48 protein-coding genes and 2 pseudogenes (1 of these 50 running past the window's edge) are annotated in these 57,671 nt (G+C 39.5%); 31 read left to right on the forward strand and 19 right to left on the reverse strand.

Translation table 11 applies throughout. The features are described 5' to 3' along the window. The first annotated feature begins 395 nt into the window (after positions 1 to 395). The 3 genes and pseudogenes from HQN88_RS38695 to HQN88_RS25205 all read left to right on the forward strand — a co-directional run bounded on the left by HQN88_RS38695 (position 396) and on the right by HQN88_RS25205 (position 2,196). Positions 396 to 530, forward strand: coding sequence for a nucleotidyltransferase domain-containing protein (locus HQN88_RS38695; RefSeq protein WP_173117997.1), 135 nt, complete (start codon positions 396 to 398; stop codon positions 528 to 530). 104 nt (positions 531 to 634) lie between these two features. Continuing rightward, positions 635 to 1,033: pseudogene (locus tag HQN88_RS25200) on the forward strand (SMI1/KNR4 family protein). Positions 1,034 to 1,455: 422 nt separating this feature from the next. Next, complete coding sequence (locus HQN88_RS25205; RefSeq protein ID WP_173117713.1) at positions 1,456 to 2,196, forward strand: DUF4352 domain-containing protein; 741 nt, start codon at positions 1,456 to 1,458, stop codon at positions 2,194 to 2,196. A gap of 239 nt (positions 2,197 to 2,435) precedes the next feature. Here HQN88_RS25205 and HQN88_RS25210 read toward each other — a convergent pair. Then, positions 2,436 to 3,639 (reverse strand): annotated as a pseudogene (locus tag HQN88_RS25210) (IS110 family RNA-guided transposase). 584 nt (positions 3,640 to 4,223) lie between these two features. Here HQN88_RS25210 and HQN88_RS25215 point away from each other — a divergent pair. Next, positions 4,224 to 4,568, forward strand: coding sequence for a hypothetical protein (locus HQN88_RS25215; RefSeq protein ID WP_173117714.1), 345 nt, complete (start codon positions 4,224 to 4,226; stop codon positions 4,566 to 4,568). Between the two features lie 1,015 nt (positions 4,569 to 5,583). On the opposite strand, the gene HQN88_RS25220 is transcribed toward HQN88_RS25215, so the two are convergent. After that, the gene (locus tag HQN88_RS25220; RefSeq protein ID WP_173117716.1) at positions 5,584 to 5,724 is read right to left on the reverse strand and encodes a hypothetical protein; all 141 of its coding nucleotides are present in this window, start codon (positions 5,722 to 5,724) and stop codon (positions 5,584 to 5,586) included. Positions 5,725 to 5,995: 271 nt separating this feature from the next. Between HQN88_RS25220 and HQN88_RS25225 the strand changes: the two genes are divergently transcribed. From HQN88_RS25225 to HQN88_RS25255, 7 genes are all read left to right on the forward strand, one after another. Continuing rightward, on the forward strand, positions 5,996 to 6,379 hold the full coding sequence (locus HQN88_RS25225; protein WP_173117718.1) for a hypothetical protein: 384 nt from the start codon (positions 5,996 to 5,998) through the stop codon (positions 6,377 to 6,379). A 58-nt stretch (positions 6,380 to 6,437) separates the two neighbouring features. Further along, complete coding sequence (locus tag HQN88_RS25230) at positions 6,438 to 6,944, forward strand: ATP-binding protein (protein WP_173117720.1); 507 nt, start codon at positions 6,438 to 6,440, stop codon at positions 6,942 to 6,944. Then, positions 6,938 to 7,519 (forward strand): hypothetical protein, encoded by a 582-nt coding sequence (locus HQN88_RS25235; RefSeq protein WP_173117722.1) that lies wholly within the window; start codon positions 6,938 to 6,940, stop codon positions 7,517 to 7,519. The genes HQN88_RS25230 and HQN88_RS25235 overlap by 7 nt, the downstream gene beginning before the upstream one ends. Before the next feature lie 1,116 nt (positions 7,520 to 8,635). Continuing rightward, positions 8,636 to 9,073 carry a hypothetical protein gene (locus HQN88_RS25240; RefSeq protein WP_173117724.1) on the forward strand — a complete coding sequence of 146 codons (438 nt, stop codon included), beginning with the start codon at positions 8,636 to 8,638 and terminating at the stop codon, positions 9,071 to 9,073. 170 nt (positions 9,074 to 9,243) lie between these two features. Next, positions 9,244 to 10,218, forward strand: coding sequence for a hypothetical protein (locus HQN88_RS25245; protein ID WP_173117726.1), 975 nt, complete (start codon positions 9,244 to 9,246; stop codon positions 10,216 to 10,218). Continuing rightward, positions 10,215 to 11,510: a hypothetical protein gene (locus HQN88_RS25250; protein ID WP_173117728.1), complete on the forward strand. Its 1,296-nt coding sequence runs from the start codon at positions 10,215 to 10,217 to the stop codon at positions 11,508 to 11,510. Before HQN88_RS25245 ends, HQN88_RS25250 begins: the two co-directional genes overlap by 4 nt. Positions 11,511 to 11,514: 4 nt before the next feature. After that, positions 11,515 to 12,189 (forward strand): ABC transporter ATP-binding protein, encoded by a 675-nt coding sequence (locus HQN88_RS25255; protein WP_173117730.1) that lies wholly within the window; start codon positions 11,515 to 11,517, stop codon positions 12,187 to 12,189. Between the two features lie 288 nt (positions 12,190 to 12,477). Here HQN88_RS25255 and istB read toward each other — a convergent pair whose 3' ends face one another. The 3 genes from istB to istA form a co-directional block, all read right to left on the reverse strand. Further along, a complete protein-coding gene (gene istB / locus HQN88_RS25260) occupies positions 12,478 to 13,221 on the reverse strand; it encodes an IS21-like element helper ATPase IstB (RefSeq protein ID WP_173117732.1) in 744 nt (247 codons plus the stop codon). Beyond that, positions 13,222 to 13,449, reverse strand: coding sequence for a hypothetical protein (locus HQN88_RS37845; RefSeq protein ID WP_246320449.1), 228 nt, complete (start codon positions 13,447 to 13,449; stop codon positions 13,222 to 13,224). A gap of 116 nt (positions 13,450 to 13,565) precedes the next feature. Beyond that, the gene (istA, locus tag HQN88_RS25265) at positions 13,566 to 14,549 is read right to left on the reverse strand and encodes an IS21 family transposase (RefSeq protein WP_246320450.1); all 984 of its coding nucleotides are present in this window, start codon (positions 14,547 to 14,549) and stop codon (positions 13,566 to 13,568) included. Between the two features lie 605 nt (positions 14,550 to 15,154). On the opposite strand from istA, the gene HQN88_RS25270 reads away from it, so the two are divergent. Both HQN88_RS25270 and HQN88_RS25275 read left to right on the forward strand, forming a co-directional pair. Then, positions 15,155 to 16,567 (forward strand): TniQ family protein, encoded by a 1,413-nt coding sequence (locus tag HQN88_RS25270; RefSeq protein WP_173117734.1) that lies wholly within the window; start codon positions 15,155 to 15,157, stop codon positions 16,565 to 16,567. Between the two features lie 120 nt (positions 16,568 to 16,687). Then, a complete protein-coding gene (locus HQN88_RS25275) occupies positions 16,688 to 17,068 on the forward strand; it encodes a hypothetical protein (protein WP_173117736.1) in 381 nt (126 codons plus the stop codon). Here the strand turns inward: HQN88_RS25275 and HQN88_RS25280 are convergent. After that, a complete protein-coding gene (locus HQN88_RS25280; protein WP_173117738.1) occupies positions 17,024 to 17,542 on the reverse strand; it encodes a helix-turn-helix domain-containing protein in 519 nt (172 codons plus the stop codon). The genes HQN88_RS25275 and HQN88_RS25280 overlap by 45 nt on opposite strands. Positions 17,543 to 17,691: 149 nt before the next feature. On the opposite strand from HQN88_RS25280, the gene HQN88_RS25285 reads away from it, so the two are divergent. The 6 genes from HQN88_RS25285 to HQN88_RS25310 all read left to right on the forward strand — a co-directional run bounded on the left by HQN88_RS25285 (position 17,692) and on the right by HQN88_RS25310 (position 28,960). Next, positions 17,692 to 18,312, forward strand: a complete 621-nt coding sequence (locus HQN88_RS25285) for a PDDEXK family nuclease (protein ID WP_173117740.1) — start codon at positions 17,692 to 17,694, stop codon at positions 18,310 to 18,312. A 115-nt stretch (positions 18,313 to 18,427) separates the two neighbouring features. After that, the gene (locus HQN88_RS25290; RefSeq protein WP_173117742.1) at positions 18,428 to 20,479 is read left to right on the forward strand and encodes an integrase catalytic domain-containing protein; all 2,052 of its coding nucleotides are present in this window, start codon (positions 18,428 to 18,430) and stop codon (positions 20,477 to 20,479) included. Positions 20,480 to 20,492: 13 nt separating this feature from the next. Continuing rightward, positions 20,493 to 21,518, forward strand: coding sequence for a TniB family NTP-binding protein (locus tag HQN88_RS25295; RefSeq protein WP_173117744.1), 1,026 nt, complete (start codon positions 20,493 to 20,495; stop codon positions 21,516 to 21,518). A 22-nt stretch (positions 21,519 to 21,540) separates the two neighbouring features. Beyond that, positions 21,541 to 23,514, forward strand: a complete 1,974-nt coding sequence (locus HQN88_RS25300) for a TniQ family protein (RefSeq protein ID WP_173117746.1) — start codon at positions 21,541 to 21,543, stop codon at positions 23,512 to 23,514. 828 nt (positions 23,515 to 24,342) lie between these two features. Further along, the gene (locus tag HQN88_RS25305; RefSeq protein WP_173117748.1) at positions 24,343 to 27,600 is read left to right on the forward strand and encodes a serine/threonine-protein kinase; all 3,258 of its coding nucleotides are present in this window, start codon (positions 24,343 to 24,345) and stop codon (positions 27,598 to 27,600) included. After that, the gene (locus tag HQN88_RS25310; RefSeq protein WP_173117750.1) at positions 27,593 to 28,960 is read left to right on the forward strand and encodes a hypothetical protein; all 1,368 of its coding nucleotides are present in this window, start codon (positions 27,593 to 27,595) and stop codon (positions 28,958 to 28,960) included. The genes HQN88_RS25305 and HQN88_RS25310 overlap by 8 nt, the downstream gene beginning before the upstream one ends. Positions 28,961 to 29,273: 313 nt before the next feature. Here HQN88_RS25310 and HQN88_RS25315 read toward each other — a convergent pair whose 3' ends face one another. The 6 genes from HQN88_RS25315 to HQN88_RS25340 all read right to left on the reverse strand — a co-directional run bounded on the left by HQN88_RS25315 (position 29,274) and on the right by HQN88_RS25340 (position 37,453). Further along, a complete protein-coding gene (locus HQN88_RS25315) occupies positions 29,274 to 30,041 on the reverse strand; it encodes an ABC transporter permease (RefSeq protein ID WP_173117752.1) in 768 nt (255 codons plus the stop codon). Beyond that, positions 30,042 to 30,803 (reverse strand): ABC transporter ATP-binding protein, encoded by a 762-nt coding sequence (locus HQN88_RS25320; RefSeq protein ID WP_173117754.1) that lies wholly within the window; start codon positions 30,801 to 30,803, stop codon positions 30,042 to 30,044. It abuts the gene before it with no gap. A gap of 16 nt (positions 30,804 to 30,819) precedes the next feature. Next, positions 30,820 to 31,686: a pentapeptide repeat-containing protein gene (locus HQN88_RS25325; protein WP_173117999.1), complete on the reverse strand. Its 867-nt coding sequence runs from the start codon at positions 31,684 to 31,686 to the stop codon at positions 30,820 to 30,822. A gap of 16 nt (positions 31,687 to 31,702) precedes the next feature. Next, on the reverse strand, positions 31,703 to 32,032 hold the full coding sequence (locus tag HQN88_RS25330; RefSeq protein ID WP_068662226.1) for a PadR family transcriptional regulator: 330 nt from the start codon (positions 32,030 to 32,032) through the stop codon (positions 31,703 to 31,705). 502 nt (positions 32,033 to 32,534) lie between these two features. Then, positions 32,535 to 35,897 (reverse strand): S-layer homology domain-containing protein, encoded by a 3,363-nt coding sequence (locus HQN88_RS25335; protein ID WP_173117755.1) that lies wholly within the window; start codon positions 35,895 to 35,897, stop codon positions 32,535 to 32,537. Between the two features lie 353 nt (positions 35,898 to 36,250). Continuing rightward, positions 36,251 to 37,453, reverse strand: coding sequence for an ROK family protein (locus HQN88_RS25340; RefSeq protein WP_173117757.1), 1,203 nt, complete (start codon positions 37,451 to 37,453; stop codon positions 36,251 to 36,253). 336 nt (positions 37,454 to 37,789) lie between these two features. On the opposite strand from HQN88_RS25340, the gene HQN88_RS25345 reads away from it, so the two are divergent. The 6 genes from HQN88_RS25345 to HQN88_RS25370 all read left to right on the forward strand — a co-directional run bounded on the left by HQN88_RS25345 (position 37,790) and on the right by HQN88_RS25370 (position 44,445). Beyond that, positions 37,790 to 39,142, forward strand: a complete 1,353-nt coding sequence (locus HQN88_RS25345; RefSeq protein ID WP_173117759.1) for an ABC transporter substrate-binding protein — start codon at positions 37,790 to 37,792, stop codon at positions 39,140 to 39,142. A 118-nt stretch (positions 39,143 to 39,260) separates the two neighbouring features. Beyond that, positions 39,261 to 40,178 (forward strand): carbohydrate ABC transporter permease, encoded by a 918-nt coding sequence (locus tag HQN88_RS25350; protein WP_173117761.1) that lies wholly within the window; start codon positions 39,261 to 39,263, stop codon positions 40,176 to 40,178. 5 nt (positions 40,179 to 40,183) lie between these two features. Next, positions 40,184 to 40,972, forward strand: coding sequence for a carbohydrate ABC transporter permease (locus tag HQN88_RS25355; protein ID WP_173117763.1), 789 nt, complete (start codon positions 40,184 to 40,186; stop codon positions 40,970 to 40,972). A 22-nt stretch (positions 40,973 to 40,994) separates the two neighbouring features. Further along, on the forward strand, positions 40,995 to 42,389 hold the full coding sequence (locus HQN88_RS25360) for a sulfatase family protein (protein WP_173117765.1): 1,395 nt from the start codon (positions 40,995 to 40,997) through the stop codon (positions 42,387 to 42,389). 1 nt (position 42,390) lies between these two features. Next, positions 42,391 to 43,734: a sulfatase family protein gene (locus HQN88_RS25365; RefSeq protein ID WP_173117767.1), complete on the forward strand. Its 1,344-nt coding sequence runs from the start codon at positions 42,391 to 42,393 to the stop codon at positions 43,732 to 43,734. A 183-nt stretch (positions 43,735 to 43,917) separates the two neighbouring features. Then, positions 43,918 to 44,445: an NUDIX hydrolase gene (locus HQN88_RS25370; protein WP_173117769.1), complete on the forward strand. Its 528-nt coding sequence runs from the start codon at positions 43,918 to 43,920 to the stop codon at positions 44,443 to 44,445. An 8-nt stretch (positions 44,446 to 44,453) separates the two neighbouring features. On the opposite strand, the gene HQN88_RS25375 is transcribed toward HQN88_RS25370, so the two are convergent. Beyond that, a complete protein-coding gene (locus HQN88_RS25375) occupies positions 44,454 to 45,335 on the reverse strand; it encodes a LysR family transcriptional regulator (protein WP_173117771.1) in 882 nt (293 codons plus the stop codon). A 113-nt stretch (positions 45,336 to 45,448) separates the two neighbouring features. Here HQN88_RS25375 and HQN88_RS25380 point away from each other — a divergent pair, with 113 nt between their 5' ends. The 4 genes from HQN88_RS25380 (at position 45,449) to HQN88_RS25395 (ending at position 48,474) form a co-directional block, all read left to right on the forward strand. After that, positions 45,449 to 45,850, forward strand: coding sequence for a tautomerase family protein (locus tag HQN88_RS25380; protein ID WP_173117773.1), 402 nt, complete (start codon positions 45,449 to 45,451; stop codon positions 45,848 to 45,850). Beyond that, positions 45,847 to 46,179 (forward strand): carboxymuconolactone decarboxylase family protein, encoded by a 333-nt coding sequence (locus HQN88_RS25385; protein WP_173117775.1) that lies wholly within the window; start codon positions 45,847 to 45,849, stop codon positions 46,177 to 46,179. Before HQN88_RS25380 ends, HQN88_RS25385 begins: the two co-directional genes overlap by 4 nt. 144 nt (positions 46,180 to 46,323) lie before the next feature. Then, positions 46,324 to 47,406 (forward strand): Gfo/Idh/MocA family protein, encoded by a 1,083-nt coding sequence (locus HQN88_RS25390; protein ID WP_173117777.1) that lies wholly within the window; start codon positions 46,324 to 46,326, stop codon positions 47,404 to 47,406. Positions 47,407 to 47,565: 159 nt separating this feature from the next. Next, the gene (locus tag HQN88_RS25395) at positions 47,566 to 48,474 is read left to right on the forward strand and encodes an RNA polymerase sigma-70 factor (RefSeq protein ID WP_173117779.1); all 909 of its coding nucleotides are present in this window, start codon (positions 47,566 to 47,568) and stop codon (positions 48,472 to 48,474) included. On the opposite strand, the gene HQN88_RS25400 is transcribed toward HQN88_RS25395, so the two are convergent. From HQN88_RS25400 to HQN88_RS25415, 4 genes are all read right to left on the reverse strand, one after another. Next, positions 48,463 to 49,560 (reverse strand): GerAB/ArcD/ProY family transporter, encoded by a 1,098-nt coding sequence (locus HQN88_RS25400; protein WP_173117781.1) that lies wholly within the window; start codon positions 49,558 to 49,560, stop codon positions 48,463 to 48,465. The two genes, HQN88_RS25395 and HQN88_RS25400, sit on opposite strands and share 12 nt — an antisense overlap. Positions 49,561 to 49,587: 27 nt before the next feature. Then, a complete protein-coding gene (locus HQN88_RS25405) occupies positions 49,588 to 50,745 on the reverse strand; it encodes a Ger(x)C family spore germination protein (protein WP_173117783.1) in 1,158 nt (385 codons plus the stop codon). After that, positions 50,742 to 52,190 (reverse strand): spore germination protein, encoded by a 1,449-nt coding sequence (locus HQN88_RS25410; RefSeq protein WP_173117785.1) that lies wholly within the window; start codon positions 52,188 to 52,190, stop codon positions 50,742 to 50,744. Before HQN88_RS25410 ends, HQN88_RS25405 begins: the two co-directional genes overlap by 4 nt. A 147-nt stretch (positions 52,191 to 52,337) precedes the next feature. Then, the gene (locus tag HQN88_RS25415; RefSeq protein WP_068668263.1) at positions 52,338 to 52,817 is read right to left on the reverse strand and encodes a carboxymuconolactone decarboxylase family protein; all 480 of its coding nucleotides are present in this window, start codon (positions 52,815 to 52,817) and stop codon (positions 52,338 to 52,340) included. Positions 52,818 to 52,942: 125 nt separating this feature from the next. Here HQN88_RS25415 and HQN88_RS25420 point away from each other — a divergent pair, with 125 nt between their 5' ends. Continuing rightward, positions 52,943 to 53,821, forward strand: a complete 879-nt coding sequence (locus tag HQN88_RS25420) for an ATP-dependent DNA ligase (RefSeq protein WP_274319173.1) — start codon at positions 52,943 to 52,945, stop codon at positions 53,819 to 53,821. 206 nt (positions 53,822 to 54,027) lie between these two features. After that, on the forward strand, positions 54,028 to 56,376 hold the full coding sequence (locus HQN88_RS25425; RefSeq protein WP_173117787.1) for an AraC family transcriptional regulator: 2,349 nt from the start codon (positions 54,028 to 54,030) through the stop codon (positions 56,374 to 56,376). 24 nt (positions 56,377 to 56,400) lie between these two features. On the opposite strand, the gene HQN88_RS25430 is transcribed toward HQN88_RS25425, so the two are convergent. Continuing rightward, a complete protein-coding gene (locus HQN88_RS25430) occupies positions 56,401 to 57,369 on the reverse strand; it encodes an ROK family protein (protein WP_246320451.1) in 969 nt (322 codons plus the stop codon). Next, positions 57,366 to 57,671, reverse strand: the final stretch of a protein-coding gene (locus HQN88_RS25435; RefSeq protein WP_173117789.1) for a D-sedoheptulose-7-phosphate isomerase. It continues 345 nt past the right edge of the window; 306 of the gene's 651 nt are visible here — the last part of the coding sequence; its start codon lies beyond the right edge, outside the window; the stop codon is at positions 57,366 to 57,368. The genes HQN88_RS25430 and HQN88_RS25435 overlap by 4 nt, the downstream gene beginning before the upstream one ends.

The raw sequence follows: 57,671 nt of genomic DNA on the forward strand, positions 1-57,671 counted from the left end.
AGTAGAGCGTCCTCCTGGATGATGGAATTAAAGGGCTTTTGACCCGTAGCGTACTTCCATCGTACAGAGGCGCTCCTTTTTTTACAAAGCTGAAATTTATCCATCTACAGGAATCTAACGGGTAACTATAGTTCAATCCAAGACAAGGCAACTGACTTACAATCAGTTGCCTTTGTCTTTTAAAGTAACGAAAAGTTGAATAAGATAATTCTCTACCAAGTATGCTGATGAAATATTAATTTATAATAAACATAAAAGAGCTGTAGGGGGTTCCTATAATGACGAAGAATATAGAAAATAACCCTTTCACGGATTTGGATGATCAAACGCAAAGTCAATTGAAAATACTTGGTGAGCTAGCTGTGGTTTTCTCTTCAATTCATGCATATTTCTAGCTGCGCGGAGGTTGGGCAATAGACTTTTTGCTCGGAAGGGTTACCCGACTTCATAAGGACCTAGATCTAGTTACATGGGTACGGCATAGAGAGGAGCTAGAACAAGTGCTAAATTTCATGAACAATTACATCTAAAAAATGGTAATATCTTAAGTAAAAGCTAACAGAAAGGGGCTCTTACTTTGGAATTTTGGAATCAGGAAAGTGATTACTTCAAGTTACAACCCCTTACAAAAGAAATGGTAGCAAATGCAGAAAAATAATTAAAAGTCAAACTACCCGAATCCTTAATAGCCTTACTGGAGAAGCAAAACGGAGGATACATTAATTTTGATGCACATCCCACTTCGCTTCCAACTAAATGGGCGGATGATCATATCAAGGTTGATCACATATATGGGATAGCTCCGAATGAGGGATTACTACAAAGTTCTTACTTAATCAGTGAATGGGGACTACCAAAGAAACTTATCATCATATCAGGCGATGGTCACTGGTGGATTGCTTTAGATTACCGCAATTGCAACGAAGAACCTCCAGTAATATATATTGAGAGCGATGGCGGATTCACGATTCAGTTGGCTAATAACTTCGACTCATTTCTAACGGGTTTATGTAATTGGGAATATGAAGATTAAAAGATTTATTTTATTACGACGGGTAACGTTTGTTCAATATAAAACGAAAACGAGGCAGCCGATATGAATCGGCTGCCTCGTTGACGTAACGGTAGACTATAGTTAAGGATCAGCCTATGTGGCTGATCCACTTTAGTATATTAGCTAACGATCAAACGATTAACATCCATATAAAGGATATGCTTTATTAGAAACGAATATTAAAGATACAATAATTTATCCAAAGTATTAATTCCTTTTTGTTAGCAGACGTAAGCAGGAGATTCTTTAAGACAGGAAGGAAAGTATGAATGTTAGAAACACGATGGCTAATAGCAAGGAACTTCCTGCAATAGGATTGGCTTTGACTTTTTGGAATTTAAGATAAGTGTTTTGAAATTATTAGTGTGCAACGGCACGAACTCGCTATCGGAGGCTTGAATATGAAAAGATATATTATGTTAATTTGCTTATTAGTCCTAATATCAATAATATGTTTAACCGCTGGTGTCATTGCTTCCCCGGGGATAAAACTTTTTATCAATGGAAAAGAGGTAATAACGGATGTTAGGGTTGTAGATGGAAGTAGCTATATTCCTATTAGTGATGTTGCTAATTGGATAGGGCATGAAAATACTTGGATAGATGGTGAAAAAAGCGAGTTGTACATTGGCAAGAAGGGCTCCTCGACCTTTGGTAAATCTTTTCAGAACCCTGCGCCTATTCATACAGAAGTTGTTTTTGAAAAGTCTACTCCCTTTGAACAGTACCAAGGCGCTATCCAATTAGATGCAGTTGTGAGAGGAAACAAAGCCCTTAGTATGTTGAAAGAAGTAGAAGACTTACAGCAAGGTGTTTGGGTTGAAACATCGGATACCTCTAAGGTTGACCCTGAAGAGAGAGAGATTCTTCTTGCAAAAGTCACCATCAAGCTTACGAGTACTTCTGATAAAAATCAATCACTTCGAATTAGTAATAATGATTTTCAGCTTGTCTCTTCCAATGGAAAGAACTATAGACCAATACTCGTTACTCCCCCAAGTCCATCCATATCTACAAACTTAGTACTTGGAAATCAACATACTGGATGGGTCGCTATGCAGATTGATAAAAACGAAAGCACACCTATCTTAGTATTTGGTTCAATCTTGGTTGATGGTGCATGGTTAACAACGAATGAATGATTAGTTCCATAAAAAACAGGCGAATATGAGATACTACGGAGGAACGTTTGTTCAATATACAAAACATTGGGAGCTGCCGGCACGATGGGCAGCCTTTCGCTCAGCTATTCCAGCTAATAGCTTGTCAATATTTAATTATTAATAGTAGTTTCATGAGATGGTATACTTTAAAAAGTGCATGGGAAAGAACCGTCCTATTAAGCACGGATATAGATTCCATATATTTCTATTTTTGTTATTCACTCTAAACGGAATGCTTCCTTAGTAGTTAAGATGGCAAAAATCCAGTGAATGAGTTTATTCACACATGCAATTACTGCTACTTTGAATAGCTTTCCTTCAGCACGTTTCTTATCATAATAAGTCCTTAATTTCTTATTTCTATTACTACGAATACCGCATCTTACAGCTTGATACAAGGCAGTACGAAGCCTCCTGGAGCCGTGCTTAGTGATTTTATTTTGGGTAGCTACAAACTTACCTGAAGAAAAAACACTTGGATCAACACCAGCAAAGGCCACCAGTTTCTTTGCGTGATCAAACCGATCGATCTCACCAATCTCAGCTAAAATTGTTGCAGCAATCTTAGTGCCAATTCCGGGTATCGATTGAATTAAATCATATTCAAGTAGCTCTTCAGCCAGGCCATCTACCGATTTATTAAGGGTTGATAGATGATCCTGGTATTGAAGAAGCAATTTGATGAGCAGATGCATAGAGATTAAATGGCTTGAAAAAGCCGTCTCCTTAAAGGGATTTCGCTTTGCTGCCGCTACTAAGACTTGAGCACGTTCCAAGCTCCATGAGACGGATTTGCCGCGTCCAGTAAAACTTTGAATTGCATTAGTAATCTCCAACTCAGACATTTCTAGGACTTCTTTTGATGTTGGGTGTAAAGCCAAAAATCGAAGGGACACCTTTGAATAAAGATCACCAAACACGCCATGATATTCAGGGAAAACTTGATCAAGAATAGCCTGAAACTGTAGTTTTGCTTGGACATACATACCTGTTAAAGCTTCATATTGGCGTGTTAGAAAGCGTAAATTCATGAGATGCTGCCCCCCGCTTTTTGTAGGGTTCAAACTCTTCTTTATAGAACAGTGTCCCTAATAAATGGGCATCTGCGGCATCCGTCTTTAACCGTCGCAAATTGGTTTTCTTAGCGTTATGTGAGATTAAAGGATTAATGACGATGTTCAAATACTGGTGCTCATCCAGAAACTGAACAACGGGGCTTTGATAATGACCTGTTGCTTCCATAACAATGGCAGGACGAATCCCCGCTACCGATTCGACACTTCTAATATAACTTAGAAAAGACGCTAGACCTTCTAGATCATGATTAAATCTAAAGATCTTCCCATGAGGTACTCCACGGTCTAAAAAAGCTTGTGCATGGCTCTCTCCCTTTGAAACATCCACACCAATGACTGGATTCATGACATCACTCCTGTAATATTTTTCACCGGTAACCCCTAACCTTCTTGTCTTCCACACTATCGCATGTGATACGGGATTCATTTCCCAACCAGCCTAACCATGGTTGAACAAGTAGGGGGGATGAACTGAATAGCTCTCGGAATCCAAGTCCCACGGGCAGAAACGTTCGATCCCCGGCTACCGCTATAATAAGACCATACAAAAATGAGGTCTACCAGAAAGATCTGGTGACCTCATAATACGATCGGGCAGAAGAGCGTGGCTGTATTTCCAGTACTTAGGCAGTAGAAAGTAATTCTTGACCTCATGATACGAACGGGAGGAAAGCGTAATCCCTCCACGAATACATTAGTTAGGGTCTTCTTTACAAAGTCCGCAATAAGAATGTTCTACGACATCACAGAACGAATTAGTTTAGTAAAACTCTCAGACCAAGGGAGAATAACCATTGGCCATGGCCAATAATAGCTCTCTAAATAGCAACCCTTTTATATAAAAAGATATATAGAGTGCACTTGGTTTGCTTTATAACGATATTTTAAGTATGAAATAAATGGTTTAGTTTTCACGGGAGGGGGCTAAAGATGGTTAGAAAACAAATTTGGAAAGTAAAAATTGAAACATTAACTATATTGACTAATCAGAAGAATGTACCCTTAGTCTCATTTGTTTATATTCCTGGTATTGCTTGCGATGAAGTCCTAAAAAATCTAGTAAAGAGGTTCAAAAATGCAGATGTCAAGGTACGGACGCTAACATCTAAAGCCATGCCAGCATGCAGAGTTACAAAGTGTGGAATTTCAACTCGAAATCGACTTGTGAAATATTTGGAAAAAGGAAAAACAGAACCGTTTGGTCTCGTTTCTCACAATCTTGCGGAACAATCAGCTCTTGTTTTCGAGAGATACAAGTATATGCTAAAGGACTAAATAAATTATTTATTTAATGAGGGGATATTAGGTATGAATAAACAACTAATTAAAGGTTTGAAAACCCAGCAGTTTGGATCAAAAAAGGCCACTTAGGATGTGCTATAAGAGTACGTACTGCCTCAATTATTTTACGCCGTTCTTTATCGAAAGCTGTCTATATTGGGCCATCAATTGATGGTGTAGACAAAGAATATTTTAAAATTGTGAGTGGAAAAGTAACTGGTCGTAAACCATCTTTTGTTAAATAAAGATATGTCATTGTGCTTTATATTTGTTACTTATTTTGATATAAGATTTAAATTCTCTTCCTACGATATTATGAGCGCGGAGAAATAGGATGACTTGAGTACAAGATAAATTCAGTAGATGCCGCGACGTTGCGGCATTTTTATTTTGAAGCAATGAGTTCTTGTTAAAAGTCAGTGGAATTATTGCTTTATCCAAATTATAGAAACTACATTTTGTTAGCGAGTAATAAGTACCCTATCTTGATTACTAGTAGGCCGGTATAGGTTTAATTAAAAAGAAATAAATAATACCAGAAATTATCACAACTTTAATGATAAACTTTACTTTGTTTTTGAGTTGAGTTCGAATCTTACGTCTAGATAATTCCATAATAGTGGAATGGGAGTAAGAGTCATTCATAAATTCTTTAATTGTAAATGTTTGAGATCTCATTTTTAACCCCCCCAGAAGTTTAGTACTAAGTTCATTTTATGTTAAAGTTACGTTGTCCTAAAACAAACAACTGATAATAAATTGTAAGGTTCTGGTTCTGAAGTAGTTACATCTGCTCAGGAAGGGAGCTGTATTGAAAAAACTCTTTTTGCATTTCATTAGAGTAAATAGCAACTGTTAAATCGTTGATTAGAGTTCCGAGTTCAAGGAATTTTGTATTGTGGTTTCAGTGAAGAGGTGCTTGAAGTGCTGCAGGCAGGGAAAAACATCCAAAATGATCGAGGTGAGCATACTGGCATTTGGAACGTAGGGCGGCCGTTATACTCGCGACTTAAACTTGTATACCTATTTCCTTCAGCCATTTTTTGATTATCTTACCAACGTCCACAGGCGAGTAACCGTTTCGAATCGTCTGTTGTCCTTGCCGTGCTGTTGCATTTCGATACGACGGATCGTTTACCAATTTACGCATATTGTAGGTCGCATGATCGATGTCAGGTTCTGCCAAGCTGCTCAGTCAAATGTATATCTGGGCTGTAAACGTAGGTATATTAAACTGAATATGGACATCCGGAATACTGCATTCGGCCGATCCAGCGTGATATGCTACATAGTAAAATTATTGTTCGCCTAAAAGATTACATCGATCAAATTGTGAACAAAATTAACTATTAAATTGAATTTATGTAATTTTAAAATGTACAATGGGATTGTGAAATACCATATCCCATAAGGCATGCATATTGCATTTGAAAGGAAATGAAGCAGATTTGTATAAATCGGTCATAAGAGACAAAAAGTTTTTTGTTCTTGTTGTTGACGGAGTCTACGAAACTTCATTAATGGAATTACCAACTGAAGGGCTTGCAGATAAAGTTGCATATGAACTTCAAACTGCGTGGGATCAAGGTGTAGATTGGGGAGCTTATCAAAAGCAAAGAGAAATTGATAATGCTGGCAGCGATAAAGAAATGGCTGATGCTCTTCAGAAAATTAGAAGCATGGATGCTGAAGAGAGAGAAGCTTTACAGTTAAGAAAAAATAAGCGATTTAACCGAATTCAAAAAGTTGTTGAAGCGAGAAGATGGAGAAATGTATTAAGTTGGAAAACCGACGAGTTAAAATAGGTTTGAGAATTATTTTTAAAATTATTTGAATTCAGCAAATTAAGGATGTGAGTACGCATTGAGGCACAATCTTAAAGAAGAAATATTGAATCTTATGGAATCTAGACAAGAAGATAGTTTCTGGGATTTCAAGCAGAAGTTTCATTCAAATTCAGCTGCACTACTTCATGACATAATTTGTATGGCTAATAATCTTGTTGACCGGGACGCATATATCATTTTTGGTGTTGCTGATAAAACTTTCGAGGTAGTCGGGGTAGAGAATGATGAAAATCGAAGAAATCAACAACACATGATTGATTTGTTGAAACACAAAAAGTTTGTATCCGGGATTAGGCCAAGGGTGGAGGTAAAGACTTTAATTTTATCCAAGCATGAAGTTGATGTATTAATAATTAAGAATAGCATTGATACACCACATTTTTTAATTGAAGATTTCTCTGAAAATGGAAAAAGGATCGAGCAAATTACATCTACACCCGGGTTGGTGACACTAACACTGATATTGATAGAAGTGCGGATATTAATAATATTGAGTATCTCTGGAGAAAACGTTTCTTGCTGACAAGATCTCCGTTGGATCACATCATTAGGAGTCTGGAAAACAAAAACGAATGGAATAGCGATGAAAATATTTACTTCAACATTTATAAACCGGAGTATACAATTACGCTGGAGGATTATGAAGATAATCGGAAATTGATTCCCGAGTTCTATTCCTATGCGGTAAGTAATCCATCAACTATGTACCATTTACTAAGTATTAAATATCATGGAACTCAACTTTTCGGGAGCCAAGTCGTGATACTTGATAGCGGAAGGTATATTACGCCTACGCCTGATTGGGAGTTTATTCATTTTGGGGAATATCGAGTACATTCAGGTTACGGACTAAAATATTTTATTGAAGATAGTCCAACATATAAGTTAAACGAATTCTTATATTACGAAGATAATTCTGAGGCTAGTTTTGCACGAAAGAGATTCTTTGAGGTCGTTCTCTTATTTAAGGATTGTTTGGAAAAGGAAACGTTTCTTGAGTACGTCCGTATTTATAAAGACGATTTCTTTCTTAAAATGGAAGCCTTAGAAGGTGAATGGTCATGGATTGAGTCAAGCACCCAGCGACAGCAGGAGTGAGTATTTCGGTGCGGCAGAGCCGCTGGGTTAATGAGTGAGAGCCACGTTGTTAATGAAATAGAGCAACCCTCTCGGAGGTGAGAGCCACCGCGAATAGATCTCCAAAGATATAAATATGGTCCCATTCACGATACAAATAGAGTCGTTCAACCAATGATGATACGAAGCAGATCTGTTTATTGCCGAATATCGTCGTTGTGAATTTGCCCCCAAGGGTAAAGTATATGATTTTTCATTTTCTTAAAGTTAATTGTTCGCAAAAGCAAATCGGTGCAAATGAAAAAGCGATTGAACTATAGTTCACAACTTTTTCGCTACTTTTTATTAAAATTTTTTAAAATTGAAATGGCTTGTTGGTTTGTAGGGACCAAATCACCTGCTACTGATCGTAGATAAATAATAGGGATGTATCAAAGAACGTCCATTAACTAAAATAAGAAAATATGTCTTGACTATTTGTCCTTTTTTTTGTTGAATCAGGTGTAATAGTAATACAGCGTCTGAATATTAACCTTAGTCTAATACATTATTTTTTACTTTACCCGTAAGTTTGCCGCGTGGCATTGTTATGCTTCCTATAAAGCGAACGCCATTACTCTTTATGAGTATTGGCATTTTTTACGTTTTAGGGAAATTTTTAAATCTAAAAAAAATTACTATTTTAAGCGGTAAATAGCAAACGGCAAGCATTTACTTCCAAATTCTGATTGAGTAATTAACTTTGTAAGATTCTGATGTGTTATAAAATAGATTTGTTAATTTGTTAGTCATAGCTCATCTTCCGTGAAAGTAATTGGTCAGTACATCAACTTTCTTTTTGGTAAACTTCTATAAAATCTAAGTCAATCTGCATCTGCTTGCCGGTGTTCGCTTCAAGCTTGTGAAAGCATTCCATCAGCGGCGACTCCCCTTAGTTTTCTCAGCGTTTAACGAATAGTCCCTTAATTTTCACCTAGGTCAGATCAATACTGTTTCAATAATAAATGACAAATCAAATAACAAAATTGGGATAATATGCCTATGGTATTCATGCCTAGTAAAAGGTATGATTTGGAAGTTGCTTGTATTAATATACAAGTATTCTATCAATCTACTATTTTTTAGGAGGATTTAAAGATGAAAAAAAGTATTAAAATGATTCTGGGTACTTCCGTATTAAGCCTTTCACTTTTAGCTAGTGCAATTCCTGGTTTTGCTTCCACTGTTACAGAGCAAAATGCTTCAGGAGGTTGGAGTGAATCTGGAGGCTATTATACCAATTCCCCAGTGGGTATAAGTGCTTTCTCAAGTACTTCTCCCGAAGAGCACCATGGTGAGCGTAAGTCCCGAGATGTTAATCCGGGTGGAGAGCCAGTATATGAGTATGCATCATATGGATATACTGTTTGGCAAGGGGAATATCATTATACAACCGCTCAGATAGAAAAAACCAATGGCACTGTTAAAACGACAAGCGGTAGACAGTGGGGGACAGGTGGCACAACGGCGTTGTCACCATATTATTTACCTGGTATTTTTGAAAACATTGAAGCTAGAACGTATTGGGGCAATTAGTAAGCATACCTTAACTTCTTAAATTGGATTTATACTTTACTATAAGCAAATTGAAGTAGACCAATGAGGATGATATGAATGAGTATCTGATTCATAAATATGAGGAATAAAAGCTACTTTATCTATTAAAGTAGCTTTTACCTTTATTTCAGTGAAATGAGGAAAGTAACATGTTTACACTCAAAAGAAAAGACATCGTATTTACTTTTGTTTTTATTTGTCTTTATTCCCTATGTTTTTGTTTTCTAATATATACGGATAAACAAGAAAAATTTCACGAATTGTCAAATGAACTGTATACCAATCACCATGCTGTTTTAATGAATAAAGACGATGATCAGGATTTGTTAACAACAAACCAACTTTCAAAAGCAAATTACAGAATTTTTATAGAATATAACGATACATATCGTTTGTTATATGAAAACTTGGGTGACTGGTCGCCTCCAATAATATCTGGGCGCTTCTTTTCAAACACTGATAAAGGAGCAAAAGCGGTTATTGGAAAAGAAATGGAGAAATTTATTAAAGAATATAACGGAAAAAAATATATAACTTTTCAAGGAGAAGACTTTGAAGTGAATGGTATTATGGGAGCTCCATTCGCAAGTTCGACAGATTATCTTATTTTACTTTATAAACCCAATCCAATTCCTATACAATCTGGCACAAGAATAATTATAGATAGTGATAAAAAATCAATAGTTACTGAAATTGCAAATAATATTTTAAATACAAATTCATCGGTTATGCTTAAAGAAAGTACACAAAAGGGACTATCCAGAACGGCAAATATACCCTTCATTTACAAATTGCTAATTTTTGAGTTTTATCTTCTTTTGTTCCTTAGCATTATAGCCTGTTTAAGATATTGGTACGAAAAAGAAAAGCATATCATGTACGTTTTATTCTTATTAGGTTTTTCGAAGAGAAAAATAAATGGCCAGTTATTCTTGAAAGTGTTTTTGAATATAGTTGCTTCAGGATGTATTACTGTTACTTTATTTTTAATTTCAGATTCAAAATCTATCATTTTACTTAAACAAATGGTATGGATAATTATTCTATTTATTTCTAGCGCATGTCTTTCATTGGGAATATTTTTACGGTCAAGTAATTCTAATCGAGGTGTAAATAGACTGTGAATATTAATGAACTTAAATTTTATTTTAAGAAGTATAAAATTCTAACAATGTGTCTTTATCTGCAGATCACTTTGTTTTTTATTGTATTGGGAACTTTTATTGCATTTGTGGAGGAATTGGACTATGAAAGCAAAAGTCTTCAGCAAATTTATGAAGGAAAAGCCATATTTCAGTTACTTGATGGTTATTATGATGGCAATAAATATAAAGAATTCATTAGTCAACCTGATTACCTAAATCGATTGAAAAAATATTACACTGAGCTTAATACTACAACTGACTTTCGATATCTTGCAATGTTTGATCACCATATTCTATTAAAGGATAATGGAATACCTCAAGAGTTTATTGAAGGTTATGAAAGCGGTAGTAAAAAGCATCAGGAAAAAATAAATAATACTTCATATACAGCAGTTAAATCTTTTCAGATGAACAAGCAAGCTCTGGAATATTTCGGATTAACTACAATTGAAGGATCAACATGGAACGAAAATGATTTTAAAGAATCAAAAATAATGCCTGTTTTGCTAGGTTCCTCATATCGGAGTGTATATAGTATTGGTGATGAAACAACAATAAATTATTATAATAAAACTTTAACTATAAAAATCACTGGATTTTTAAAGGAAAATAGTAAGCTTTACTTCAAAAATAACACTGAGTTTTACCTGGACAAATACATAATTCTTCCTTATAGAGACTATGGAGATCCGGCTTCAAAAACTGATGAGTTATTTCAACAAATTAGTTATTTTGCTATGATCAATGGTTATATTGTAACAGACAATAGTCCATCAATAATCCAAAACATGATGCAAAGAATAGAAGCAATCGCTAAAAAAACTTCTTTTGAAAATTATTCATTTATTGGTCTGAACCCACATTTCCAAAAATATAGAGGCTTAATGACAGTAATACAAGAAGATAAAATTTTAATACAATCTATATTTGTTTCTACATTCATTTTAAATTTAATTATTATTATCATAATTTTGTTATTACAGCAAAAAAGGAGGCTATCATCCTTTGCTATACATTATATAAATGGAGCAACTAAAATAAAACTTGTAAAAATGCTATGGATAGAGATCAGCACTATCTTATTTGCTGCTTATCTAACTAACTTTATAGTTCTAGATAAAATATTAAAAATCGGAGATTATAAAACGCAATTTTACTTGTTACTCCTTTGTATTACTATGAGTCTAATAATTTGTATTTTGCCAGCTCGACAGCTTATTTTTAATCCAATTACAGATTACTTACATAATGAATATGAAGGAGGTAAATAAATATATGTTACTTGAACTATCTGGGATAAACAAAAGCTTTAAAAATGGAGGGCAGTACGAAAACATTTTAGAAGATTTAGATCTTAAGATATTTGAAGGGGAATCAATTGCTATTAAGGGGAAAAGCGGTTGTGGAAAATCGACTTTATTAAATATCTTAGGAGGGTTGCTTCCACTAGATAGTGGACAAATGATGTTTAATGGTACAGATATATCAAAATTGACTGAAAATGAACAGGCAGAGTATCGTAGAAAGAATGTCGCTTTTGTAACGCAAAATTTTCATTTGCTTGATGATAGAAATGTTTACGATAATATTGCGCTTCCTTTGCTATATCTTAGAATACCAAAAAAACAAATAAAAAGTAGAGTTGAAAAAGTATTGCACGATTTGGAAATTGAACATGCTATGAAACGAAATATTTCAACATTGTCAGGTGGTGAACGCCAGCGAGTTGCGATCGCACGTGCCATTGTAAAAGAACCATCTATACTTCTTGCAGATGAACCTACGGGCTCATTGGATGAGAAGACCGAGGAATCCATATTGAGTATTTTTGATACTCTACATCAAAAAGGAATGACGCTTGTTATTGTTACCCACGATGATTCAGTTTCAAGTCATTGCCAGCATATTTATGAACTACATCATAAAAAATTGCATTTTGTGAGTTGCTGATATTTTTTCAAGTTTGACTGTATTAATTGATTTAATTAATCCAATGCTGATTCAAAAAAGAAGCACAATTGACCAGGAGAGTAGACTCTCCTGGTCAATTGTGCTTTTTTGCTTTGCAACAATGAATACTGGCGGTGTGGAAGAACCAAAATCGAAATCAGAAAAATTTAATAAGCTAATGGTTGACCACCCAGCAGGAAGTGCTGTATCGAATTTAGATTGATCAACACCTTCGTTAACATGAATGTCAAGAGACCGAATTTGTGTCGCTGGATTGCAATGCTGAGCTTAAATCAACTGTGCTTTTCGCTTTCTCATCGAATCTTCGCCGTCGATGAGTATGTGATAGGAATTATGAACGATACGGTCTAATATAGCGTCTGCCATGGTGTGTTCTCCGATTTTATCGTGCCATCCTTCGGGAGCGAATTGAGAGATGAAAATCGTTGAAGCATTCTGATGCCGAGCCTCAATGATTTCCAGCAGATCTCTAGACTCTGTTATGGTCAAAGGAACCAGAAGCCATTCATCAATGATGAGAAGACTCACTTTCTTGTAGTTGGCGATAACTTTTTTGTAATTCCCTTCTCCTCGGGCTATGGCCAGGTCAGTTAATAGCTCCGGTAAGCGAATATACTTGGTTGCATAAAGATGGCGACAGGCGCCGTTTCCAAGCGCACAGCCGATAAAAGTTTTACCAGCGCCTGATGCCCCCATGAGAATGACGTTTAACTTTTCATGAATGTAATTACCCGTTGCGAGCCTTAGGATTTGGGATTGCTCTAAACGTCTGTCGGTATGATACTCAATGTCCTCCACACAAGCGTTTGGATAACGAAGCGTTGCTTTCTTGATGAGTCTGTTTAATTGGTTTGACTTACGCCTTGCCCATTCCGCATCTACTACTAGTCCGAATCGTTCTTCAAACGACAAACTGGCGTATGAGGGATTTTTCATCTGTTCACGCAAGGATTCTGCCATGGCACTTAGCCGCATTTCATTGAGTTTGGTGATCGTTGTGTTGGTTAGCATTTATGATTTCCTCCCATAGTAGGTTGAGCCGCGAGTCAAGCCATGCGGACTAACGGATGGAGGGTTTGGCTTTTCGATTGTGGCGGCTTCCTCAAGTGTGTCTTGGCCTGATTTGAGTATGGTGCTGATTTGTTTGTAGCTTGGATTCGGCGTGTAGCTGAGAGCCCGTGCACAAGCGGACTCGAGCCGAATCAGCGAGTACCGGTCTGCTAATTTTAGTACGCCCATGCACGCTTTAAATCCTTGTTGCTCCACACGATGGCCAGCGAGAATAGCCTGGATTGTGGCGCTTGCATGGGGGCCTACTTGTTTAGCCCACGATACAAAGCGTTCTGCATTCCATTCTACAAATTGTTTATGCTTTTGTACGCAGTAAGGGGTAGCGGCTGCAGGGTGTGCTTCTCCTCGTCAAGAAATGCACTATGCCTGCTGCCCGGCTTTTTCTGGAAGGGTTTGCGATTGAATGCATCCAGTTTGTCTGCGATGGCCTCATTCAATTCACTGAGAGAGAAGAATGTATTCTTGCGTAAAGCAGCGAGGATCCAAGTCGATATGATACCAACGGTTCCCTCTACACTTGGCTTATCTTTCGGCTTTCGAACACGAGCTGGAATGACGGCTGTATCGTAATGCTCAGCCATTTCTTGATAAGTTTTGTTAATGACAGGGGAATACCAGGAGGATTGTTCTACACCGGTTTTAAGGTTGTCCGGCACTAGAATTTTGGGGACGCCTCCAAAATGAGTAAAGGCATTTACGTGGGCAGAAATCCAACTCTCTTGATTCTGAGATAGGAAGCCCTCTACATAAGCATATTGGCTGCACGGAAGTGCGGCGACAAAGATGTACACAGGAAGTATTTCTCCCGTATCTCGGTCCACTAAAGTGGCGGTCTGACCGGCCCAGTCGACTTCCATTTGCTCGCCTGGCTTACGCTGAATATGCATCGTAGCCTTTGTCGTGGCAGCATATTTACGGTAGTAATTACAATATTGGGTGTACATGAGGGGGATCTCTCCGCCTAAGCGACAGTTCTCACAATATTCGCTCCAGAGCAAGCTAAGAGTAACGCCGCTCTTGGCTAATTCCCGATGCATATATTCGCAATCTGGAACTTTTCGCGAAGATGCCTGAGCCTTCTCAGGAAACAAGAGATACTGAAGGTCAGCTTCTACCACATCCTCCGGTAGTGGCCATGATAGCTCCTTTTCATTTGCACGTTGTAACACCTCGGAGACGGTGTTGCGTGAGCATTGAATACTTGAAGCGATACTACGCTGGCTCAGCCCCATGCTATTGAGCCTTAAAATTTCTCGATACTTGGTCATTTCGATGACCTCCCGTTGGTATTTGTGCACTTGCTAGGCAGACGCACATCTGTACATTCTACCAACGGGGTGGCTCTCTCTACTAACATAGTGGCTCTAATAGATTAACGTGGTGGCTCTCACTCATTAACTCGATGGCTCTATGGCACCGAAATATTCAGGAGCAAGTAGTTAGTAGATTGAAAACGGGAAAAGTACTGAATCAGATGCTTAAAGAATATAGACAAAAATACTGATTTTTTTGTTTTTGATAATTAAAACAAAGTAGCACGTAACTCAACTTATTACAGTGCACCAATAAGATTAGACATTGGAAAACCCAATTGGGAAGTCCTGTGGCGATTCTATTTGGTGTGTTTTCTGTTTATAAGGGATTATCAGCTGTCCTAGTAACTTTAAAAATTGTGCCTAATCAGTCTCATTTCATAGACGAAAATAATTAAGTAAAGATATATTTAGACAGTATAATTTTATGATTATAGCAGCATGTAGACATAGTATATAAACATATTTCTACACATGTCATAGAGAAGAGGAAATATTTTATCATGGAGAATTAGCTAAGAATAGTTTTATTATTAATCTCGAAGGGAGGAACGAGGCGAATGGAACGTCTAACAATTAGATTGAAAATTGATCCAGGGGAAGCTTTGCTGAGTTTGATTCATCGTGCAGCTAAAGCAAATGGAATTAAATTTCTTACTTTGTTAAATATGCTGAAGAGAAACAAATATAGAATGCATTCTGGAGACTCACATAAGATTGATATATTCCCTGAGAGTGTTTTAGATGTTAAAAAGGTTTCTTATATTTTAGGATTAGAGGAATCTGAGATAAAGAGAGCTAGCTTTACTAATGTTTTAAGAAGTTTCAAAGGTTCAAGTAAAGAAGTACACTGTAGATTTTTAAATGGAATCATTCGGGACCATCTTTTTTATTGTCGAGATTGTTTATCAAATAAAATGGTATTGAATTTGATGTGGAAAGTTAAGGGGGTTGATACTTGTTTAATACACAAAAGGAAACTAAGCAATGAGTGTAGTAATTGTCGAAACGAACTATTGATTAAAGATACTAATCAAATTGGTATATGTCCATATTGTAAATATTGTTTTAATAAAAGGAATATAAATCCAATCTTGGTCTCAGATGATCATTTCAAATTACAAACTAGAATACAAAGTGACTGGCATACCATCATAAGAGGTTTAATAAACAAAGAATTAAATGAAAAAGAGATTGCAATAAGAGTTTTGTATGTATTGGGCGGGAAAGAAGAGACATTCTGTAAGCTGAAAATTTTAACACTACTTGAGGATACAAAGCTCATTCATTTGCTTCAAATTGCTCGAGGTACAATGAAAAAGCGTACAATAGATTTTAAAACTTTATCGGATTACTTAACTGAAAAAAGTACGAGTATTACTGAGTTTTTATTAATGAAAGTTCCCCCTGATTTCACTCTATCTTTAGATTCTAATCGCGTGAAGATGGAAATAACTGCATGCAGTGCACCATGGTGTGAAAATTTTGATGTAAATAACTCTCTTGTACAGACAACATCCAAAAATGTTCGTAAAAAAGTAGAGGTTTTGAAACGTTATTATATTTGCCCTGCATGTGGATGCGAATATGCAACTAATAAGAAAAACGAACTTGTCGAAAGGTCATATTTTATTAATGCTTATAAAGTATTATCAAATAGAAGTGTAAGTACATTGACCTGGATGGAAAGGGAAAAAGTGTTTGGATTAAAACGAAATAAGATTATTCGTATTCAAGCATATTTTTATTCGAGAGCACTCTTTATTGATCTAATAAATGAAAGTAAGTATTCGGTCGAGGCAAACTTACTTGAATCGGTAAAGATTTCAATTAGGAATGGTGAGGCGATTTATACGATTCGTCATTGGGAAAAATGGCGAAGTGAAGAAGAGTATCTTTTGTATAGGTATCATCCTCAAATAATCTTTGAAATTTTCAAAGAAAGGTACAAATTTTTACCGCGGCAGGGATAAGTTGAATTGGAAAATATTAATTAGAAGTGGTCTTAAATAAAAAGTTTTTTTTTAGCATAATAATATCCGTATATCTATAAATAATACCATTACGGATAAATTTGATTGGGAGGTACGCTGTTGGAGGAACTTATTAATGAAGTTAGCGCCAGAAAAAAAATGTATGAAATAAAGCTTATGAGACTGAAGAAAGGGCATGATTACTCCTTCACAAGTGATACAGCCCATTATTATAGTTTAATACTTGCACAAAATACACACGATGCTTGGCAGCAGATTAATGAATTACTTCTTAAATATAAAAGGATCCGAGTGGATCCCACAATAGTTTTTAAAAGTGATGTATTTGAGAAAATGATGACTTTCGAACGGAATAGTTCCCCTGGGTTTATTACGATAAGAACTCAAGCAGAAATGATCAAATACATGAAGCAACTTGAATGGAAAGTTAATGAGTTAGAAGCCAAACTGTCGTGTGAGAGTATCGTTGCTCCAAACTAATTTGGTTTCTGTTACTGATTCTGCCTGGTAAACAAGATCATCAATTGTATTCCTAATAGCGTTAATAACGAAACTAATTTGTTGGATTAAAAGTGCTCGTTCTCTGTTTGTCAAAGTATACCCATTGTACGTGACTGAATAACGGGACATGAGAAGTTTCTCTAAATCAAAAGATAGATGGTCTACGGGAGATGGAAACAAATCATCGGGGAGATCTTGTCCCTTCAAAATTTCAATTCTATCTGCCATGTTAAGATCATCACTAAAGATATCCTCTTCTCTTCCTGTTAAAGAGTCAATACTTGTTCGAAACAAGTCTGCTAATTTTCGTAAGTCACTGAGGACAGGTGTGCTGTAACCGCGCTCCCAATTTGATATAACTTGTGTTGAAACACTTGCAAGGTCAGCTAACTCTTTTTGTGTCCATTTTTTTTCTTTGCGTAAATTTTTGATTTTTATCCCAGTTTTTGACATGTGACCTCCTTAAAGCATCATATCTAACGGATTTATTATATATAACTAACGGATATTTGTAAAACTCCTTGACATTAATATATTTGGATGTTTATATATAACGTATAGTTTTACTTTTATAACGGATTTATTTATTTTGGAGGTGTTAGATGGATTGGAGTAAAAAGGACTGGGAAATAGAAGATAGTTTATTTGAAGCAAAACGAAGAGTAGATAATAAAATAAGCTGGCAACACCCACACATTATAGGTACTTTTCCAAGCGTAAAAATGGAAAGAGATGTTGAATTTCACTCTCTGAACGAAAGACTATTTTATTATCTTCTTGAGTTAGACACTGAAGTAACTCGCTATTATGTTCAACCTATTGAGGTTGAAATGGAGTATCTTGATTCAGAAGGCCAAAAGAAAGTTTGGCACCATGTTCCAGATGTACTGGTGTTCAGACAAGGAGTTGAGCCTCAACTATTTCAAATTAAAGATTTATCAGCTGAACAGACAAAAACTTTTTTACTGTGTAACAAGAAATGTGAGATGTACGCTGCTCAGATGGAATGGTCCTATAAAGTAATTTATCCGAAGCAAATGCCTGAAAAAATCCAATCAAATATCAATTTCTTGGTTGGATTTCTAAAGAAAAGAAAGTCTTTTAGTAAATGGATAGATTTAGTTCTAAATAAAATGGAGAGTTTACAAGAATGTAAAATTATTCTTCTCGCAAAGAGCTTTCAATCTCACGTTGATTATCACGCAATTCTTCCCCTTATATAGCACTTAATTGCAATTGGTCTTCTTGAAGTAAGCATTAAGGATCCGATCTCTGAGCAGCAGGTAGTTAGAATTGGGAGCATTATGAAGCAGTTAAACTCATATCAGGAGGTATTAGATGAGACTAAATAAATTAAAGGAGAACATGGAATTCCATCTACACGGTATTAGACATCAGGTAGTTTCTATTGATCCACCTAAAGTCTATGTAATAAGGGGAAAAAGCTCTCGAGAGGAGGAGTACGATTATTTTGAATTGATTAATGACCCAAGTTTTCAATCTTTAGATGTGGTTGTACAAAAAGTCGTTGAAGAAAAAAAAGGACAACATTATTCTCCTCTTGATTTATTGTTACCTGGACAAAGAGTGATTGTAACTAAGCGAAGTGAGATGATTAAGCCAATACTACTATTACTGAAATTAAAAGCCGGTGATTTAAAGGCACGGATAGAGTTTACTGCACGATTTAAGCATCTTATTTTAAAACACGAAAAACCTGAGAAAATTAGCCAAGAATCATTAATTCATCGAATAGCTAAAATTTATAATGTGCATGAAAGAACAATTCATAGAAGATTGGCCGAGTATAAAAAACATGAAACAGCCCTGCCCAATCAAGGTCTTGTGGCATTAATTCCAAAAACTACTCGGCAAAATTTATCTCGTAAAGATTGTCATTTACTTGAAATATGTCATCCAAAGAAGAAAGATCTAATTTTAGATGTAGTTAGGGTTAGAATTCCTTCTGCATGTCACACAATTATTAAAGAGGTTATTGAAACAGAGTTCCTTACATTAAAGAATGATTCTGCAAAAGCCATTTTTGATTTGATAGAAGCTAGATGCATTCTTCAGGATATCGATCCTCCTAAGTACGATACAATTTATAAATTACTGAATAGGATAAATCCAGAAGTCCGAGCGAGAATGCGAGAAGGGAAAGTGGGAAGTGAGAAGTTCACGGAAGTTGAACGTGGTTTCTCAAACTACGAAGCCAAGTATCCATTGCATATTGTTGAAATTGACCATACTGAATTTGATATGGATGTAATTGACGAGAAAACAGGTTATGTGATAGGACGTCCATATATTACTTTGGGTATTGATGTGTTTAGTCGCAAAATTTGGTGTATGGAAATATCATTCGAACCACCTTCTGCAGATAAAGTTAGAAGGGCGATTATGCATGGCATCTTTTTTAAAGACGCAAAAAAGAAATATGACACAGTCTATGATTGGGATGTCTATGGGATCCCAACTATAATTTACATGGATAATGGACCAGAATTTAAAAACGCTGAGGTTAAACGAATGATTAATGAAACTCTTCAATCACAAGTTCAATATCGCCCGGTAAAGACACCAAGATATGGTGGTACAATTGAACGTTATTTTGGAACTATTAACTCCGAATTAATTCACCGATTGCATGGTACTCGCAAAGGGAGCGTGAAACAAAAGGGTGATTATGATTCGGAGAAAGAGGCAGTTTTTACTCTAGAGGATATAAGAGAATTGTTAACTTTCTATATCACTAATTATCATTATGAACCACATTCAGGCCTCCCTATCCAATTTCCAACTACAGCAGCACGGTATTATGCGGGGCTAGAGATGGTCGGATTTCCAGAGTGGATTGATAAAGAAGACGAGGATTACTATAAAATGGAGTTACTTCCGGTTATTGTGAAACCCTACACGCGAGATGGTGTTCGTTTTGAGAATGTTCGTTATAAAAATTCTTCACAACATAAACTGGTTATGCCAAGAGAGTATAAGTACAAAGTTAAGTACGACTCGGATGATGTTTCAAAGCTTTTTTTACAGTTGCCAGAAACGGGTGAATACATTGAGTTAGTCGTTGCCGATAGATCTGTACTTGAAGAAATCGAGGGTTTGAATAGGTATACGTATAAAAAGGTAATGGAGGTACTGAGGGAACAAGGCAATCTTCTAGTAAAGCAAATTCCAGGTGCTGAGCTTATTAAAAAGGCGAAGGCAACACTTTTGGATCGTATTCAAAAATTAGTGAAAACCCGTAGGAAGGCAAGAGCTCAAGCAGAAAGGATGGCATTGGAAGTGGGAATTAATGTAGCAATACCTCCACAGCCTAGTAAGCCAAAAACTGCTATTTCTTTAAGTGATATGTTTGATCAATTGGATGAATAGGAGTTAATGAATTATGACAAATAAATTAATAGATGAAAAATTAGAACATTTCGATGAGGTAGACACATTTGCCAAAAGAGTCGCTGCACTTCATATTGTCCATCCGAAGGTGCAGAAGATTAGAGAAGCATTGAACTCTATTAGAAGATTAAATCAATACCGCGGCGGAAGCAATTCTCCACGACACCGTTTTGTTATTGGATTGTCTGGAGTAGGTAAAACACAAATGATGAGAAGATATGCGGATCAGTGTGGAAATTATGTAGATGTTAATAAAGATGGAGATGAAATTGAAATTCGGCCAGTAGTTTATGTTAATCTTCCGGATCCATTTACGATAATGGAACTGTATCGAAGTATTATACATGGTTTGCGTGCACCACAACTTAATAGCAGAGCAAGCATTGGTGATGTTAAACAACAGGTATTTACACTGCTTGAAGTTCAAAAAGTAGAAATGCTCATTTTAGATGAAATGGATCATATTTTAAATACAAGATATGTAACTGATGATGAGGCAATGGGGGCTATAAAGCATATTACAAATCATGGGCAAGTATCTGTAATTTGTGTTGGAACTCCAGAAATTGAAAGATTGCGAAAATTGGATTCTCAGCATTTTAGAAGATACCCGCCTACAAAATTGGAACGATTTCTGAATTGTGATGACAATTTTTACGATTTACTGGCTTTAATTGAGGAGCAACTTGCTCCTCCGACCCCGATTGGATTTCAAATGCGGAAAGCAAGGTTATTAGAAGATGACAGTATTAAGGAAAATCAAAAATCTGATGACAGCGAAGCTAAATTGATTAAATCAGCTGAAAAAATTGCAAACACTCTGCATAGAAGTACATTTGGTCTGGTCGGTTATTTAACACCGATTCTACAAGAGGCATATAGCTTATTGGGGGTATTCGAAGCGTACTTCGATGAAGATACTGCTGATTTAAACCTTAGAAGAGTACTAAAACAAGCATATCAAAATATTGTTGGTGATGTTTCAGAGGAAGAATTAAATAAGATGATTACAAGCTAAGACCAAGAGGAGGTAGGAAATAATGAATGAAAGTTTCACTATTATACCAAGAGAAATAGAGCACGAGTCGTTGAGTGGTTATTTAGATAAGGTATTTACTAAAAATAAGTTTTCTTTCGAATCACTTAAAAAAATAGAGGGTCTATTTCTCAATAATAAAGTTAACCATATCAAACAGCACCACAGACTTGATTATTACCCTGAAACAGTAATTAATTTGCAACTGTTAGCTCGTCTGCTAGGTAGTGATATTCAAAATATTAAGAAAAAAACATTTTCCTATCTCCTCGATTCATTCTCCAAAGTTTCAGGAACTAATAATCCTTTTGGAAAATCCGTTATGCATCAGTTGATTACAACTACGCGTAGATTTTGTACTGTTTGCTTATCAGAAGGAGTTACTCACAAATTGATGTGGCAAGTAAAAGAAATTAAAATTTGCAATATTCATAAGATCCCATTGGTGAATACTTGTAATAAATGCGGGAAACAACAAACTTATCAGAACAGATGGGGCTTACACAGACGCTATTGTAATTATTGTACATTTGATCTATCAAAAAACATCGTTTTTCAAGTCGTTGTTGAAGATCAAGATTTAATTAGTGAACAATTAAATAGATATGAGGATTGGAGCGTATTACTTGATCCAAAACTTAGTGAATATAATTTGTTTAGAGGCAATAAGCAAAATTATATAGCCGCTCTTTATTATGTCAGTCAAGGGATGCCAGAAGTTTATAATAAGTCACTTGGAAATTTGGAGAGAAGGGAAGAAACTTTATTTAATTGTTCCTTGTTTAATAAGGAACGAGCACCAGAAAATATTGTCACATTAGAAAGAACCTTTAAATATACCAGAACCAAAAAAGTAGGGTTAAAAGAGTTTTTTGATCTAATAATACCGAGTGAATATATTAGATTGCTACTTTTAGACAAACATGCAAATAATATTACTCCTAGAAAATGCTTCAGTCCGTGGTGCAATTATTATCAAGATTCGAGTGGTTTAAAAACTGTTCATTTATCCCGTAAAAAATTAAAAACATTGTTGTATTTTTGTCGAGGGTGTCAGTTGACATATCGTTACGATTCAAACAAAAATTGGATTGAAGAAAAGGGCTATATACAGACAGGTTATGAGCAAGTGCTTCCACTTGTGAACAAAGGATACTCAGTTTATAAGATTAGTAGGATACTAAGTATCCCTACCTCATTTATACAAAGGTCTACAGGGTATTTTGCCAACCATGATATGCTTAAGGGAGAAGCAAAAAATAAATTTACACCGTTACATCTTCAAAATAATGTTTTAGACAAGTTTAAGCATATTGATAACATTCGAGGATCAATGTTTCTTGAAGCAAGACGGTTATACGGTTGGAGTTCAGCTGATTATTACTTTTATTTAGCGAATCATGAAGTTCAAGAGTATTTTATTAGTAATGATGTAACACAAAGTGCAGCTAGACAACAAATGGAGCCAAAAGTTATAAAAGCTGTACAGGATTTATATCAAAATAAGGTGTTAATCACTCATCAAAAAGTAGCAGACATTCTTGGTATTACTCCAAGTTTATTGGGAATATACAAATTTCAAGAGTACATAAGTGATTTTCAAAAAATACAGATCCAGCAAAAAATAGAAAACTTTTATGAAGAAGCTGAAATATACATAGATAGTGTTAAAGAGGAACCAACCTTTAGTAAGGGCGCAATTTATAAAATCACTGGATGTGATCGTAAGTGGACAGAAAAGTACATTGTGGATTTTGAAAACTGGTATAATACGAAAAAGAATGAGCACATGTCACAGTATTTGGTTTTTAAGGAAGAGCAGCTAAAAATTAAAATTTCCAATATTGTAAAAGAAAATAAATTAATAGGACAGAAATTAACAGTTCGAGAATTTGCTGCTAAGTTAGGAACTAATAATACTTCATTATGGAGAATGAAAATTAACAATACTAAAATACAAGAATTATTTCATAATTGAGTAAATATGGGGATTTTGTAAATTAACTAATTAGTGGTGAATGTTTAGAAAAGGTCGATGCAAATCTGAGCATCGATTTTTTTGTTCTTGTAGAGACCATTAGAAAAAATGCAAAATTAATTCAAGCCAAAAATGAAAGGATTATTACAGCGAAAGGCGAGGACAATCAGCGATGGGATTTGGTTAATAAGTGGTCAGAAGGGGAAAAGTATGCAGTCTATATGATGATGTTCATGATAATCGTTAATTATGTCAGGAAACAGGCGGATGCAAGATTCAGTGTGATGAAAACAATTGTAGCTGACAATCCTTTCGGAAAAGCATCTTCCGGTCATATCTTAAAACCGATATTCGAAATTGCGAAAAAGAACCAAGTGAAACTTATTTGTTTCACCGCTCATAGGGCGGAGGAAATCTTAAGAAACTTTCCAACGTGCTACAGCATTATAGGGAGAAATGTTTATGGCAAGGCAGTTATGATCGCATCAAAATTAGAAGTGGCTTATGTGAAGAAATAATTGTAGCATACAGGATGATTATTGGTCATTAGCTAGGAACTGCATCAAGGATTCACTTGCTTCTCATGGGGTTCTATACGTAAAGTAAGATACCAACTAACGAGTTGGCATGAAAGTGCAAAAGGCATTCTCATTTTCTGAGGGAATGCTTTTTAACTTCTTAAAGATACTCTTTATCTAGGGTGAATGCCGTATTTAATACTAATTGAATAGAATGGGAGGTATTGGTATAATCGATGAATGGGCGAACATTTATTCCGCTATTTGAGGTTGGAAATAGCCCTTATATAATACGGAATAGAGGCTAGATATGGGGAACAATTTAGAAGAAGTTGAGATTTTATATGAAAACCAGTTTACTGTTGTTAGGAAGATGAAAGATACTACGAAAAATAATTTTGTGGTTGTAAAAGAAATTAAGAATATGGATCACTTAACTAAATTATTCTTTGATAGAGAAATAAATGCGTTGAAGAAACTTAACAACTGCACATCAATCGTTAAAATGAATCATTACGAAGTAATTCCTATTAACGAGAATCATTCGGTAGGTAAAATATTTCTTGAGTTTCTTGAAGGGCAAAGTTTAGCAAACGTAGATCTAGCTCTGATTGATATTAGAGAAAGATATGGGATTTTGAAGCAGATTATTGACGCTGTTGAATCAGCACATTCAAATAACATCATACATAGAGATATTAAACCAGATAATATAATGATAACTGACTATAGATATGCAAAATTAATTGATTTTGGGATTTCTAAAATAAAGGGGATGGTGACAAGGGCAACCGTAGGAAACTTTTCAAGCAATTTCTATACGGCTCCAGAGGTTGGCTATCATCAAGAAAATGCAACATTTCAAAGCGATTTGTTTTCTTTAGGAGTGACATTATTTTATTTGTTGACAAATTGCGAACCCCGATTACCAACTGAATTTCAAACTCAGTTATTAGAAACTACTGGAATAAATCCAACATTGAAACAAATTCTTATGAAGGCTACTCAATTAGATCCAAAAGATAGATATGAGAATATAACTGATTTAAAAAGAGATGTAATGGTAAGTCTAGGTGAACTATTTAATGTATCTAAATTCTTAATTTCAGTGCCTACTACGATTCTTCAAAAGGCTAAAAGCAGAAGATTTATTCCCAACGGGATTAGTTTCCAAGAATTTATAGACAAGCATTTACCTCAATGGTTTAAAGGCTCTTTTGCTTTTATTGAATCTAGTTTAAATGGTAATTCACGTCTAGAGGAAAATCATGATGTTATTTTTTATGCAAATCAATATAAATTGCGTTGTACATATAATGAAAAAGAAGAATATTTTATCATTGAAGACATAATTCATGTAGCACCAAAAGTAAGGAATTATCTCTCGGAAACATATATGAAAGTAAATGGCATAATTAGCTTTATAGCTTCTGGTAGCCGCTATACGACAGAACATAGTACATATGAGTTAGCGACGGAGTTGACTGAGCATCGGATGGCGTATGAATCTGATGATAGTAAACGAAATGCTTTCGATCGGTTTTTTAGCATCTGGATTGATTACTTGAATAAAGAGAAGGAATTACTCAAATCTTCAGCAAAAACAATAGACTACAAATCAATACAAAAAAATGCAAATACAGTGGAGCTTGAGCTTGACTTTGATATAGAAGTGGATCAATTAGACTTTAATCATGAAACAAATCTAATATATGATCCAACTTATTTAAATACAAAAGCGCGCGAAAAAATAACTCAGATTGGTAATTATAAAGATATCAGGTATGCTGATGGTAAAATCATTCTAACTTTAGAATCTGCAAAAGGATTTAAACCAAGTACAATTCCTCAGGTTGGTTTTGTAGTAACTGACTATAAGTCCTCTTCTTTTGTTATTGAGAAGCAAATTAAGGCATTACAACTGTTGAGAAGAAATGAATCTGAATGTAATGAAAACTTGAGGGATCTTATACTGGGATTTGAAAAACCAACTAACTATGAAAATTTAACAGAGATATCTTTCTTTAATAAAGATCTTGATATAAATCAAAGAGACGCTGTGAAAAAAGCTTTGAATACATCATCTGTTTGTGTTATTCAAGGACCACCTGGTACTGGGAAAACTTCAGTAATTCGAGAGTTTGTTAATCAGATAATTAAAAGAAACAGCGATGAGATTGGCTTAAGGAAAAATAGAATACTAATCGTATCTCAATCACACACTGCTGTAGACCATGTTTTAGAAGGATTAGAATTGAATGACAAGTTGAATACCAAAGTAATAAGGATTGGCAAAAGTGCTAATGTATTAGAAGGAATTTGGAAAAAATTTAGCGTTGAAAATTCTCATACTAATTGGGTAATTAATACAACCAAAGCATCTAACACAAGAATGGCTGAAATTACTTCGTATTATGGTATAGATCAATCGGATCTAGATAAATATTGTGAAATAATCTTTAAGCAAAAAAGGCAGGAATTTATTGACGAGGCATGTATAGCATTTATTGAGGAATTCGAAAGAACTCTGGATGAAGAAAAATGGCGTATAGTTAGAACAACACAAATACAAAAAGAGTGGGTTGCTAGACTCAAGCTTGCAAAAGATTCAGAAGAAAGGGTAGTGGAAAACTCAACAATAGTTGCAGGAACTTGTACTGGATTCAATTCAAATTCAATTGTGAAATCAATGGCTTTTGATTATGTTATTGTGGATGAGGCTGCAAAAGCTAGTGTACCTGAGATATTAATACCACTGCTCAGAGGTAGTAGGTTGATACTTGTTGGTGACCATAATCAACTTCCGCCAATAATAAAAGATGAAGTAATAAAGAATTGCTATAATAAAGACAAAAAAAACTATGAAAACGGCTTGTTTGCTCATTTATTTGAACAATTTCCCTCTTCAAATCGTGTTCAATTATCTATGCAATATAGGATGCATAGAACGATAGGGAAAATGATAAGTGAGGTTTTCTATGATAGTCGAATAGATACTGGTATAGAAGATTCTAAACGTAGTCATCAAGTAATTCCATTTATAGATAAACAAATTGTGTGGGTTTCGACGAGTGATTACCCGTTAGAAAAAAAGAAGGATTCAGAAGGTGTAGGACGCTCATTCGTTAATATACTTGAGATACGTGAGATTAAAAATTTGCTTATTAAACTAGATCAGGAAGCATCTAAGGATTTTGAAGTAGCCGTAATTACCGGATATAGTGCACAAAAGTTCGCAATTGCCGAGGCTATCAAGGTTCTACGTTTTAAGCATCTTTCCTTAAATAATATCGAAGTTAACACAGTTGATGCTTACCAAGGTAGAGATAAGGATATTGTAATTTATAGCACAGTGAGAAGTAATATAAAGGATGAAATAGGTTTTCAGCGGTCCGAAAAGCGTGTGAATGTTGCTTTATCTCGTGCGAGAAGACTGCTGATACTTGTTGGAGACCACCTGATGTTTGGTAGAAATAAAGAGGTAACAAACAGATTCCCAGGAATTATTAATTATATGAATAGACATGTTGAGTGCAGTATCCAGAGATTAGAGGTGAAAAATGATTAACTTAAGCATAGAGAAGCAAATTGCAAAGATAAAGAAAAGAATAGATGGGGCAACGTACATTAAATCTGTGACTGTTGGAATTCCATATGCCATTATTAATCTAGATATATCCGTTAGAAAAGAAATAACTATTTCATTTTTTCATGAAATTGTATTGAAGTTCATCGGAGAAAATTGGAACAACTATGATGAACTACTGAAAGTTTTAGGAATAGATCAAGACTTTTTAGATAACATCCTGTTAGAGTTAGGAAGAAGTGATTATATTGTTCACTCTGGCAAACAGTTATTTCTGACAAGTAAAGGGAAAAATATCCTCATAGAACTAAAGTCTGTGTTGATAGAGCCAGACTTTTTAAATAACATCTTTGTTAATTTGATGGATGGGTCAATTCATACAGATCTTTTACTAAAAGAATCTAACCATACAGATGTTTGTCTAAATAACATTTGGGAAGTTGATCTCAGTTTTTTTATTAATAAAGAAGATAAATTAAGGGATATTTTTCTAATTCAACAACGAAAGGAAGAAGAATCCATAAGCTCAGAATTTAATCAACGAACCGAGCTCTATCGAATTATGGACATTCAAAGGAACAGAATTATTTTTCATGAAGTAGATTTGGATATATATTACGCTGAGGACGATAAGTCTCTATTATTTGAATTCAATATGGGATCTAATAATACTCATCAAGACTTTTTAGTTAAGTCTATTAGGGAACAGATTGATACTCATCCGAAAACTGTAGATCGTTTGTTCGATACTGAATATTATAAAAGAAATAAATGGTTCAATTTAAATGCTGGAGAAATAGTTGATCTACCTAATTTAGTTGAATTGAAGAAGGAATTCTTACAGTATGAGGACACCTTAATTAGTTCTAAAGAAGGCGCAAGAGATGGCCGCGAGTTAGTAAATCATCAAAATACTCTAAATAACAGATTAATGTTATATAAGGAATATAAAGATTGGATGCAATTATTACCTGATTTATCAAATAATGAATGTTTAATTATTTCAGATAAATTCCAACAAATAACTGATGATGATACTATTTTTACAATTATTAATAAAATAAGTGAGAAGAATAAAATAATATTAAAATACAAAGTTGGAGATAATAATACCAAGAAATTTATCGATAAGATTCAAAGGGATTCCTCAAAAAATAAAAACATTGTAACTTCCATATCTGCTAATCAAATAATGGGAACTACAATTATAGTTAAAAAAACAGTTATGATAAAAGTGTTTTATAACCCAATTATAGTAATGAACGAAATAATCTTTGAGGAAATTCCTTATATTTCGTTTGATGAGCAAGAAATTAATGCTGAGTTTGACAGGTTATTGTAATTGCTTTAAGATCCATATGTTTCTCTAGTCATACTTTGTTGTTTCCTCATTAACTCTAAAATAGCCTACTCTTAATAATGCTTAGAATGAGCTAATTACGTTTAGTGCCAAAAGACATTACAGAAAAAAACGATTTATGACAATTATCATTACAGTGTATGCCAAGTAATCGTTACAAAACACCTCGAAAAGGGGTGTTTTCAATGACAAAGTGAATTACAACTCACATGGAAAGTGAATTTCACAAATAAGATGATCCCGATGTGGCTTAAAGCCTTAGTACATCGGGATTTTTTATATTTATATCATGTATTTACACGCGGTTTTTATATACTCTCATTGCAAAGAAATATGCGACCAACATAATCCCAACGCACCACGCAAGTGCAATCCATATCTCGTTGCCCACCGGCTGCTCCGCCAGTAACGCTCGGATAGCGTTCACGATCGAGGTCACCGGCTGGTTTTCGGCAAAGACGCGAACGACCGTCGGCATCGACTCGGTTGGCACAAACGCTGAACTGATAAACGGCAGGAAGATAAGAGGGTAGGAAAACGCGCTTGCACCTTCAATCGTTTTGGCAGTCAGTCCAGAAATCGCTGCGACCCAAGTTAAGGCCAGTGTAAACAATGTGAGTATGCCTGCTACGGCAAGCCATGGCAGTATGCCCGCGGAAGAACGAAAGCCCATAATCAATGCGACGAGAATGATGACGAGAAGCGATAGGGCGTTGGACACCAGAGAAGTCAGGACATGCCCCCAAAGCAAGGCGGAACGTGAAATCGGCATAGTATGAAACCTCTCAAATATACCCCGCTGCTTATCCATAAACAGGCGGTAAGCCGTATAGGCGATTCCGCTTGCAATTGCCATAAGCAGTATGCCTGGTAAGAGGTAATTCACATAGTTATCCGTTCCGGTTTGAATGGCACCGCCCAACACATAGACGAACAGCAGCATCATGGCAATTGGCGTGATACAGACCGTGATAATGGTGTCCAAACTGCGGAAAATATGGCGCATGGAACGTCCAAGCATAACGCTAATATCGGTGAAGAAATGACTCTTTGCCGTTTCCATTTACTTCGCCTCCTTTTTGCCGACGATGGAGAGGAATATGTCCTCTAATGACGGCTGTTTTTCAATATATTCAACCTTTGCGGATGGGAATAGTTTCTTTAGATCCGAGAGTGTGCCGCTGGCGATAATTTTACCCTCGTGCAGAATAGCAATTCGGTCGGCAAGCTGTTCAGCTTCCTCCAAATACTGCGTGGTTAGCAGCACTGTCGTGCCACCGTCAGCAAGCTCTTTGACAATCTTCCAAACTTCGATGCGTGCTTCGGGGTCAAGCCCAGTGGTCGGCTCGTCAAGGAAAATGATCTGTGGTTTTCCCACGAGACTCAAGGCGATGTCGAGCCTGCGCCGCATACCACCCGAATACGTAGACGCTCTGCGGTCGGCGGCTTCTGTCAGGCCGAAGCGTTTAAGCAAGTCGTCCGCAACCAGACGCGGATCCTTGAGGTATCGCAGCTTGGCAATCATGATCAGATTTTCCCGTCCGGTTAAGATTTCGTCCACCGCGGCAAATTGACCGGTTAGAGAGATCGCCTGCCTAACATCATCCGGTTTTGACGCGACGTCGAATCCGTTTACGGTAGCGGTTCCGCTGTCTTGTTTGAGCAGCGTGGTGAGGATTTTGACAACTGTTGTTTTACCAGCCCCATTGGAGCCGAGCAGGGCGAAAATACTGCCCTTTTCCACTTCGAAATCAACGCCCTTTAGGACTTGCTGCTGCTTGTAGGACTTTTGCAGGCCGATGACTTGAATCGCATTGTTTGGCATAAGTTTCCCCTCCTTCTTATCGAACAGTAACTTTAGACAAATCGGCTCCCATACCTTTAAGCGAAGCATAAGTCAGTTTATCCATGACTGCGCCGTCAAAGCAGATCGTTTTGAAGGCACGGTAGTACTTATTGGTTAACGAAAAGAACGCTTGGAAAGATACATTTTTGAAAATAGCGCCTTTAAATGAAACTTCGTTTACTGCCGATTTATCAAACTTAACGCCGATAAAGGTTTGCCCGTCAAAACATACCCCGCTCAAGTCGGATAATTCAAAGTCCACGCCGTCAAAGATACAATTTTCAAAGGTCGTTTTTCTAAGGTCGATCTTGCTAAGTGTGACGTCGGTCATTTTTACACCTGAGAATTTGGCTCCATCCAGTCCCGAAACGCTGAAGTTGGTACGTACAAGGGTCGATTCTTTGAAGCTTACATTCGAAAGGTCAGTTGCAGTGAGGACACAATCCGTTAAATTTGCGCCGTCAAAATTGGCTTCACGTAGATCACTCGTCTTAAACGAACTTCCGGTCAAGTCAGCACCTGCAAAGTCAGCGCCGCGTAAAGCACTAGCATTAAACTGACCTTTATGAGCCTTAACGCCTGCAAAGTCACTCATTACCAGGTTGCTTGCGCTAAAATTGGTCACCACTTGACGCTCTAGCGAGCGGGAGAGGTTGGCGACTTCTAGGATTGTTTGTTCGATGTCGCCGATGCTCTCAATGGTCATTTGAAACGCTGTTTCATCGTCTTTGCCCTCAGCTTTGAGTTCACGGTAGCGCTCCTGCAAATCGGAGTGCAGATCCGTCTTTAATTCGGTAACACTTTTTACCCCATCGTAAGGTGTAAACACGCCGTTCAAATAGTTCGTCAATTTTGGATTCATCATATAAATCTCTCCCTTATAATAAATTTTCTAGTATTCGTTTTGAATATTCCCAGTTGTTTTTGTTGCGTACGTAAGCACTCTTGCCTTTTTCGGTAATTCTAAAATACTTGCGTCGTCCACCCTGAGATTCATCGCCCCAATACCACTCGATGTCACCGTCTGTCTCAAGCCTTCGTACGCTGGAATACATCGTGGCTTCTTTTAATTCGTATTCGCCGCCCGAGCGCTCGGCAATCAATTTGACAATCTCGTACCCGTAGCGGTCAGCTTCGGACAAGAGCCGTAAAATCATTGTATCGGTATGTCCGCGCAGCAGGTCGGATGTAATTTTGTTCTCGCTCATATCATCACCTCGCACCTTTATAATACGACATAGTACTGTGACTGTCAAGGTACTGTTTTAAATAAAATACTTTGTTTGGAAAGTAGTTATTCACAAACGTATGCACCATGGCAAAAATAAATGAAAGAGTAACGAAATTCTGAGACGCTCAGCAGGCTGTAGAGAAGTAAACTAGGGGGAAGGAGAGTGTATATATGCCGTCTATGGGCTACCTCACCTTTAGGGCAGCTGGCCACGATAAGGAATATCATGAGAAGAGGTTAAGCGTAGTTTCCGCGGCTATTTCTAACGATTAGTGAGGTACGGCAACTAGGGTGCTAGCGTATCTACGATCCGTTTTGAGGCATTTTCAACGAATATGGCGAAACAGAAGTCTACTCTTAGTTCATTAACGAATAAGAGGATGTCTCAAGGTCTAAATAGACCTTGAGACATCCTCTTATATTTCCCCTTGAGGTAAATGGCAGGAATGTGACATTAGATGCCTGTGGCGGCTGGCGATTTATTCGTTTAAGATGAAAAAACCTAAATAATCCACTTGGTTTTCTTGACCATTTATCGTATAAGTTAATCCACTCAAATCGTAATGATTAGAGAGATAATAAGGATTCAGTTTCGAAATAAATGGAATTTCTAAATAAGTAACTCCGTTATCTACGATAAGTTTCCCTGCTAAATTATTCACCACGCCTAGAATATTGACAGTTAGCATCGTTGCATCTAATTGTCCTTTGAGTCTAGCGGCACCTTGATTCGGTATATAATCAGCATCAGCCAACGCTATGCGCAAAATGTCCGCTGAAGCCGTTTTGGTTGGTACTATATAAGCACCAGTTGCATTCTGTTGCACTAAGGTATCATACACGGTATTCGTTACTGTATCCGTATCGATTGGCACGATCTCACTTATTTTCAGAGATATCGAGGTACGTACGTTAATTTCAACAGGTTCGGAACAGCCCACATCATTACACGCTTTAATACTAAATGTATAGCTAGTTCCTGGTTGCAAGTTACCTATGGTTGAGCTAACGCCTTCGGTTCTTTGAACTTCAACCCCATTATTATAAATAACATACTCGACGATGCCGCCGTTATATGACTGCGGTAACCATAGTAAGAATACAGAATTGCTTTTAACAAGTTGTGTTATAAATTCAGTTACTTGTTTTGGCTTTGTATGCATAATCAACATACCTGCAAAATAAGGCTCTCCAGAAGCTAATGTGAATTGTGCTGTAGATGCAGAAGAATATCCTTCTTTTGTAACCTCAACCTTATAGGGAATACCCGGATCAACTTGATCAAATTGAAAATGACCATCAAGATCTGTATGTGTAGTTCGATTCGTTCCCACTAATTTGACTAGGGCATTTTGAATACCAGTCAACCCGTTTGAAGTATATTCTTTAGTGTCTCCGATGATTCTACCAGGAATCATTACTCCAGGTAACGGTATAAGATAAGAGATTGGATACAAAGTAATTTTGCAATCCGTTTCAGAGCACTTGTTATCCGTGTTTCCAGTAAGTGTAACATTGTTTCTATCTAAATATTGTAATTGATAGGTCTCGCCGCTAACTTGTCCGTTAATCGTTAAAAGTACAAATTCCTTCAGGTATGGGTATTGCGTAACGTTCGTCACTTGTACCCCTTTATCAATTAAAAAGTCAGATACTTTCGAATTGACAACAGGATGATCAAATTTGATTAGAATTAGATCCGATCGAACACTCTGAACTACCTCTACCTTAGAGTTATATTCTTTTATTCGAATTGTAACAGTCTTGGTAGCGGATGATGGACCTTTGAATAACGTAAGTGTTAGATGGACTTCGGCATCTCCTTCGCCTGCTGCCGGACGACCAAAACTCCAAGGTGATATGAGATCGGTTCGATCAGAATTCCATATGTAAACTACACTCGGATCCGTAGAAGTAGGAAAAATAGGCATTTGAGTAACGGATAGCGCGTTGTCACCAGGCTTGTATTGAATTTCTACACTGTTTAACAGAGATTGAATTGCATTAAAAGAATCTTTTACAAAATTATAATAGGATGGGTTTAACTCAGAATCAGTAACTCCCAGCGCCTTAGCGTTCGTTATCGCTTTATCGGCTTGATTAAACAGCGTATTCTGCTCTGAACTACCAGTCATCGAACTATTTATTGCCTTTTCCATGGCTTGTTTGGCTTCTTCAATGGCTCTCGTCTTCAGCGTATCGTTCACTTGTCCAATCGGATACTGATCTAGTAGTTTCAACACGGTATCAATATCGCCTTGTAATGTAATTGGTGTAACCGAAACGATCGATTGTATCTCTACATCTTTCCCAACGGTTAATTCGCCGTTAGCGATACCATCAGCATAATGAATTGAATGGATGACGGTAGGCTGTGTATTGCCAGTAGTCGGTGGTTCAATCTGAAGATGTGAATTTGACGCTTCATTTAAGATATTGCCATTCAAATTCCCTCTAAAAGCAATGTTCTTCCCACCTGCTGCGGGTTTGATTGTTATGTTGCCTAATGTTCCGCTCGTTGTTGCAGATTCAAGAATAACTTGTGAAAGTACTTCTGTATTCGTAATTACCGCGCCGTCTAACACAACAATTCGAACCATTTGACCATTGTTATTAATAGCATTAACGACTAGTAAACTAACCGATGAATTCGTTAATTTGACAGAATTCACAGCACCTGACTTCACCTCAAGATGATCAGCGTGAATGTTCTTTAATGTAATTTCACCTTGTGTACCTGGATCAAGTACCAAGTTCTTTACTGTTGTGGTTCCAGACGTAGGCCCGTAAGTGCCTGATTGGCTTACGATTATTGAGTCAATCTCCTTACCGCTAGCTAATTGTTGTGCGATCGTTGTACCACCGCCACCACCACCACCACCGCCTCCAAATAATCCGGCAACTCCTGTTACGACGAGATCAATGGCTTTTCCTCGGAATGACAAATGATAGTCTGTACCCAAAATTTGAGCAGATGTCGTTAATATAACGACGGATTTACTGCCTGTTTGATAAGCAGCTTCAACGACCAGCAATGTTTTATCAAAAGCAAAATCATTTTTATTCAAGCTAGTAAGATTTTGATCAAATGTCACTGAAATACTCGTATTACTAACAACTTCAATTTTCGTAATCCCTGGATGGGCTTCACTCGTTGAAAGTTTGTTAGCTTTATCCTTATATACTTCATGATGAGTCTGTAGTTCAAACGCTAATCTAGCGATAGCTTGTCGGTCTGCTAACCCTTTTGGCGAAAATATAAGTCCCTGATCTGGCGTTTCGATGCCTTGAACCAACTGAATTTCTGTTGCTAAAGAAACAGCACTCTGCGCCCAAGTGGCAATATTCTCTTGATCCGAGAATACCTTGCTTACAGCTCGATTTGCTGCAAGCTTGTCCAATTGGAGAGCGCGAATAATAAAGACAATCAGCTCTTCTCGTGTCACATTGGCATTAGGCGAGAATGTTCCTGTTGAAGTACCCTCTGTAATTCCCGCTGCTACTAATGTTTTGACGTAATCGGAGTACCAGCTTGATGAGTCTACATCCTGAAACGATGGAGAAGTCCGCTGCGAAGAGTCTATTTTCAAACCAAGAGACAGTACGAGAATTTTAGCCAATTCTGCTCTTGTCACCGACTTGGTTGGCTGAAACGTGCCATCTTCATATCCTGCAAGTACGCCAGAATTAACTAATGCTTCAATTTCAGCCTTTGCATAAGATTGATTGATGTCTGATAGTGCACTTTTTGGCAGTTCTTCTCCTTGAACGACTCCTGCGCAACTACAAATCAAAGCGCAAACAAGCATTAGAGATGTAAAACGTTTGATGAAGTATTTCACTTGCTCTCCTCCAAATAATCAAATAATGATCTATAATTGCTAAATTATTACTCTAAAATATCATGAACTTAATGTAATAGAAAGGTAAATTTGTGTAAATTGGAAGAAAAGGAAAACCGTGTCGAAATGTTAATTTACCCCATGAGAATCAGTTAACCGCTCCTATGGATGAGGAGATGTAATTAACGGTAACGTCTAGTATGTTAATCGGTTATCCAACAGTTTAAAGTATAAGCTAATTCTAAATGTGCATGGAGAGTAAAGAATAAGCCACAATAACTAGATAGATATTGATCCTGTTATTGTGGCTTATCTATGGATAGTAAACATGCTATATAAACTCAAAAGACTCCCTACACTTTCGGTTGCTCCAGCAACGAATGCTCAATAATCATTCCGGACAGATGCCGTAATACCATGGAGACGCCACCGTGAGCAATGCCAAGCTCGCCTAGATCCGAACAGTAGATCTCTAGGTTCAGGAGGAAGCGCTCGGGGATCATTTCGCGCAACGTGTTCCAAATGGAGTTGATCAGCGTTGGACCAAGCAGCGCCAGCAGTCCTCCGATGCAGATGACTTTCGGATTGTAGGCGTTGACTACATTAGCGAGACCGATGCCTTGGTAGTGGCCAAGCTCGTGCACAGCACTGGTCATTCTGGAATCTCCGCGCTTGATGCCCTCCACGATTTCGGCAAAAGACAGCGCCTGAGGCGTAGTGTCAAGCAGCTCATACAACGCCTTGATGGAGGCGTACATTTCCCAGCAGCCCCTGCTTCCGCAGGTGCATTTTTTGCCGTTCATATGGATGGTGGAATGCCCTAAACGCCCCGCAGTACCCGTCGATCCAGTGAATAATTCTCCCTTGCTGTATACCCCGGCTGATAACCCCCACGAGCTAGTCACATAAACCAAATGATGGGCAGATTTGGCTCCGCCGAAATGCACTTCTCCCATAGCCCCAGCATAAGGAGCGGGATTGATGTAGAAAGCTGTATCCGGGACTCTCTTGGATAGCTCGGCCCGCAAAGGGAAGTCGTTCCACTCCTGCAGATTGGCGCTGAAATCGACGACATCCGTTCGGATGTTGTAATAGCCTGGGATGACGATACCGACTCCGACTATGCCTAATTGGCGTGTACCATGGTCTCTCACGATGTCTCTCAATACAATTGAGATCTTTTCGACGAAAAAGAAGGGATCTTTGCTTTGCAGCGGAAATACCTTGCTATCTAGCCTTTTTCCTAATAAATCGGTAATAAGGACGGTGAAATGGTTAATTTCAATATCGACCCCGACGCAAATGCCCGCTTTCTCATTTAGGTCGACCAGCGTAGGCGGGCGTCCTCTTGACGTTCCAGTCGTTCCCAACTCCACGACAAAGCCTTTCTGCACGAACAGATCCACACAACTAGAAACGGTCATTTTGTTGAGACCTGTGAGCGATGCAATTTTGGCACGAGACAAGGGGCGGTACTGTAGAATCGTTGAGAGAGCATGTTCCATGTTTATTTTCTTTACTAAATCAAAATTGCCAATGGGTCCAAGGGATGGCATCGCTTCACAACCTTACTTAGTTACGTTGGTGGTAATTAGTAAGAATAATATACAAAATAAGTTTTTATGTCAAAAACATTCCGATATTGCACAAATTTCTCGTGCTATTATTTAGTATAACGTATATACTAAATATACGTTTATGTAAGCGCTTAATTAATGGTGTGAGAGGTGTTTTTCACAGGTAATAAGCTTGAATACTACTTCTTTATACCTAAAGAAAAACTAATTATTGACAGATCACGCTGTTGGTATTACATTAAAAACACCTAATCCTAGTTAATTACTTGGTATTACGTTTATACTAAATAAGTTGAAAAGGGAGTGTTTTGTTGTATGAAAAGAATGAAATTCATGAATTATCTACTCATTGGTTTAACTGTCCTAATGGTGTTGTCTGCTTGCTCCTCGCAAACGGCAAGTACGACGCCAGCACCGTCAGGGGATGTGAAGGCAGCTGCCACGCAGAAGTCTGAAGAGATTACAGGCGAAATTTCGTTCTGGTCTTGGTCGCCAGAAGATAACGTTTGGCAACCATTAATTAAAGCTTTTAACGAGAAATATCCCAAAATCAAAGTAAATTATGTACGCACGCCATCTGCGGATTACGACAAGAAAATTCAAGTCGCGATCCAAGGGGGAGAAGTTCCGGATGTGATGGCTTTCTCCAACGGGCCGATGATCAAAAACTATACACCGATTCTAGAGCCATTAGCGCCGCTTGCTGAGAAATCACTCGGGAAGGATTGGCAGAAGTTGTTCAAAACAACGCCGATGGAATCGTCCAAGAAGAACGATTATAAAACAATACCGACTGGCGTTGCGGTAACACCGTTTCTTTCTTACGATGTTGATTTGTTCAAGAAAGTAGGCGCTGAGCCGCCTAAAACGTACGACGAGTTGAAGCAGGTCGTGAAGAAGTTCGAGGATGCCAAATTGCCTGGCATTGTACCTCGTCTAGGCTTCGCCGGAGGGAAAAGCACGACGGTTACGGATGTCTTTTATACACTAGTGAACCAAATCGCACCAGGGAAATTATACGAAGCTGACGCGGGCAAAGCGAAGTTTACTGATCCTGTGTTCATCCAAGCAACGAATGCGTTTAAACAATTTTACACGGATAAACTCTTCCAAGATGGCAACCTGACGACGAAGTTCGATCCCGATTTGCGCGATATGTACGAACAGAAGAGACAACTGCCGATGATTCTTGTTGGCGCTTGGATCATGACGGATGTGGCGAACAAAGATGGGCTGAAAATCGGCGACCGTACTTTCGGTCTAGTGCCAATGCCGACGATTGCCGGCGGTAAAACGAGTGTCCTTATCAACGGCGATGTACCGCTAGGTATTAGCAAAGATTCGAAGCATAAAGAAGCAGCTTGGAGATTCGTTGAGTTCATGGCTACTGGCGAATACCAGACGATCTTGAGCAAAGCGCTGCAGTTCCTTCCCGTGAAAGAGGGGCTGTCGATGGATAAAGCGAATCTGAAAACGGACATTGAGAAGCAGTCGGTTGATGTCATTCTGAACGCGCTGACGAATAATGTTGGAGGAATTCGTTTCTTGGATAATGCTTCTATTGAACAAGCGCTGTTTGCTAATTTACAAAAGGTGGCTACTGGATCCGCAACGCCAGAGCAGGCAATGGCCGAGGTGCAGAAGGCATCTGATGCCGTGAAACGCTAACCGACAGACACATCCGTACGATAGTTGGTTTCATTAAAATGGCAATCATTCACGGGGGAACCTCTTTCCTTGGAAGATGAGGTTCCCTCCTCCGTGAGGCATGGAGAGGAGGAACATTGTGGAGCTCGTTTACTCACAGACGAATGTTGAAACAGTCCGATCTAAAAAGAAGAAGCGAGGACGCTTTACCGGATTATTTTTTGCGCTGCCTTTACTAATTTTCGTCTCGGTATTCACGTTTTTCGGTATTTTTTATAATGTGTATATTAGTTTTTTCGAATGGTCGGGTATTGGAAGTAAATTGTTTATCGGATTCGGCAACTACGTAAATTTATTGCAGGACCCGAATTTCTATCAAGCTTTGGGCAATACAGTGATCTTCCTAGTGATGACCATTCCCCTTTCAATGGCGTTTGGACTCTTGCTGGCTACCTTGTTAAACGGCGTATGGGCCGCTAGCAGTCTGTTCAAATCGATTTTCTTTCTTCCTCACATCATTGCGGTCGTTACAGTAGGAACTACGTTTGCCGGTATTTATGAACCGAATTTCGGTTTATTGAACTCCGTTTTGCGGTACGTTGGTTTGGAAAGCTTGGCACATTCCTGGCTATCCGAGCCTGCTACCGCTCTAAATGCTATTGCTGTCGTTTATGTCTTCGCCAATAGCGGGTTTTACATGCTGATTTATTACACAAGTCTCCTTAATATTGATCAGGAAATATTCGATGCATCCAAGATGGACGGGGCCGGCGTGTCGAAGCAGTTCCGGTATATTATTTTCCCTATGCTTAGCGGGACGCATATTACCTTGCTGATTTTAGGAATTATTCATGCACTTAAGGTGTTCGACTTAATCTGGATCATGACAGAAGGCGGTCCTGGAGGAGAAACAGAGCTCATCTCGACGTTTCTTTTTCGGGAGTCACTGCTCAAATACAAAGTGGGATACAGCGGAGCGGTGTCAGTTATTCTGCTTTTAATTGCTTTCGGCTACACGGCATTCCAGCTGCGCGTTTATAACAGGATTAGGAGGTAATGACATTGTTCGGACGCATGCAAGTTTCGGAGAAGATCACGATGAATCTCCTGCTCTTCCTATTGGCTGCTGTTTGGGTCATTCCCCTGATTGATCTTGTCCTGTATTCATTCGAAGGCGCTGGATGGGAGAACTATCAAGCCGTACTCAGTCTGGACTTGTTTCCGCATTTTCTAATTAACAGTTTTATTGTCTCTGTTTCGGTCGTTGTGCTCCTACTCATTGTAGTTGCATTAGCGGCCTTCGGTTTCAGTAAGCTGAGATTTCCCGGGGATTCCTCAGTATTTGCGATTTGTTTGATCGGACTCATGATCCCACCTGTCGCGATGCTCGTTCCCTTGTTTCAAACGGTGAAGTCGTTTCACTGGATGAATACGTATATGTCCTTAATCGGTCCAGAAGTGGCGATGTGTATTCCATTCTCGCTGCTGCTGGCCAGGAATAGTTTCGACGAGGTGCCGAGCGAGCTTATGGAAGCAGCTGAAATTGATGGCTCTAGCGTATGGGGAAGATTCATACATGTGATGCTCCCGCTGTCCATTCCGGTGCTGTCAACCATTGGTATTCTCGCTTTTCTCAACTCGTGGAATCAATATGTGCTGCCGCTTGTTTTCATCAGCAAGGAAACGATGCTGACGGTGACGATGGCGCCTAAATTTTTCATTAAGGAATATACCTCAGATTATCACAAAGTGTTTGCAGCGCTTGTCCTGATTACGATTCCCGTTGTCATTCTCTATATCTTCGGTCAGAAGTATATGCAGCGGGGCTTAACGAGCGGCGCCATCAAATAAATGCCGGATTCTGGAGGTACTCATGAGAGAAGAGAAAACTGGTAAGAAGCCGAATATTGTATTTCTGATCGCGGATGATCATCGATTCGATGGGATTGGTGCTTATGGTAATGAGGTGGTTCGAACACCTGTTCTGGATGATTTGGCGGCAAAAGGAGTTCGATTTTCATCCATGTATACAATGGGTGGTCAAACAGCGGCGCTCTGTGTGCCAAGTCGAGCCTCACTGCTGACTGGGACGAATATCTTCAAAGCGACTGTATCCGAGAAGGAAGTGACGCTCGGGCAGACGGAAAATCAGCAACTGTGGGAGCTGAACCCCGTTTTACCAACCTTGCCTGAGGTATATCGGGGAGACGGGTATAAGACCTACGGCATCGGCAAATGGCATAATGGCAGAGCAAGCTATGCTAGAAGCTTTGCAGGCGGTGCCAACATTTTCTTTGGGGGTATGGGCAATCATATCGGACTACCGGTGCATGACTATGACCCCTCAGGAATTTTCTATGCGGATGACGCCAAGCCTAGTGAGAAGTTTTCTACGGAACTTTTTGCGGATAGCGCTGTTGACTTTATACAACAACATCACGGTGAAGAGCCGTTCTTCTTGTATGTGGCTTTTACGGCACCGCACGACCCACGGACACCTCCACAGTCCCATCTTGATCAATATCCGCTGGAGGGGATACCGCTTCCTGACAATTTCATGACGGAGCATCCTTTTGATAATGGAGAGCTGTCTGTGCGGGATGAATGTTTGGCATCCTTCCCACGCAAGCCGGACGAGATACGCCAGCACCTTGCTGAGTATTATAGTATGATCACGCATATGGATGAGCAGATTGGACGTATTGTACAGGCTTTACAAGACAGCGATCAAGATGAACATACGATTATCGTGTATACCGCGGATCATGGGATTGCACTTGGGCAGCATGGACTCCTTGGTAAGCAAAATTTATACGAACACAGCCTTCATATCCCGCTCATTATGCGGGGGCCGGGTTTGCCGGAAGGTGTGGAGGTTCGCGGACTTGGTTGCCAAATGGATATATATCCGACCTTGTGTGAGTTAACGGGGAACGCGAGTAGACCCCAGGTTGAAGGCAGGAGTTTGGTGCCGCTGCTTGAAGGCAATGAGGGTGCGGTAAGGAAGAGTGTATTTGGCGCTTACAAAAATGTGCAACGCATGGTCAGCGACGGCCGCTGGAAGCTCATTCACTATTTTCGCTGTGAAGAGGTCGGTTCTAACCGGACCCAGCTGTTCGATTTGCAAGCTGACCCATGGGAATTGAGTAATTTAGCTAAAGATTCTGCTAAGAAAGAGCACTTGCAGCGGCTTGAGGAAGAACTGCTAGCATGGCAAGTAGCGGTGAAGGATCCGATGAAGCTAGTCAGCGAGAGGAGTCCAGAATAGGATGACGCGTCCCAACTTTTTATTTCTATTTCCAGATACGCACCGCGGGGATTGGATGCCTTATGATGCTGCAACTTTAGCTGCGCTCGGAATGGATGAATTGCCGCTGAGCATGCCCTACATTGAATCGCTGATGAAAGAGGGTGTCACCTTTACGAAGGCGGTCACTTCTTCACCGCTTTGCGCGCCAGCGCGAGCTTGCCTAGCATCGGGGTTGCGATATAATAAGCCAGAAGTGACCGGCAATCATGAGAATTATGATATTTCCCGGAAAACCTTTTATTCCGTATTAAAAGAGAATGGTTACCGCGTCGGCGGCGTCGGCAAATTCGATCTCCACAAAGCGACGCATTGGTGGGGACTGGATGGCTGGATCGATGAACTCGGCGATCTAGGCTTTACGGATGCCATTGATAACGCGGGCAAAATCGACGCAATCATTTCAGGTGAAAATTCGCCCCAAGACCCGTACATGGCGTATCTGTATCGCGAAGGTTTAGCCGCTATCCATCTAGCCGATATGAAGGATCGCGGCAGGCGAACGGAGGCAACCGCGCTTCCTGATGAAGCATATTGCGACAATTGGTTGACGCGGGGCGGAGTTCAGATGCTGGAATCATTCCCGCAGGGGCAGCCATGGTTGCTGCAGGTCAACTTTGTGTGCCCACATGAGCCATTTGACATTACGTCTCGGATGAAAGCGGAATGGGAGCATGTTGATTTCGCCGAACCTAATCGTTGTTCACTGCCTCAAGAGGAGTGGAACCCGATCCGGCAAAATTACGCAGCGATGCTGGCCAATATCGACCGTAACATTGGATTATTGCTCGATACCGTCAGGCAGCGCGGCGAGTTAGACAATACGGTAATCATCTATTCCTCGGATCATGGGGATATGTTGGGCGACTTTGATAAATTCGGGAAATGTAAGCCTGAACGCGGGTCGGTGCATATTCCATTGGTGATTAGCGGTCCAGGGATCCAAAAGGGGACGTACAGCGAGGAACTGGCTGAGTTGCAGGATGTGACCCGTACGATCCTCGACTTTGCTGGTTTAGCAATGCCCGAAGCGGAGGATTCCCTTTCGCTCAAACGCATTCTGCAGGGGGAAGCCGAAGCGTCGTTACCATTACGCAAGGTGCAGATTGCAGGCTTGGACGAAGGGCCGCAGCATCCGAGTTCTTGGCGGCTCGCTTCGGATGGGGAGTGGAAGCTGATCGTGGAACGGAACCAACCGGATCGTCTGTATCATCTGTCCAGCGATCCTTGGGAGAACCGAAACGTGGCGGATGATCATCCAGAAGTGACGGTGAGGCTGAAGGCTGAGCTGCACGGGTATCTATAGGGAAGAAATGTAAAGGAGCTGAAGCGTGTTTGCGCTTAGCTCCTTTGTTGTACTTTCGCACGCATTTGCGATCGAGAGAGGTCAATGGGAGAAAAAGGTTGCACTTTTGCACTTTCACACACGCATAACGCAATCAATGCCCTATAATGAAGTCGAATGAAGACATAAATGGGGGATGATTTTGTGCAATTGATCAGAAAAATCACAGATAACGATATCCTAGGAAGTCCACTCGAATTACTAGATACCATCTCTCGACACGGATCAAGAGGCGTTTTAGTAGATAGCCAGTTACAAGTTGCCATGATGTATATGTCCAAAACGAATCTGTACAAGCTGCCTGGCGGTGGGGTAGATAAAGGAGAAAATTCAAAGGATGCTTTTCTACGTGAAATCCAAGAAGAGACGGGTTACGATGCAGAAATTCTTCATGAATTGGGGTATATCGAAGAGCATAAAAACAGAAACAAGTTTTTGCAATTCTCCTACTGCTACATAGCAAAAGCACACGCTAGCTTCCGCGATACGATGCTTACTGACAACGAAATTCAGCTAGGGATGGTCGTTCAATGGATGACACTCCACCAAGCTTTGGCAGTGATGCAGGAGTCGGTGCTAAATTGTACCGATTACTCAGCCAAATTTATGCTTTTGCGAGATAAGACAATACTTGAAGAGGCCGCGCGCATATTAACTGGAGAGGCTGTATAGAAGGACGCTCAAGAGCCGGTTATTCCCTTTTTCAAAAGTTGTACGAACAATTGCTTATGCGAGAAAGGGGGCGTGTGCTGTCTACGAAGCATCAAGATTCCGATGGGGATAACTGGTTCATCCCATACAACATCCATTCTCACCAATTCCGGGATCAAAGGAGTCGAATCCAGAACGAGACCCACTGCCAGGGTTCCTTTAGCAAAATGAGGGATGGCTGAAATTTGGTTTATGGTATGAAGATTGGGAAGCGTTACTTCGTAATGAGATAGTCGTTTTGTTATTTGAGAAAAATAGAGACAGGTGGGTCCCCCTGAGATAATGGGGTATTGTAGAAGCTCACGGAATGGTACTTGATTTCGTTCCAGAAGTGGATGACTTCGATCAACGACAATAGCAACTTTCTCTTGATAAAGAGGCTCGAAAAAGAAAGGCGATGAATCGGATGGTTCTCCGCAAATTGCGAAATCGAGCTCTTTTTTTATAATCGCCTGTGCCAAAGTGTCGGTATTTCCCATCGTGAATTGACAGGAGATTCGTGGCTTCTGTTCGTGAAATAGCCGCATAATGCTTGGGAGTAACGTCTGCATGGCAGATTCGATTCCGCCTATGTACAAGTTGCCGATCTCATCCTGCTGCAAAGCTTTGGTTAAATTGGCTACATCGTTCCAATGTTGAATGAGTTTATCAATCTCCGACGCGAATCGTTCCCCTGCGCTTGTCAGTTCTACGTCCCATCCTCTGTTGAAAAGTTGTATGCCAATTTCCTTTTCTAGTCGTTGCATTTGGTTCGATATCGTAGATTGCGCATAATTCAATTTTTCCGCTGCACGAGAGAAGGTCCCCTCTTTAAGAATCGTTTGGAAAGTGATTAATTCTTTTAAATCCAAATCCCTCAAACCTCCATCGATAAATGTGATTAAGATCATTATTTTATTCCATTATATAGATTGAGATTCACGGAGTACAATGTAGCTATCTCAACAAGGGAGTGATGCATGGTATGCCATTCATAAGAGTCGGCTACTACGAGAACCAATATGATCGAAACAAGTTAGGAAAGATCAGTCGAACAATTGGGAAGGCGTTGGTGGAGTACTTCAATGTACCGGAAGACGATGTATTTCAAGTATTTCATTCTCATAAGGAAGGTGAGTTTTATTACAGTTCTAACTATCTAGGTGTCGAAAGAAGCGATGGACTGCTATTCATTCAAATAACACTAAAATCAGGGAGAACGACTTCGCAGAAGAAAGGTTTTTATCGAGCGCTAGCTGAACGTTTATCCAATGAGCTTCCGATGCGGAAAGAAGATGTGTTTGTGGTATTAGTGGATAACGAATTCGAGGATTGGTCATTCGGTAATGGAGAAGCACAGATGCTCCAGATCGGTAGTGACCTATGACTCATCGGAAAATAGCGTCTACCGCAAGGGAAGCTTACGGTGAAATCGCGCCAGCATTCGTTGCATACTCGGATGATGTGCTTTTCGGAGATTTGTGGCGAAGGGAGCAACTTTCTCTTCGGGATCGAAGCTTAGTCACCATTGCGGTGCTGGCAGCGGGAGGTATGACAGAACAACTACCGTATCACTTAGGGTTGGCTATAGAGAATGGCCTAAGCATAGAAGAATTAGTAGAAGCTATTACACATATGGCCTTCTATGCAGGATGGCCTCGAGCGGCTTCGGCTCTTGGTATCGTAAAGGGGATCAGCGAGTCGATAGAGCGGTGATTTGGCGAATGTCGCAATCTTACACTTCCGATGGCATCAATATGAACTAAAAAATCGTCCTTCTATATGCTATTGTCAATCTATATTGAAATGAAGCGGAAGTTCGGACTTCATACACTTTCATAGAGAGAAGGATTGACGACGATGAGCAAGAAGCTGCGTATTGGGATAATCGGAACTGGGGGCATTGCCAAGTCCCATATATCCGCGTATAAAAAGCTTGATTATGTGGAGATTGTAGGTGTGGCCGATGTCATCCCCGGCAAGGCGTCAGCATTCGCACAGAAGGAAGGATTAACGGAAGCCGCTTTATTTGATAGCCATACAGGTTTATTGCAATTAGATTTGGATGGGGTTAGCATTTGTACGCCGAACGTTTCCCATCACGTAACGACTGTGGATTCTTTACGCTCAGGAAAGAATGTGTTACTTGAGAAACCGATGTCGGTAACACTTCAAGAAGGTATCGATATGACACAGGCGGCCAAAGAGAGCGGGAAGATGCTAACACTAGGTTTCCAGCCTCGTTATGATCCGAATATGAAGCTCTTGCAAACGATTGTGCAGTCAGGACGCCTTGGCAATGTCTATTACGTAGAGACGGGAGGCGGGCGTCGCCGGGGTATGCCGGGCGGTACATTCATCAGTAAACAACTCGCCGGAGCAGGTGCGATGGCGGATATTGGTTGTTACTCATTAGACATGGCGCTTAATACGCTTGGATATCCTCGTCCGCTAACGGTGTCCGCATTTACGTCTAACCATTTCGGCACGAACTCCTTATATCATCCGGAAGCGAGTAAATTCGAAGTCGAAGATTTCGGGGTTGCGATGGTGCGTTTCGAGAATGATCTTGTGCTGCAATTCAAAATATCGTGGGCCATGCACATGGATACCCTTGGAGCAACGATGTTTCTCGGTACGGATGCGGGTCTTAAAGTGACGCCGTCCGGTACTGGGCCTTGGTCAGGGGTATGGGATGGCTCCGTAGGTTCTATCACGCTATTCCATGATGAATTCGGTGGACATACAGCGACGCCAGTTCCACTTGTCGAGCATAAATTGAATCTGTTCGATCAGAAAGTACACGATTTTGCCGAAGCGATTCGAGATGGTCGACCAGCGCCAATACCTGGTGAGCAGATTCTTATCCAACAAGCGATTATTGATGGCGTACTGCGCTCTGCGGCGGCCCGTCGTGAGGTATCTGTGGAGTTGCCTCGCTAAAATTGTGATATACATGAAATAAAGAAAGGCAGCCAATGATGGCTGTTTTTTTATTTTCAAGTTTTATGTCACAGATGGATATCGCCAGTTGTCTTATCAAAGACGCACGTTTGTGTCAGAACGGCTGAAGTATCTCTTTAGGAATGAAGGAGGGTTATTATGCAAAGTTTTACAATGGATCAACCCACAACGAGTATGGAGGATTTGTATACAACCTATAAGCCTCATTTGTTTTCCATTGCGTACCGGATGCTTGGTTCTAGATCGGATGCAGAAGATATGGTTCAAGACTTATTCCTAAGCATCCATGGTCATATCAATGAGAATATTCATAATACCAAGTCATACTTAAGTAAAATGATGGTCAACCGATGTTTGAATGAATTAAAGTCAGCGCGGAAAAAAAGAATTAGCTATGTAGGAAATTGGCTGCCAGAACCAATGGTGCGGATGAACGAGGATAGTCCGTTGGAAAGCGCAGAGCGCCATGATACGATTTCTTATGCTTTTCTTATTCTGATGGATAAGCTGACTCCATTGGAGAGAGCTGTGTTTATTCTTCGCGAAGTTTTTGCGTATGAACATAATGAAATTAGTGAAATGTTTAATAAAACGGAAGTGAATTGCCGGAAAATATTCAGTCGTGTCAAGAAGAAGGTAGATCTGTCTTCAGAAAAGCAGGGGAATCCATCCGCCCGTCTAGTTGAGGAAAAGGAACTAGTGACACGATTCATTGCGGCAATTTCGAATGGTAACATTCAATCCTTGGTGGATATGTTAACAGAAGATGTCATCCTGATTGCAGATGGTGGAGGGAAAGTGTCGGCAGCTATCCGTCCTATATATTGGAAAGAACGTGTGCTCAAGTTGTTGCGTGCGCTCTCTGACAGTCGTTTCCCCGTTTCGAAAGCTCAGCTTGTCCAGGTCAATGAGCGCCCTGGGGTGCTGTTATCGCAAGATGATATCCCAACGGGTGTCATTTGTTTTGAATGGGATGACCAAACCATGAGCATTCAACGTATTTACATTATTGTGAATCCAGACAAACTACAACATTTAGCTGTTTGAGGTTTTACGGCGAAGTCGAATACTGCCAATTGCCCATAAAATTAAGGGAATAACAAGGTAGACGGCAGGATAAAAGAAGCTAATCAGAAACATGTTCTTAAGTGTAAACGAAAGCCGAAGATGGTGTGTGCTATAGATGACGTATATCAACAAGATGAAAGCCATGACGTACGAAATAAGCTTCCAGTTCTTAATTCCTGTCCACTCCGATAAACCATAGCTTAGGATAAATAAGCATACGGCTAATTTAATGAAAGCACCAAGCAGCCAAAGTGGGATAAAAAAAGCATCGATATTTTGAACAAAATTAAGAATGGATATGAATTTAGTTAGTGAATAGACAGGAGCAATTAATTTAGCAGCCACGTTGGGTCCAGTCACAAAGAGCAGAACCAGCGTGGTCAGAACACCCCATACCATCGCTACCGCTGTGCCCCATAGGATTGCTCTTGTAGCGGTGCGCTTATTCTCGGCGAAAAAGAACAGCATGAGAATGATCGAAGGATCCATCATATAACTGTAAGAACGAAACGTGCCCTCCAGAATAGGAGCCCAACCTGAATCTGCATAAATGGGCAGAATCCGATTTACCTCCATATCCTGAGGATTCAAGAATAGCTGCACGAATAACATGCCTACGAAGAAGGGCCCAATCATTTCGGCACAGCGGCTGATTGTCGTAATCCCACCTTTATAAATCGCAAAGGCAAGTAGAAATAACATACACATGACGATGGTGATCATCGGTGTGTTATGGACGAGTACTAAATTAACAAATTCGGCCATACCTCTCAAGATTGTAGACATTTGCATAAACCATAGTAGGAAATACACGGTGATGATAATTTTCCCAAGCAAAGTACCAAATAGGTCTTTCATGAAATTGACCAACGTTTTATCCTTGTTCTGCATGCAAACGCGGAGCATCATCCACGTGGTCGCCATCATGATGATGCCGCCGAGTAGAATAGAAATCCAACAGTCCTGACGTGACTGCTCCGCGGCTAATTGGATGGGGAGGTAGGAAACCACGATGATGGAAGAAATACTAACTAACCAAAACATTTGATAGCCGCTTACTTTCATACCCCTCGTTGTCACCCCTTACCTTTCTTATTCTAATTGAGCACCAATCACTCCGACGGATCTGAGTTGTATATTCGCTTGGACATGGACTTCGACTTTCTTGAAATTTTCATCCCAATCGTTCCTTTGCGCCTTCCACCAGTAAGGATATTTGCGATGAAGATAGGCACCGATACCAAAAACATCAGGTCCCCATTGCTGAACTTTCCCTAATGCAAGTTGTAATCTTGACTGGATTTGTTCATTGAGGTACTTCTTGACCTCTGACATGTTAGCTACTTCGGACATATCTAGGGAGGTTGTGTTTTCAAGAAGATAGGCTTGTGCCTTGACCGTTATGACAACCTGACGCGGATCATGACTACGGACAGATTGAATATGACGCCCAAGATGAGTTAGTCGAAACGATAGGACGCCATTGCCGTCCTTCCATGGAATAGTCACACCTATTGAGCTACCTTTCCCAGACAACCAAGCGACATCTTCGCCTTCGGAATTGTCCAGTGCGCCATCGACTTTCAGTTTTTTGTTTATAACAGCGTATCCGGATAATAAAGCTATCGGACCCGCCTTTTGGGTGTTCACCTTCACATTCTTGATTTGGAGAATCGGTACAAGAGAGCAGGTTTCCTGTGTTACGCTATCAATAATAAATTGCCTAGTAGAGAAACTCTTCAATCCGTTAATGTGCAATTCTTTGCCGGCAGCGATACTCGAGATATTTTCCATAGGATGCTTAATCATCAGGAACTCCTTGGCATTGTTTCCTTTGATCATGATGGTGACATCTCGTTGATTGTTCGCAGGATCTCTCCCCAGTTTATCGAATAATTGGCTAACGTCATTCTTGTTAAAAAATTCCTCGCTGATCGCAATTAGTATGCGATGGCTCGTCATCAATCGACGGGACATCTCCCTCTGTACTTTTTGAGTGGCTTCAAAAACATCTTTTCCTATGGCCGAGATGACGATAAAGCTATCGGAATCACTGGATCCGCTTTTATATGTATTCATCTTAGAGGGGATTGCGATCTGATAGCTAACTTCCATATTCCCGTTCTCCGCATGATCAATCGCGGTCCCCATAACGAAAGCTAGTTGGTTCGGTTCTACAAAATCTGTGCAGCTGGTCAAAAGCATAAGGAGAAATAATAACATGCATGTTTGGAAGACAACACGGATCATGTTGAACGTCCTTTCTTGTTGCGACCGTTCTTGATCCAGAAGGGATATCGAATAAGCAGATCTCTAATCCGTTTTCCATCGAATGGGGCTACTGGGCTTAAGTACGGTGTTCCAAAGGATTCCAGGGATACTAAATGGATCAACAAGAAAATAATGCCGAAAGCAAAGCCAACAAACCCTAAGAACCCAGAGATGAACAGCATTAGATACCGGATTAATCGAAAAGGGAGCGTGGCGCTGTATCTGGGTATTGTATATGCTGCTACGCCTGTTAACGAAATGACGATGATGATCGGCGTGGAGATGATACCGGCTTCGACAGCGGCTTGCCCGATGACCAAGGCACCGATAATGCTGACGACAGGCCCGAGTTGATTAGGGAGATGAACACCAGCCTCTTGTAATCCATCAAAAATAAACATCATAAGGAATACCTCAATAACGGTGGGGAATGGCGTGTTTTCCCTTGCTGTTGCTATACCAATCATAAGGTAACTCGGAACCATTTCGGGATGGAAGGTGGACAGTGCGACGTAGATAGCAGGTAATGCGAATGAAATGAACGTCATAATGTATCGGATCAGCCGAGTTATGATGACAAATATAAACCGCTCGAAATAGTCGTCTGCGGATTGAAGACCTGACCAGAGGGTAACAGGCAGAATAAGAGCAAAGGGGGTTCCGTTCGTGAGCAGAGCGACCTTTCCCTCTATTAAACTTGCAGCTACGATATCAGGCCTCTCGGTATTCTGGATTTGCGAGAAGATGGAGAAGGAACTATTCTCCAGCCATTCTTCGATATATGCGGAATCAATGATGCCGTCCATTTCGATTTTACCGAGCTTTTCTCTTACTTCTGTTAAAACTTTTTCATCTGCAAGCCCCTTCATATAAGTAAGAATGACATCCGTTTGTGTGTATTTGCCAATTGTAAAAGATTCCATTTTCAGAAGCGGGTGAATGATCCTGCGTCTAATTAACGTCGTATTCGTGCGGATATGTTCCACGAAGCCTTCCTTGGAGCCACGCAATGTCGCTTCTTTCATTGGCTCTTGAATACCTCTTGTCTCATATCCTTGGACTTGAGCAATGAGCGCAGAAGCATCCCCGTCGATCAATATAGCTAAGCTGCCGTGCAGGATATGGTTAACCAAATGCTCCATGGATTTGTCGGTCTTGATATCAGTTAGTGGCAACCATTCACGTCTGAACATCTCAGTAAGAGATTGGATACGATCAATACCTTGCGGCAAGCCGCTGAAGATTAATGGTTTCAGAATGTTATCTTCTACGCTTTGTAGGCGAGTCATCCCGTCCAAATACACGAGTAGAAGTTGGCTTTCATCCGTTAACGTAAAGGAGCGTATGACAATATCGGAGCAATCCTTGAACTGTTCGCTGAGGTAGTCTTCATTCACTTCTATACTCGTGCTAATTGCATCCATGGACGATCCCTCCAGGCCTACGATCTCAAAGATAGTATGAACAGAGCGGAAAGTGCTTATGCAGAAATTGGAATGAATGAGAATGGAGTCAGGAGGAAATAGAAAAAGAACCCTTCGCAGGGTTCTTAGTGGGTGCTTGGAATGAGATTAACTCAATCCAGCTTTTGTTAGTCCAAATGCTACATCTGCAGAGCCTGGTACGTTCTTAAAAGCAACATTAATTCGATTCCATGCATTAATAGCCATTACGGAGAAAGTCAGATCTGAGATTTCTTTTTCAGAAAATTGGCCACGAACGCGATCATACAATTCGTCAGGCACACCATGTTCAGGTAGCTTAGTCAGGATCTCTGTCCAAGCCAACGCAGCACGTTCGCGTGGTGCAAATAGCGTGGATTCACGCCAGATTGCAATGTGGTAGAGACGAAGCTCGCCTTCCCCATGGATCTTCGCTTGCTTAACGTGCATGTCTAGACAGAATCCGCAACCATTCATCTGTGAAGCTCGAATGTGAACAAGATCAAGAATCTTTTCTTCGATGGCACTATCCTGCTCCGCGGTGCTGAATTCCAGCATTTTTTTGAAAAGCTCAGGAGATTGCTGCATATAATTTAAACGTTGTGTCATAAGTGATTACCTCCAATTTTTTTTGACACTTATAAGACAACTGAGGGCATTCATGTGTGACATCAAACTGATTATTATTTATTGTTTACCGTGGGAAACAGTTACCAATAGGCAGAAAGTTCATAGTGAAGTATCATTTAACTCAGGGTGATAATAATATGTTCATTTCTCCTATGATGCTGTACAATGCCAAGAATAACCAACCGTTTTACAGCAAGAATCATATTGCGGAATTAAAATTAGATGGTTTACGATGTATTCTTTCCAATATGGATAAACTGTATGTGTATACGAGAAACAATGACTTAATTACGCATAAATTTCCTGAGTTACTAAGATGCCCTGTACCGGAAGACACCATACTTGATGGTGAATTAGTCGTGCTGGATGATCAAGGGAAACCTGATTTCGAAGCCATGTCCGCAAGGTTTTTATCACCAAAAAATAAGAAACCTGTGGTTTTTTGTGCTTTTGACATTTTGCGATACAAAGGAATTGACGTCACGGGTTTAAGTTTGCTGAAGCGTAAAGAACTATTGAACCAGGCTTTTAAAGAAAATGAAAATTATAAAAAAATTGAAATGTTTGAAGGAAATGCAATTGATTATTATGAACAAGTTCGTGGCCGCGGGCTTGAGGGCATTATTATAAAGTCAAAAAAAGAAAATTCCATATACGAAATAAACAAACGCTCCATCCGCTGGCAAAAAGTAATTAATTGGACGTATGCCGATGTTTACATTTCTGGTTATAGAAAAAACAATTTTGCCTTACTTGCTTCCATAGATGGAGCAGATGGATCTAAGTTGCCAGTAGGCATCATTGAATCAGGCGTGTCCGCTCTTCATATGAAGGCCATAGAAGGTGTGAAGAGGCGATTAGTTTTCAAGGAAGATAAGAACTTTGCTTATATGGAACCGCGGATCATGGCCAGGATTAAGACGAGGAGTTGGACCCAAAGCGGAAGACTTCGTTCACCGGAATTTATTGAATTTGTTATTTAATTATATGGAAGGCTGAAGTCACCAGGGAAGGTGGTTTCAGTCTTTTTACGTATTGTCCGTATCCCTTCATTTTCATAATTTACACGGTTCTAGCACACAATAGTCGTACATTTATAGGAAACGACTAATATTACAGTGTACATTAGAGCAAAGAGCAATTACATTTAGAGGATATAGACAGAAGAAATAAAGGAGAACATACATGCATGAATATAAAATCTTTTTTAGGAGCAAAAGCTTATTTCATAAAAATGGTGTTATGGATCAGCATGGCCATTCTTATACTTGTGGTTGTTCTTTCCACGGTTGTTTATATTAATTCGCAAAATCTATTGGTTAAAAATGAATATGCATCCAATCAAAAAATACTGTATCAAGTCAAGTATAATATGTCGTTCATGGATCAAACGATTTCCAATTTATCGAAATTTCTTTACTTAAATAGCGATGTAACCGCTATCATGTATGCGAAGCAGGAAGATATGATTGCAGTGTCAAGCCACTTGGCGAAAGTCGTCAGTTCTGTCACTTCAGCAAATCCTTATATTCATTCCATTGGCATTTATAATCGGAATTTGGATCAATCATATAGTTCGGGTTTTCCTTTGTTTTTTAAAGATCAGATGCTCTACGATTTTATTAATTCGAATCAAGCCCTGCCGAAGTTGAAACCGATTTTTCGTGATATCAAAAAACTGGTAAACGGGGTAACCGAGCCTGAGTATGTATTCTCCTATTTCATCTACGAAACTACATCGAGTGAGGCTAAGCCGGACGGCGTTGTCGTTATTAACGTTAAACCGCAGTGGTTGCTAGAGAATATTAATCAAATTAATATGATTGATAAGAAAAAAGGCGATAATGTTTTTATTTTGGACCAGTATGGTAAGTACTTGGATGATGGCACCAATGACCCGACGATTAAGGAGTGGCTGAAAAGTGACTTTTTGGGGTATAAAACTGAACATCCACAGGCACAACGAGATGGTTTTTTTCAAAGCAAGCATGGCGGAACGCAATATTTAGTGACGTACACGAATGTCGATAACACGGGGATGACCCTGCTAAAAACACAGCCAATCCTTGAAATCTATACCTATATCAATAGATTAAGAAATAGTATTATCATCATCACGCTCATTTTTCTTGTCATGGCCATTGTGATATCCATTGGTATTTCCCGGAAAATATATGGGCCCGTGGGGAAACTGGTGAATTCTATCATGTTGGACCGGATCCGGAGATCGGACAAAGACGAGGTCGTCGATGAGATCTCTTATTTAAACACCGTCTACAGACAATCTATGGAGATGCTTGATCATTTTGATAAGGAAAAGGTGCAGTTTAAAGATGTTATGAAGCATTATTGGTTAAGCAGGCTGCTCACAGAGAGTTTATCCATCGGCAGATCTGAATTAGAAAATATTTTTAAAGAAATGAGAATTTCATTATCCTTGGAAGGTTCATATGCCATATGTGTATTGAAAATCGATAACTATAAGGAATTTCAGCATTCGTTCCATGCCAAGGATAAAGATACGATTCGCTTTGCTATGATCAATATTGCTTCCGAAATTATGGCCAAAAAGTTCCCTAACGAAGGTCTGGATATGAAAGACGATCATGTCGTGTTGATTGTAAGTATTCCAGAGGCGGATGAGCAGTTCCCTCATCATATCGTTCCTCTCCTTAAAGAAGCTCAGGAGAACGTTTCCCGATACTTTAAAATTTCCTTCACGGCATCGATCAGTGAGAAGACGACTCACATGCAGGAATTACACGGATTGTATAATAAGGCGCTGGATCAAGCGATGTATCGCTTATTATTAGGGCATTCAGCTGTCATGACTTATGAAACGGTTAAGAAAAATGTGGAGAGTAAAAAAACAGGGCATCCCAAAAGTCTTGAGGATCGGTTTCTGGAAACGATGAAAACGGGTGATATCACAGCGATGGAGGGGGTATTAGCCCATATATTTGAGGAGTTGGGCACGCTAAACTATCACAATGCGTTGGTCTCTATCATAAGACTCGTGGATGCCGTCATAGAGACGCTCGAAGAAATGAAAGTGACGGTAGCGCCATCTTTGCATATTTCATCCATTAGCCGCAATATTTTAGAGAAAGAGACGATTGTCGATATCCATCGAATTATTTTAGGTGCCCTGCAAGATTCGTTCAAAAAAGATCACGAGGGAAATACCAATAAACTCAACTATTTCTTAGTGGATGCGGTTACGGAATACATTCAAAATCATTTCCAAGATCCGTCTTTAAGCCTGACTTCGATCGCTTCGATCATGAAAATTTCCACAAGAAATTTAAGCAAAATATATAAGGAAGCTACGCAGATATCGATTCCTGATTATATTAATGAGTTTCGTTTAGCCAAAGCGGCAGAGCTGCTTATCCAAGATAACCTGAGTGTATATGAAATAGTTGAAAAGGTGGGCATCATGAATGAAACCTATTTTTTCAGTATGTTCAAAAAGAAATACAAGGTCACACCGAAGGAGTATGCCTTGCGCAGAAATATGACGAAATTGAATCAGTAGAACAAAAGAAAGGCCATCGATAGGTCACATCACCTGATATTCGGCAACAGATAGACTGGCGTAATCACCCACATGTTCACCTAAACCTGATGGAACTACGCGGCATACACGAAGCGCATGAGGGAGCGCTTCCCTCTGAAGTTCATGAAGTGTGTGAGCTTCAAGCAGGTCGCGCTGTCTGGCATAAATGCTGCCAATGACGATCAACTCAGGGTTGAGAATGTCCACTAGGACAGATAGCCCTCTTCCAAGCTGTACACCAACAGTGCGAAACACTTCTAAGGCTGCAATGTCCCCTAATTGCGCGGCCTCCGATATCTGCTGTGCCGTAATCGATGCCAATTGCGATTCGGATCGGCAATAGCTGGGAGGCTGCCCAAACGCCAAAGCCTCCTTGGCTTTCATTTGTCCCAGTTGAACAATGCCGCCTCCGCTGCAGAAGCCTTCGAAGGACCCCGGTTTGCCATAACCGATGGGCCCAGTAGGTTCAAGCCTCATATGACCAATTTCACCAGCCATATCATTCGTCCCTGCGTACAGCTTTCCATCCAAAATAAGTCCAGCACCCATGCCCGTACCGAAAGTTAGGAAGATCATATTCCGTGTTCCCACGCCAGCACCCCAACGCCATTCCGCCAAAGCACAAGCATTCGCATCATTCTGCAAGCCAACAGGAACACCAAACCGTTCCTTAATTAACGTAACGATGGGGATGTGATCCCACCCAGGCAAATTCGGTGGTGAGAGAATGATCCCTTGTTTGCTGTCCAGCGGCCCCCCGCAGCTGATGCCAATTGCTGCGAGTGAACCGCCTTGCTCAAGCAATAATTGCTCTAGGATAGATTGAAGCTTCGTAATGGTCTGGTACGGATCTTTGGGCGTGGGAAATTGAACTTTTCCAAGTAGGGTAATCTCGTGATGATCCATCCTTTTTCCGACCGTAACGGCACACTTGGTTCCTCCAATATCGAAGCCAGCAAGAATTGTCATCATCCGAAAAACTCCCTTTCCAACATTATGCATAGGGTGTGATAAATCGGCAGGTGGCGCTCCTGGATATCCGGTGTTTGCTCCCAAGGCACCGTTATGGTCACGTCGCATAGGTCCTTTAATCGGCCGCCTTGTTTCCCGGTTAATCCGACGGTAGGCATACCCATTGCTCTCGCGATCTGGACAGCCCGAATCACATTCGTGGAATTACCGGAAGTCGAGAGAGCCAGGAGGATATCTCCCTTTTTACCATAGCCATACACTTGTTGTGCAAAAATCATTTCCGGTTCTACATCATTGCCGAA

Origin of the sequence: Paenibacillus qinlingensis, from assembly GCF_013204845.1 — a bacterium.
Taxonomy (GTDB): domain Bacteria; phylum Bacillota; class Bacilli; order Paenibacillales; family NBRC-103111; genus Paenibacillus_E; species Paenibacillus_E qinlingensis.

What these genes read in the sequence shown, in the direction of transcription:
- HQN88_RS25405 (WP_173117783.1), bottom strand. Translation starts at nt 50,745, where the DNA reads ATGATCCGTGTTGTCTTCCAAACATGCATGTTATTATTTCTCCTTATG.
- HQN88_RS25220 (WP_173117716.1), bottom strand. Translation starts at nt 5,724, where the DNA reads ATGCGTAAATTGGTAAACGATCCGTCGTATCGAAATGCAACAGCACGG.
- HQN88_RS25290 (WP_173117742.1), top strand. Translation starts at nt 18,428, where the DNA reads ATGAGACTAAATAAATTAAAGGAGAACATGGAATTCCATCTACACGGT.
- HQN88_RS25295 (WP_173117744.1), top strand. Translation starts at nt 20,493, where the DNA reads ATGACAAATAAATTAATAGATGAAAAATTAGAACATTTCGATGAGGTA.
- HQN88_RS37845 (WP_246320449.1), bottom strand. Translation starts at nt 13,449, where the DNA reads ATGGGCGTACTAAAATTAGCAGACCGGTACTCGCTGATTCGGCTCGAG.
- HQN88_RS25285 (WP_173117740.1), top strand. Translation starts at nt 17,692, where the DNA reads ATGGATTGGAGTAAAAAGGACTGGGAAATAGAAGATAGTTTATTTGAA.
- HQN88_RS25205 (WP_173117713.1), top strand. Translation starts at nt 1,456, where the DNA reads ATGAAAAGATATATTATGTTAATTTGCTTATTAGTCCTAATATCAATA.
- HQN88_RS25340 (WP_173117757.1), bottom strand. Translation starts at nt 37,453, where the DNA reads ATGCCATCCCTTGGACCCATTGGCAATTTTGATTTAGTAAAGAAAATA.
- HQN88_RS25300 (WP_173117746.1), top strand. Translation starts at nt 21,541, where the DNA reads ATGAATGAAAGTTTCACTATTATACCAAGAGAAATAGAGCACGAGTCG.
- istA (WP_246320450.1), bottom strand. Translation starts at nt 14,549, where the DNA reads ATGACCAAGTATCGAGAAATTTTAAGGCTCAATAGCATGGGGCTGAGC.
- HQN88_RS25390 (WP_173117777.1), top strand. Translation starts at nt 46,324, where the DNA reads ATGAGCAAGAAGCTGCGTATTGGGATAATCGGAACTGGGGGCATTGCC.
- HQN88_RS25255 (WP_173117730.1), top strand. Translation starts at nt 11,515, where the DNA reads ATGTTACTTGAACTATCTGGGATAAACAAAAGCTTTAAAAATGGAGGG.
- HQN88_RS25345 (WP_173117759.1), top strand. Translation starts at nt 37,790, where the DNA reads ATGAAAAGAATGAAATTCATGAATTATCTACTCATTGGTTTAACTGTC.
- HQN88_RS25325 (WP_173117999.1), bottom strand. Translation starts at nt 31,686, where the DNA reads ATGAATCCAAAATTGACGAACTATTTGAACGGCGTGTTTACACCTTAC.
- HQN88_RS25305 (WP_173117748.1), top strand. Translation starts at nt 24,343, where the DNA reads ATGGGGAACAATTTAGAAGAAGTTGAGATTTTATATGAAAACCAGTTT.
- HQN88_RS25380 (WP_173117773.1), top strand. Translation starts at nt 45,449, where the DNA reads ATGCCATTCATAAGAGTCGGCTACTACGAGAACCAATATGATCGAAAC.
- HQN88_RS25270 (WP_173117734.1), top strand. Translation starts at nt 15,155, where the DNA reads ATGGAACGTCTAACAATTAGATTGAAAATTGATCCAGGGGAAGCTTTG.
- HQN88_RS25280 (WP_173117738.1), bottom strand. Translation starts at nt 17,542, where the DNA reads ATGTCAAAAACTGGGATAAAAATCAAAAATTTACGCAAAGAAAAAAAA.
- HQN88_RS25395 (WP_173117779.1), top strand. Translation starts at nt 47,566, where the DNA reads ATGCAAAGTTTTACAATGGATCAACCCACAACGAGTATGGAGGATTTG.
- HQN88_RS25240 (WP_173117724.1), top strand. Translation starts at nt 8,636, where the DNA reads ATGAAAAAAAGTATTAAAATGATTCTGGGTACTTCCGTATTAAGCCTT.
- HQN88_RS25400 (WP_173117781.1), bottom strand. Translation starts at nt 49,560, where the DNA reads ATGAAAGTAAGCGGCTATCAAATGTTTTGGTTAGTTAGTATTTCTTCC.
- HQN88_RS25215 (WP_173117714.1), top strand. Translation starts at nt 4,224, where the DNA reads ATGGTTAGAAAACAAATTTGGAAAGTAAAAATTGAAACATTAACTATA.
- HQN88_RS25360 (WP_173117765.1), top strand. Translation starts at nt 40,995, where the DNA reads ATGAGAGAAGAGAAAACTGGTAAGAAGCCGAATATTGTATTTCTGATC.
- HQN88_RS25425 (WP_173117787.1), top strand. Translation starts at nt 54,028, where the DNA reads ATGAATATAAAATCTTTTTTAGGAGCAAAAGCTTATTTCATAAAAATG.
- HQN88_RS25365 (WP_173117767.1), top strand. Translation starts at nt 42,391, where the DNA reads ATGACGCGTCCCAACTTTTTATTTCTATTTCCAGATACGCACCGCGGG.
- istB (WP_173117732.1), bottom strand. Translation starts at nt 13,221, where the DNA reads ATGCTAACCAACACAACGATCACCAAACTCAATGAAATGCGGCTAAGT.
- HQN88_RS25430 (WP_246320451.1), bottom strand. Translation starts at nt 57,369, where the DNA reads ATGATGACAATTCTTGCTGGCTTCGATATTGGAGGAACCAAGTGTGCC.
- HQN88_RS25415 (WP_068668263.1), bottom strand. Translation starts at nt 52,817, where the DNA reads ATGACACAACGTTTAAATTATATGCAGCAATCTCCTGAGCTTTTCAAA.
- HQN88_RS25330 (WP_068662226.1), bottom strand. Translation starts at nt 32,032, where the DNA reads ATGAGCGAGAACAAAATTACATCCGACCTGCTGCGCGGACATACCGAT.
- HQN88_RS25310 (WP_173117750.1), top strand. Translation starts at nt 27,593, where the DNA reads ATGATTAACTTAAGCATAGAGAAGCAAATTGCAAAGATAAAGAAAAGA.
- HQN88_RS25385 (WP_173117775.1), top strand. Translation starts at nt 45,847, where the DNA reads ATGACTCATCGGAAAATAGCGTCTACCGCAAGGGAAGCTTACGGTGAA.
- HQN88_RS25245 (WP_173117726.1), top strand. Translation starts at nt 9,244, where the DNA reads ATGTTTACACTCAAAAGAAAAGACATCGTATTTACTTTTGTTTTTATT.
- HQN88_RS25315 (WP_173117752.1), bottom strand. Translation starts at nt 30,041, where the DNA reads ATGGAAACGGCAAAGAGTCATTTCTTCACCGATATTAGCGTTATGCTT.
- HQN88_RS25410 (WP_173117785.1), bottom strand. Translation starts at nt 52,190, where the DNA reads ATGGATGCAATTAGCACGAGTATAGAAGTGAATGAAGACTACCTCAGC.
- HQN88_RS25320 (WP_173117754.1), bottom strand. Translation starts at nt 30,803, where the DNA reads ATGCCAAACAATGCGATTCAAGTCATCGGCCTGCAAAAGTCCTACAAG.